Source organism: Spirochaetota bacterium, from assembly GCA_004297825.1.
Lineage (GTDB): Bacteria > Spirochaetota > UBA4802 > UBA4802 > UBA5368 > FW300-bin19.
Genome location: SCSX01000033.1, coordinates 1 through 57,671 on the forward strand (window position 1 = coordinate 1; position 57,671 = coordinate 57,671).

General features: G+C 57.4%; 46 protein-coding genes, 1 tRNA gene and 1 pseudogene (1 of these 48 running past the window's edge). 19 read left to right on the top strand and 29 right to left on the bottom strand.

The window, feature by feature from the left end:
• From EPN93_06080 to EPN93_06095, 4 genes are all read right to left on the bottom strand, one after another.
• A partial coding sequence (locus EPN93_06080) for a restriction endonuclease subunit S (GenBank protein ID TAL36995.1) occupies nucleotides 1-1,148 on the bottom strand: 1,148 nt, incomplete at its 3' end.
• A gap of 27 nt (nucleotides 1,149-1,175) precedes the next feature.
• Nucleotides 1,176-2,294, bottom strand: a complete 1,119-nt coding sequence (locus tag EPN93_06085) for a hypothetical protein (GenBank protein TAL36996.1) — start codon at nucleotides 2,292-2,294, stop codon at nucleotides 1,176-1,178.
• A complete protein-coding gene (locus EPN93_06090; protein ID TAL36997.1) occupies nucleotides 2,284-3,855 on the bottom strand; it encodes an SAM-dependent DNA methyltransferase in 1,572 nt (523 codons plus the stop codon). Before EPN93_06090 ends, EPN93_06085 begins: the two co-directional genes overlap by 11 nt.
• Before the next feature lies 1 nt (nucleotide 3,856).
• A complete protein-coding gene (locus EPN93_06095; GenBank protein ID TAL36998.1) occupies nucleotides 3,857-6,655 on the bottom strand; it encodes a DEAD/DEAH box helicase in 2,799 nt (932 codons plus the stop codon).
• A gap of 342 nt (nucleotides 6,656-6,997) precedes the next feature.
• Between EPN93_06095 and EPN93_06100 the strand changes: the two genes are divergently transcribed.
• Complete coding sequence (locus EPN93_06100) at nucleotides 6,998-7,390, top strand: hypothetical protein (protein ID TAL36999.1); 393 nt, start codon at nucleotides 6,998-7,000, stop codon at nucleotides 7,388-7,390.
• A 289-nt stretch (nucleotides 7,391-7,679) separates the two neighbouring features.
• On the opposite strand, the pseudogene EPN93_06105 reads toward EPN93_06100, so the two are convergent.
• The 7 genes and pseudogenes from EPN93_06105 to EPN93_06135 form a co-directional block, all read right to left on the bottom strand.
• A pseudogene (locus tag EPN93_06105) lies at nucleotides 7,680-7,867 on the bottom strand (hypothetical protein).
• 2 nt (nucleotides 7,868-7,869) lie between these two features.
• Nucleotides 7,870-8,082, bottom strand: a complete 213-nt coding sequence (locus EPN93_06110; protein ID TAL37000.1) for a hypothetical protein — start codon at nucleotides 8,080-8,082, stop codon at nucleotides 7,870-7,872.
• 114 nt (nucleotides 8,083-8,196) lie between these two features.
• Nucleotides 8,197-8,691, bottom strand: coding sequence for a DNA-deoxyinosine glycosylase (locus EPN93_06115; protein TAL37001.1), 495 nt, complete (start codon nucleotides 8,689-8,691; stop codon nucleotides 8,197-8,199).
• A gap of 143 nt (nucleotides 8,692-8,834) precedes the next feature.
• Nucleotides 8,835-9,182 (bottom strand): DUF86 domain-containing protein, encoded by a 348-nt coding sequence (locus EPN93_06120; GenBank protein ID TAL37002.1) that lies wholly within the window; start codon nucleotides 9,180-9,182, stop codon nucleotides 8,835-8,837.
• Nucleotides 9,175-9,477: a hypothetical protein gene (locus EPN93_06125; protein ID TAL37003.1), complete on the bottom strand. Its 303-nt coding sequence runs from the start codon at nucleotides 9,475-9,477 to the stop codon at nucleotides 9,175-9,177. The genes EPN93_06120 and EPN93_06125 overlap by 8 nt, the downstream gene beginning before the upstream one ends.
• Nucleotides 9,478-9,586: 109 nt before the next feature.
• The gene (locus EPN93_06130; protein TAL37004.1) at nucleotides 9,587-10,141 is read right to left on the bottom strand and encodes a hypothetical protein; all 555 of its coding nucleotides are present in this window, start codon (nucleotides 10,139-10,141) and stop codon (nucleotides 9,587-9,589) included.
• Between the two features lie 134 nt (nucleotides 10,142-10,275).
• Nucleotides 10,276-11,685 (bottom strand): hypothetical protein, encoded by a 1,410-nt coding sequence (locus tag EPN93_06135; protein TAL37005.1) that lies wholly within the window; start codon nucleotides 11,683-11,685, stop codon nucleotides 10,276-10,278.
• A 674-nt stretch (nucleotides 11,686-12,359) separates the two neighbouring features.
• On the opposite strand from EPN93_06135, the gene EPN93_06140 reads away from it, so the two are divergent.
• From EPN93_06140 to EPN93_06165, 6 genes are all read left to right on the top strand, one after another.
• Nucleotides 12,360-13,274 carry an NAD-dependent epimerase/dehydratase family protein gene (locus tag EPN93_06140; GenBank protein TAL37006.1) on the top strand — a complete coding sequence of 305 codons (915 nt, stop codon included), beginning with the start codon at nucleotides 12,360-12,362 and terminating at the stop codon, nucleotides 13,272-13,274.
• 126 nt (nucleotides 13,275-13,400) lie between these two features.
• A tRNA-Thr gene (locus EPN93_06145) sits at nucleotides 13,401-13,473 on the top strand.
• A 171-nt stretch (nucleotides 13,474-13,644) separates the two neighbouring features.
• The gene (locus EPN93_06150) at nucleotides 13,645-15,435 is read left to right on the top strand and encodes a CocE/NonD family hydrolase (protein TAL37007.1); all 1,791 of its coding nucleotides are present in this window, start codon (nucleotides 13,645-13,647) and stop codon (nucleotides 15,433-15,435) included.
• Nucleotides 15,436-15,446: 11 nt separating this feature from the next.
• Nucleotides 15,447-15,809 (top strand): hypothetical protein, encoded by a 363-nt coding sequence (locus tag EPN93_06155; GenBank protein TAL37008.1) that lies wholly within the window; start codon nucleotides 15,447-15,449, stop codon nucleotides 15,807-15,809.
• A gap of 304 nt (nucleotides 15,810-16,113) precedes the next feature.
• Nucleotides 16,114-16,554 (top strand): putative toxin-antitoxin system toxin component, PIN family, encoded by a 441-nt coding sequence (locus EPN93_06160; protein ID TAL37009.1) that lies wholly within the window; start codon nucleotides 16,114-16,116, stop codon nucleotides 16,552-16,554.
• The gene (locus tag EPN93_06165; GenBank protein TAL37010.1) at nucleotides 16,544-16,804 is read left to right on the top strand and encodes a toxin-antitoxin system HicB family antitoxin; all 261 of its coding nucleotides are present in this window, start codon (nucleotides 16,544-16,546) and stop codon (nucleotides 16,802-16,804) included. Before EPN93_06160 ends, EPN93_06165 begins: the two co-directional genes overlap by 11 nt.
• Before the next feature lie 215 nt (nucleotides 16,805-17,019).
• On the opposite strand, the gene EPN93_06170 is transcribed toward EPN93_06165, so the two are convergent.
• The 3 genes from EPN93_06170 to EPN93_06180 form a co-directional block, all read right to left on the bottom strand.
• Complete coding sequence (locus EPN93_06170) at nucleotides 17,020-18,591, bottom strand: hypothetical protein (protein ID TAL37011.1); 1,572 nt, start codon at nucleotides 18,589-18,591, stop codon at nucleotides 17,020-17,022.
• 39 nt (nucleotides 18,592-18,630) lie between these two features.
• On the bottom strand, nucleotides 18,631-21,909 hold the full coding sequence (locus EPN93_06175; GenBank protein TAL37012.1) for a hypothetical protein: 3,279 nt from the start codon (nucleotides 21,907-21,909) through the stop codon (nucleotides 18,631-18,633).
• Between the two features lie 382 nt (nucleotides 21,910-22,291).
• On the bottom strand, nucleotides 22,292-23,542 hold the full coding sequence (locus tag EPN93_06180; GenBank protein ID TAL37013.1) for a PAS domain S-box protein: 1,251 nt from the start codon (nucleotides 23,540-23,542) through the stop codon (nucleotides 22,292-22,294).
• 320 nt (nucleotides 23,543-23,862) lie between these two features.
• Between EPN93_06180 and EPN93_06185 the strand changes: the two genes are divergently transcribed.
• Entirely contained in the window at nucleotides 23,863-24,342 is a 480-nt protein-coding gene (locus tag EPN93_06185; protein ID TAL37014.1) for a hypothetical protein, read from the top strand.
• 66 nt (nucleotides 24,343-24,408) lie between these two features.
• Here the strand turns inward: EPN93_06185 and EPN93_06190 are convergent, their stop codons facing one another.
• The 4 genes from EPN93_06190 to EPN93_06205 all read right to left on the bottom strand — a co-directional run bounded on the left by EPN93_06190 (nucleotide 24,409) and on the right by EPN93_06205 (nucleotide 27,858).
• Complete coding sequence (locus tag EPN93_06190) at nucleotides 24,409-24,879, bottom strand: chemotaxis protein CheX (GenBank protein TAL37015.1); 471 nt, start codon at nucleotides 24,877-24,879, stop codon at nucleotides 24,409-24,411.
• Between the two features lie 4 nt (nucleotides 24,880-24,883).
• Nucleotides 24,884-25,267 (bottom strand): response regulator, encoded by a 384-nt coding sequence (locus tag EPN93_06195; protein TAL37016.1) that lies wholly within the window; start codon nucleotides 25,265-25,267, stop codon nucleotides 24,884-24,886.
• 158 nt (nucleotides 25,268-25,425) lie between these two features.
• A complete protein-coding gene (locus EPN93_06200; protein TAL37017.1) occupies nucleotides 25,426-27,255 on the bottom strand; it encodes a hypothetical protein in 1,830 nt (609 codons plus the stop codon).
• Nucleotides 27,256-27,300: 45 nt separating this feature from the next.
• On the bottom strand, nucleotides 27,301-27,858 hold the full coding sequence (locus tag EPN93_06205; protein ID TAL37018.1) for a hypothetical protein: 558 nt from the start codon (nucleotides 27,856-27,858) through the stop codon (nucleotides 27,301-27,303).
• A 577-nt stretch (nucleotides 27,859-28,435) separates the two neighbouring features.
• Here EPN93_06205 and EPN93_06210 point away from each other — a divergent pair.
• From EPN93_06210 to EPN93_06235, 6 genes are all read left to right on the top strand, one after another.
• Nucleotides 28,436-28,921: an ATP-binding protein gene (locus EPN93_06210; GenBank protein TAL37019.1), complete on the top strand. Its 486-nt coding sequence runs from the start codon at nucleotides 28,436-28,438 to the stop codon at nucleotides 28,919-28,921.
• A gap of 19 nt (nucleotides 28,922-28,940) precedes the next feature.
• Nucleotides 28,941-29,309 (top strand): hypothetical protein, encoded by a 369-nt coding sequence (locus EPN93_06215; GenBank protein TAL37020.1) that lies wholly within the window; start codon nucleotides 28,941-28,943, stop codon nucleotides 29,307-29,309.
• 6 nt (nucleotides 29,310-29,315) lie between these two features.
• The gene (locus tag EPN93_06220; protein TAL37021.1) at nucleotides 29,316-30,707 is read left to right on the top strand and encodes a class I SAM-dependent methyltransferase; all 1,392 of its coding nucleotides are present in this window, start codon (nucleotides 29,316-29,318) and stop codon (nucleotides 30,705-30,707) included.
• A 52-nt stretch (nucleotides 30,708-30,759) separates the two neighbouring features.
• Nucleotides 30,760-32,133 (top strand): LacI family transcriptional regulator, encoded by a 1,374-nt coding sequence (locus EPN93_06225; GenBank protein TAL37136.1) that lies wholly within the window; start codon nucleotides 30,760-30,762, stop codon nucleotides 32,131-32,133.
• 116 nt (nucleotides 32,134-32,249) lie between these two features.
• On the top strand, nucleotides 32,250-32,903 hold the full coding sequence (locus EPN93_06230) for a cysteine hydrolase (protein ID TAL37022.1): 654 nt from the start codon (nucleotides 32,250-32,252) through the stop codon (nucleotides 32,901-32,903).
• Between the two features lie 85 nt (nucleotides 32,904-32,988).
• Nucleotides 32,989-34,299, top strand: coding sequence for a D-serine ammonia-lyase (locus EPN93_06235; GenBank protein ID TAL37023.1), 1,311 nt, complete (start codon nucleotides 32,989-32,991; stop codon nucleotides 34,297-34,299).
• 14 nt (nucleotides 34,300-34,313) lie between these two features.
• Here the strand turns inward: EPN93_06235 and EPN93_06240 are convergent, their stop codons facing one another.
• Nucleotides 34,314-34,694: a hypothetical protein gene (locus EPN93_06240; protein ID TAL37024.1), complete on the bottom strand. Its 381-nt coding sequence runs from the start codon at nucleotides 34,692-34,694 to the stop codon at nucleotides 34,314-34,316.
• A 353-nt stretch (nucleotides 34,695-35,047) separates the two neighbouring features.
• Between EPN93_06240 and EPN93_06245 the strand changes: the two genes are divergently transcribed.
• Nucleotides 35,048-36,025, top strand: a complete 978-nt coding sequence (locus tag EPN93_06245; protein TAL37137.1) for a class 1 fructose-bisphosphatase — start codon at nucleotides 35,048-35,050, stop codon at nucleotides 36,023-36,025.
• Between the two features lies 1 nt (nucleotide 36,026).
• Here EPN93_06245 and EPN93_06250 read toward each other — a convergent pair whose 3' ends face one another.
• From EPN93_06250 to EPN93_06280, 7 genes are all read right to left on the bottom strand, one after another.
• Nucleotides 36,027-36,509, bottom strand: coding sequence for a DUF86 domain-containing protein (locus tag EPN93_06250; GenBank protein ID TAL37025.1), 483 nt, complete (start codon nucleotides 36,507-36,509; stop codon nucleotides 36,027-36,029).
• Nucleotides 36,461-36,868, bottom strand: a complete 408-nt coding sequence (locus EPN93_06255) for a hypothetical protein (protein ID TAL37026.1) — start codon at nucleotides 36,866-36,868, stop codon at nucleotides 36,461-36,463. The genes EPN93_06250 and EPN93_06255 overlap by 49 nt, the downstream gene beginning before the upstream one ends.
• 37 nt (nucleotides 36,869-36,905) lie before the next feature.
• Nucleotides 36,906-38,279: a beta-glucosidase gene (locus tag EPN93_06260; GenBank protein ID TAL37027.1), complete on the bottom strand. Its 1,374-nt coding sequence runs from the start codon at nucleotides 38,277-38,279 to the stop codon at nucleotides 36,906-36,908.
• Nucleotides 38,280-38,670: 391 nt separating this feature from the next.
• Nucleotides 38,671-39,438 (bottom strand): 2-hydroxyglutaryl-CoA dehydratase, encoded by a 768-nt coding sequence (locus tag EPN93_06265; GenBank protein ID TAL37028.1) that lies wholly within the window; start codon nucleotides 39,436-39,438, stop codon nucleotides 38,671-38,673.
• 140 nt (nucleotides 39,439-39,578) lie between these two features.
• Nucleotides 39,579-40,796 (bottom strand): 2-hydroxyglutaryl-CoA dehydratase, encoded by a 1,218-nt coding sequence (locus tag EPN93_06270; GenBank protein ID TAL37138.1) that lies wholly within the window; start codon nucleotides 40,794-40,796, stop codon nucleotides 39,579-39,581.
• Nucleotides 40,797-40,989: 193 nt separating this feature from the next.
• A complete protein-coding gene (locus tag EPN93_06275; protein TAL37029.1) occupies nucleotides 40,990-42,108 on the bottom strand; it encodes a 2-hydroxyacyl-CoA dehydratase in 1,119 nt (372 codons plus the stop codon).
• A gap of 9 nt (nucleotides 42,109-42,117) precedes the next feature.
• On the bottom strand, nucleotides 42,118-43,842 hold the full coding sequence (locus tag EPN93_06280) for an AMP-dependent synthetase (GenBank protein ID TAL37030.1): 1,725 nt from the start codon (nucleotides 43,840-43,842) through the stop codon (nucleotides 42,118-42,120).
• A gap of 143 nt (nucleotides 43,843-43,985) precedes the next feature.
• On the opposite strand from EPN93_06280, the gene EPN93_06285 reads away from it, so the two are divergent.
• Together EPN93_06285 and EPN93_06290 are read left to right on the top strand one after the other, a co-directional pair.
• Nucleotides 43,986-44,792: an IclR family transcriptional regulator gene (locus EPN93_06285; GenBank protein ID TAL37031.1), complete on the top strand. Its 807-nt coding sequence runs from the start codon at nucleotides 43,986-43,988 to the stop codon at nucleotides 44,790-44,792.
• 254 nt (nucleotides 44,793-45,046) lie between these two features.
• Nucleotides 45,047-46,471, top strand: a complete 1,425-nt coding sequence (locus EPN93_06290) for an adenylate/guanylate cyclase domain-containing protein (protein ID TAL37032.1) — start codon at nucleotides 45,047-45,049, stop codon at nucleotides 46,469-46,471.
• A gap of 10 nt (nucleotides 46,472-46,481) precedes the next feature.
• On the opposite strand, the gene EPN93_06295 is transcribed toward EPN93_06290, so the two are convergent.
• Entirely contained in the window at nucleotides 46,482-46,682 is a 201-nt protein-coding gene (locus EPN93_06295; GenBank protein TAL37033.1) for a type II toxin-antitoxin system VapB family antitoxin, read from the bottom strand.
• Between the two features lie 311 nt (nucleotides 46,683-46,993).
• On the opposite strand from EPN93_06295, the gene EPN93_06300 reads away from it, so the two are divergent.
• Both EPN93_06300 and EPN93_06305 read left to right on the top strand, forming a co-directional pair.
• Nucleotides 46,994-48,622, top strand: coding sequence for a hypothetical protein (locus EPN93_06300; protein ID TAL37034.1), 1,629 nt, complete (start codon nucleotides 46,994-46,996; stop codon nucleotides 48,620-48,622).
• 4 nt (nucleotides 48,623-48,626) lie between these two features.
• A complete protein-coding gene (locus tag EPN93_06305) occupies nucleotides 48,627-51,752 on the top strand; it encodes a DUF1554 domain-containing protein (GenBank protein ID TAL37035.1) in 3,126 nt (1,041 codons plus the stop codon).
• A gap of 177 nt (nucleotides 51,753-51,929) precedes the next feature.
• Here EPN93_06305 and EPN93_06310 read toward each other — a convergent pair whose 3' ends face one another.
• On the bottom strand, nucleotides 51,930-52,142 hold the full coding sequence (locus EPN93_06310; GenBank protein TAL37036.1) for a type II toxin-antitoxin system HicB family antitoxin: 213 nt from the start codon (nucleotides 52,140-52,142) through the stop codon (nucleotides 51,930-51,932).
• A gap of 55 nt (nucleotides 52,143-52,197) precedes the next feature.
• A protein-coding gene (locus EPN93_06315) for a hypothetical protein (protein ID TAL37037.1) crosses the window boundary here: on the bottom strand, nucleotides 52,198-57,671 show its 3' portion. It continues 427 nt past the right edge of the window; the window shows 5,474 of its 5,901 coding nt (coding positions 428-5,901); its start codon lies off the right edge, out of view — the gene reads right to left on this strand; the stop codon is at nucleotides 52,198-52,200.

Sequence of the window (57,671 nt, forward strand, 5' to 3'; positions counted from 1 at the left end):
TAAAGACTTTCCAATTCAGAAAGCCCTTTTTTATATTTAAGCCTCATAGACTCAACTTTTGCAACATGATTTGCAAATTTATCCTGAAAAGATATCTCAGGAATCGGAATCATTATGGTATTCATCACTTCCGAATCAAACCGCTTCGTCCCATGTCCCGCTGTCGTGATTGATGAAAGAATTAAACGCTTCATGGCATTTAAACAATTCACCATGTATTGGGAATTGATACCGTCCCTCAGTTTAATAGCCTTCATATCCTGGTTAATCGATACTGGTACTTCGTTTATTGCCACTGGAAAAGAATGAGCAAGAATCATCCCTCTGACAACAATAAGGATACACCCAGGATCAATTCGTTTCAGCGCAGTTTCTTCGAAGACTATTTCGGATAAATGATCTATGGAGTCATGGATATATGTCATTTTCATGTCCTTCGGACTTACCCATGGGAAATCTCCATTCCAGAAGTCATCACGCTCCTTGCTTGGAGTACCTCCACTGATAAATTGACCGATCTCACTGAATGGCTTAACTTCCCACCCCTTCTCATTCCTAACCGGGTCCCCAAACATCTCCAAAAACATACTCTTCACAAACTCATCCAACAGCCGAATGCTCTCTTTCCGCCTGGCAATAAGCCCCTCAATGCGGGACAGGCGTGTGGCGATGCGGATTTGCTCTTCGAGTGGAGGGAGCAATATTTTGTATCTTTCGAGGAATGCAGTTGGAACGCGTCGCTGACCGGCAGTGCCGGTCATATTTATTTCCGCGACTTTTCGGAATCTCGGGTCCCGAATCAGGTAACTCAAATATTTCCCGTGAATTTCCTTCTTGGGGCGCAGCACATGAAACTCAGTTGACCCGAATGCAACTTGTGTCGGGATATCCTGAACGAAAGCCGCTTTGCCGTTTTCCATGCAGGGAGTTATTTTAGCGAGTATCACGTCTCCCTTTTCAAAATATTTATATCCTTTATCTATTTCCTTAAAATCTCTTTTTTCGACATTTGAAAACGTTCCATCAGTTTGCAATGAACTCATGGGCACAAATGAAACTTCCATACATGGCGAATTCTTTATGCTCACCGGGATAGACGGATTTATTTCACAAACGCTATTTAATGGCACTATTTTCATTCTATTCACAATAGTTGGATGAAGCTCCCCCTTCCCTCACACCCCCCACCTCAACACTTCATCAAAAAACCCCGTCTTCCGATACCGCGCCTCTTCGCCCATGAAATTGCCCTCGTCGCGCTCCATCTCGACCAGTCCCATAAAACGCGCGAACCGTTCCAGGAACAGGAGACAGAACCCACTGGCCAGCATGTCGAATTCTCCTATGGGCTTGATATCACCGGCAAACTGGGGGAACGCGGTCTTGAAATACCCGGCCAGCTCCTCACCCGTGGTGAAGCGCGCCGCCTTATGCTTCACGATACGGAGGCAAAAGACCAGTGTCTTCTGGAAGAAGTCGAAATTCTCGGGAAAGCGGGTGCTATAGAGCCAGTTCCACGATTCGGCGAAATAGAGGAAGAGCGCACGGTAGAGCGCGAAGGCCCCCTCCGGGGCCATTAACGGTTCGGCCTTTTTCGTGAGGCGGAAGCGCCCGTCTCGCTTTTTCATGAAGCCCGAATCCTCCAGGAAGTAGCGTAGCCCCTTGATCTCGACGAGATCGTCCTCGCCCGTCGGAGTGAAATCGAAGACCTTGGTCTCCTTGACGAACCTGTCGTAGAAGTCGCGCACCAGCGCGCGCGGGAGATTGCCCTTTTGCGTCGCCTTGATTCCACGCTCGTCTTCACGAAGCTGCTCGAAAAGATAGCGGCACTGTATCACGGCAGGGACTGCCTCTATGGACTCGCGGGAGGCGTCCGGGTTCAAAGATACGATATCCCGGTTTCCCGAAAAGCGATTTGCGAGAATTGCATGCATCTGCACCGGGGAGAGTCCCAGAAAATCCTCCCGGGGCGCGCTGTTGGAGGCCTGGAACTCCTTGTCAAAGAAGGCCTGCGCCTCTTCCAGGGACTCGAATACACGGTCCCCTATTTTGCGTTTGATCTCGTTCAGGCTCTCCGAAGCGGGATTGGGCGTGCCCCTGAACTCCATGTACGAGGGAACCGGTCCCCGTGAGCTGTCCCAGCTCTCGGCAAATCGCATGTAGTCGTCCATTGAAACGTCGCGTCCCTTCCCGGACGGGAACGGTATGACGACGCCCTTCTTCATGCAGCAGTGCTTGTATTTCTTCCCGCTCCCGCAGGGGCAGGGATCGTTGCGGCCTGGTTTATCGCTCATCGATGGTACCCTTCAACTCGTCGAGTCCTTTCATAATCTCTTGTTCGATCTTTTCCAGCTTCTCTAAAATCACGGCCGGCTTCTCGTACTCGACCTCGTCGTACACCTCTTCCTTGTACCGGTTGAGGCTCAGGTCGTAGCCGTTATCCGCGATCTCCTTCTTGGGAACGAAGAATCCCTTCCCCTTCCGGTCCGTGTCCTTTTTAGGATCGCGCGCCTTGTATTTTGTGACTATATCATGCAAGTCGCTCTTTCCTTCGAGCTTGGTCCGTTTGTCGTCCAGGGAATAGCCGTCGCCCTCCATCTCGTAGAACCACGTGTGCTCCGTGCGCCCGCCGCGCGTGAAGATGAGGATCGCGGTGCTCACCCCGGCGTAGGGCTTGAAGACGCCGGAGGGCATCGTGATGACGGCTTTAAGCTCCGCCTCCTCGACGAGCTTCGTGCGCGCGAGCACGAACGCCTTGCCGCTGCCGAAAAGCACACCCTGCGGCACGATGATCCCGGCGGTCCCGCCTACTTTTAGCATCGTGAAGATGCGCTCGGTAAACAGGAGCTCGGTCTTCGTGGTGGGGAGCTTCAGGCCCTCGTAAATGTCGCCCTTGTCGATGTTCCCGGTGAAGGGCGGGTTCGCCATGATGATCTCGTAGCGGTTCTCCTCGTTGAACGACTTGCTCAGAGTGTCCCGGTAGTCCACGCGCGGGTCGTCAATCCCGTGCATCATCAGGTTCATGAGCCCCAGGCGCACCATCGTGGTATCGAAATCGAACCCGAAAATGCAATCCCCCAGGATCGTCTTCACCTTCTCGGTCAGGAGGCCACTTACGCTGCTGCGCACGAATCCGTCCTCGTCCGCGCTCAATTTCTTCCTGTTCTTGTCGAGCTGGGTCACCATGTACTGATACGCCCCCAGCAGAAACCCCCCGGTGCCGCAGGCCGGGTCCGCGACCTTCTGGCCAAGCTGCGGGGCCACGAGCTCGCATATGAGCTTGATAATGTGGCGCGGCGTGCGGAACTGCCCGTTCTTGCCGGCGGACGCGATCTCGCCCAGCAGCATCTCGTACACGTCCCCCTGGATATCCTGGAAGGTCTGCCCGCCCACGCGCGAGTCCTTGTCGATCTCGATAAAAATGTCCTCGATAATGCCTATCGCCTCCACCAGCAGCGAGGGCTTCGGGACGACGAAATAGGCGTTCTGCATGTGGTGCGTGAACGATGAGGCCGCCCCGTTCATCTGTTTCAGGAACGGGAACACCCTGGTCTGCACGTGCAGCAGCATCTCCTCGGCCTGCATCCGCTTGAAGTGGCTCCACCGCAGGGTCTCTTTCCTGATTTTCTCCTTGGTGCCGGGAAGCGTGAACGTGCCCTTGTAGAGGGACGTGTGGGGCTCTCCCGTGAACTCGGCGTCGCGCGTTCTCTTTAAATCGAGGTCGTCAATGCGCTTCATGAACAACAGGTACGTGATCTGCTCTATCGCGGTGAGCGGGTTGGCGATGCCGCCGCTCCAGAAGCGGTCCCACAGCTTGTCTATGAGGCTCTTTATGCCCGGATTGTTCTGCAGCATCTCACGCCACCAGTGCCTTGGTAAGTTCCACGATCTCGTCTATCTCGCGGGGTTGAAAAATCCCCCGGATGCCCTCGGGATGCAACTGGGTGAAGGGCGCCTCGATCAGGTCGCGCTTTTCGAGCGCGCCCCGCTCTATGATATAGCTCTTCAAAAGCTCCAGGAATTCCAACTGCCGCCCGGTCATAGTTGAATGCGCATTTATAAACATGTCCATCGCTTTTGTGACCGATACAGGAAAACTCTCGAGCGTCTCGATGCCCAGTATGTGGCGGATAAACTGGAGGAACTCGGCCTTCCGGTTGTCGTACGCCCGGCGCAAAAGATCGATCGTGATATGGGGATGCTCGTCATGAAGCTCCTCCGCCGGCGCCTCCGCCTCCATGTCCGATACGGCCTCACCCCGCCGGAGCTTTTGTAGTATGGGGTTGCTCTCCGTAAGCGCGCGAATCCGCGCCTCGACCATCTCCCGGTACCGCGCGATCGACACGGCCTCGTGCTCCGGACCAAACTCCACGCGCTCCTTCCGGTGCAGGAAGTCCCGGAGGTCCAGGCGCTCCGGTCCCGTGGGACCCGGCCGGTCGATGTCGTCTATCGAACCCATCAGGGGAGATAGCCGCTCGGCGAGCACATCGAATGAGCCGTCGGTAATCTTCGCCCAGAAGGCGTTTGTTTGGGCCGATTCGATCAGCTCCCGTTCATCGGCGACCGTGTTCACCGTGAGCGGAAGCTCCGCTATCCGCTCGATCACGCCCTCCCTGAGCGTCTCGAACCTGTCCTTTTCGCCTGTAAGAAACGCGAGCGAGGTCTCAAGTAAATCTTTCCTGAACCGCATCGCCTTGAAGTCCGCCTGAGATATCGTGCGAAAGAGCGGCTTGATCGTGCCGTTTAAGAATTCGATCTTCCGCGCGTTCACATGGTTCCAGAAATTGGGCTCCTCAAGCTTCGCGAGCTCCGCCGCGGCCTCCGCGACGGTGACGGATCGCCGGGGAAGCTCCGCGACCTGCCGCCTGAATGCCTCGATCTCCTTGCGCGCGATTTCGTCTTTTCGAAGCTCGATCGCCTGTTCGATCTTGTCGATGCGGATTCCCGCGTACCGCACGGGAAGCGGTATCTGCGGCGGCAGCTCCTTGCCGCGCGGCGTGATCTTGAAGTACTCGAAGTTATCCCAGCAGTCCATGATAAGAAAGATGTCTTTCTTCGTACACCAGGACTTTATCTTCGCCTCCTCGAGGAGGCGCGTCCCCCGCCCTATCATCTGCCAGAACTTCGTGTACGAGTATACGGGCTTCGCGAAGACCAGGTTCACGATCTCCCGCACGTCGATCCCCGTGTCGAGCATGTCCACGCTCACGGCGACGCGCGGCATGTCGCTGTTCCTGAACTGGTCGAGCAAGCCGCCCTTCCCGTGAACCCGCTGGTCGTCCGAAACGATCACCTTCGCGAGCTCTCCCCGGTACTCCGGGTACAGCACGTCGAAAATCTTCTCGATCCTGCGGGCGTGAGACATCGAGATGCAAAAGAAAATCGTTTTACCGGGAAGCACGCCGTTGGCGTCCTTGATGCACTCCTCCATGAACTCCTTCACGATGAGCGCGTTCGTCCCCCGGTTGGTGACGGTCTTTTCGAGCTCGGTTCCCTCGAAGCTTATCTCCTCAACGTCTTTTCCCTCCAGGATGAGCCGCTTCTGGTCCTCAAGGGATATCGTGCGCTTGTTGATCCCCTCCTGCTGGAATCGGGTGACGATCTTCATCACCTGGAAGCCGCACAGGAACGGGGGCACGTGATTCAGCGCCTCGTCGTAGGAATAGGCGAACGTGGGAAGCCCGTCCTCGCATTCGAAGAGCGAGAAGGTGTTGTGATCGATCACGTCCGTGGGCGTCGCCGTGAGCCCCAGTGTCACGGCGTTGAAGTATTTCAATATCTCCCGGTAGGTGTTGTAGATCGACCGGTGGCTCTCATCCACGACGACCAGGTCGAAGAAGTGCGGTGAAAGCGGATTCTGTTCGTCGCGTATGATGTTCAGCATCGTGGGGTACGTCGCGACGTAGATGCGCCGGTCCTTCGTGATGACGCCGTCGCCCTCGCGCGGCCAGCGGGGCTCGTCCGGCAGGTACTCCTTGAACGCGTTCAGCGCCTGCTCCCGGAGCGCGATCCGGTCCACCAGGAAGAGCGTCCGTTGCGCCCATCCCGCCCGCATGAGTGCGGAAGCCAGCGCCACGCATACGCGCGTTTTTCCGGTACCGGTCGCCATCACCAGCAGGAACTTTCTTTTACGCTTTTCGAGCCCCTCCATCACCGCGCGGATCGCGCGCACCTGGTAATCCCTTCCCGCGATCGCGGTATTGATAAATTCGTGCGCGAGCGGCTTGCCGTTCTCCCGGATATAGTCGAACCGCTCCAGGTCGTCCCGCGTGGGGAAGCCGTGCACCCGTCGCGGGGGGTAGCGTTCCAGGTCCCAGAAGTAGATTTCATGGCCGTTGGTGTAGAAACAGAAAGGCAGCCCCTTGCCGCCGGCCGCCTTTATATGGTAGCAGTACTGTTTCGCCTGTTCGCGTCCCAGTTCCGCGTCACGGGAGGTTTTCTTCGCCTCGATCACCGCGAGCACGGCGCCGTCTTTTCCCAGGAGCGCGTAATCGGCGAACTGGTGCCCCGCGTAAGGCGATGCAGTATCCTTGACGCGGCCGTCGTCGACCGGAATATCGAACTCTTCGACGACGAGCGTGCGATCATGAACGTCCCACCCGGCGAGGGCGAGCTTTTCGTCGATCAAGATTTTGCGTGTGAGGTATTCGTTCATGCTTCCCGCAATTGAAAATGAACCGCCCGGATAAACGCACCGGTATGAACATCGGGCACAATCCCGCATGAGTCTCTCTGTTTACATGCCGCAATTTACAGATACACCATTCTTTAGTTTGTCAACATATATTCCTGACCATCCGGCGGTGATGAAACGGGGGTGCGGTGGCCCAGCCCTCTCATATCATCCTCCCCGCATGCTCATATCATCCTCATATCTATCTCATATGTATCTCCCATCTTTCTCATTATCAGCCGTGTATCACCTGATGTTCACCGCTGATATTTTCCGGGACAGGCCGGTTAGGAAATAGAACGAGAGTCCGGCCGCACCACTTTTGTGGACAAGGAAATTATTTTCCAGGGCGCGGCGAACGACGGCTACAACGAACCCATCCTGGACGACGGGTCCTTCGTATGGACCTCCAGCATCGACGGGGAGATCGGGACGGGAAGGAGCCTTTCCCTTGCGGCGCCGCTTTCACCGGGGACGCACGAAATCACGCTCGAGGTCACGGATTCGTACGGGGGCGTGGATTCACGGACGGTGACGGCGCATTATCCAAGGGTGTTTGGAGATCGTGGGACACGGCGGAACGGACGGAGCTCAACGCCTGGAGCGGGGAGTGAGGACGGATTCGATCCCGCTGATAAAGTCGGCAATCGCGTCAATCGAATCGATGATATCCTGGAGGAAACCGCATCCGGACAGGTACTATTACGGATTAATTAACAGAATCTATTTTTTTTAGAATATCCGAAAGGTACCGGGTGATCATTCATAGTGACTAGGGTTGATATCGAATGTATCAACCAATCCTGGCTATCCTGTGCATCCCTGTTAAACGCCGTACGTCAATCCCCCAGGCACTCCCCCATAACCCGTTTCCATTCCGCGTATTTGACCTCGAAACTCACCGCGTGCGCCGGGCTTGTCGAAGGAAGGACGCGCGCTTCCAGGCCGGGAAGTGTATCGGACCCCTGATGCTTTGAAAAGCTTCGCGACCCTTGATCACGGAGTCCTAGAGGCGATCTTTCCAGTAATTCGGTTTTCTGTGCAAGTTGGCGATGGCAACAACCAGTAAGTTACCGGATCGTATCTGGTAAATAACACCATAGGGGAATATGCGTATCCGGCAGATTCGTAATTGTAATAATCGACGGCCGCGTCGAGCTCAGCCCGGGCTGGTTCAAGAAAAAGGACTTCCACGATTATCGGTATTTGCCAAGGACGTCCTTGATGGACACGGCCTTCAATTCGCCTCTCTCATAGGCGTCAATCCGGCTTTCGGCCTCGGCCGCCCAATGCTTTTCGAGCTCATTATCCGCTGTATCCAGGCTCAGCATGAGCTTATCGATGATGTATGCCCGCTCCGCGGGAGGGAGGTTTATTGCTTTTTCGAGTAATTCCTTGATGTCCGCCATGCAGTTCCTCTTGTGATCCTGTGAATGTAGTGAACAATACTACTACTGTCAAGTTCTATAAAAAGTGAAAGGAAATCTGGCGGGAGTCTTTTCCCGGGGAGGCAGGATCGCATTTCAGCCTCCCAGGCACTCCCCTATCACCCGCTTCCATTCCGCGTATTTGACCTCGAAACTCACCGCGTGCGCCGGGCTTGTCGAAGGAAGGATGCGCGCTTCCAGGCCGGGAAGCGTATCGGCCCCATGATGCTTTTTAAATAGCTTTGCGACCGACTTCCCGTTGAAGAGCAGGCAGCGGATGCCCGGGTATTTTTTCACGAGCGCCCCAATGTCGTTGGGGCGCTCGTTCCTTATTTCGGAATCGAGACTCCCCTCCCGCTCGCAGCTCTCCAGCACGTCCCAGAGGGCGACGGCGTTGTTTTTCAGCAGGCGCAGTTTGTCCCGGTAATTATCGGACCCCGGCGCGCCAAACACCGCGAACATGATCTTCCAGAATTTGTTCGCCGGGTTTCCGTAGTATTCCTTTTTATCGAGCGACATCACGCCGGGCATGGAGCCCAGGATGAGGATGCGGGAGGAGGAATCTGCGATGGGGGGGAAGGAGCGGATCATGGGGCGATTGTGGGGAGAGCCTGGTAAAAAGGCAAGGACGTTAACCGCGAATAGACGCTAATGGACGCGAATTATTTTTCACTATTCGTGTTTATTCGCGTCCCTTAGCGGTTAACAAATCCGTAACCGTCCCGTTTTTCCAGTTAATCATTCGTGGCAGTCGGAATAGCTTCAATTTGCGCTTTTAACTGTGGCAATTTGTTTTTTATTATCTGCCAAACTTCTTCAGCATCAATGCCAAAATAATTATGGGCGACTAAATTTCGAAAACCTTTTATCCGGGCCCAATCAACCTGGCCGTGCTCGCGCATGAAACTCTCGCTCAATCTAGCAACCATTTCCCCAATTATCACAAAATTCATCATCGAAGCGTCAAAAGCTTGTGTATCGGCATAGAATTCATCGGCCCCGGGAAATCCGGCACTGTAATTCTGGATCTTGCGGATGGAATCTGCAATAGATGCAAGCTGAATTTTGTCCCGATCAGACATATATAGTCTCTCTCAAGATAGCGTCCCGCGCGAATGGCTTTAGATACTTCTCCCTGCAAATATCGACTTCCCTTGATAAATTTTCGTGTATGTAATAGCGAAGCCTTGATTTCAATTCAAACAGGTCGGGCGTATCGGTTTCAAATTCGACGATGAGGTCGATATCGCTTTGGTCGGAATATTCATTTCTTGCTATGGAGCCAAAAACCCCGATTCGGGTGACGCGATATTCCTTCAGCATGAAGGCCTTGTGTTCTTCCAGAAATTTGATGATGTCTTCCCGCCCGGGCCGCATTTTCCGTCCTCCATGCTTTTAAATGTGCGACACCCGACGCCGGAGTGCAAGAATTTTTTAAGTGCGACAGCCTGATCCGGAAACGCCGAAAGGTGACATTCGATTACCCTTACTGCTTAGGTTTAATAATTCGTGTTGCGCATATGGGGGTTGAATCGCTATGGGTATACTTAGTACATAATGATTCATCCTTGTGTATATAGAATAATTCAAAGCCATTACCATCTTCATCATTTGCAAAGATAACATTTTTATAACTAAACAAAGCACCATTCTTCAGAATTGTTGATCGCTCTCCATATTTAAGTATTTCCCTATTATATGTTCCATTTTCATTAAATTTATAGGCTAATAAATAATCTCCGATTTTTTCCCTAATTTCATATTCACTAAATTGGTGAACTCTACGGAATCTCTCTGTGGTAGCTACGCTAATAACTTGTATCCAACCGTGCAATATAGTACGTTTCTTGAAATCTTCATACCTACCTGTATCTACATATAACCAACCACTTAAATTTTCGTAAGCAGTATTACTTTCATTTTTATCTGTCACTTTTACCAAATCGGTAATTCTCAATTTTGTTAATTCTTTTGAGTTTATATCAGGTTCTTCTCTTACAATGGCATGTTCTTCAACGATTATGTACCAGTTCTCACCCAATCGATTTTGTGCTAATTGCTGTATAGATATACAGGACAAATTGATTATGCATATCAGCATTAATAATAGTTTCATCGTCTAACCTTGATATAAATCATAATATTGTTAAATCACTCAAAGATCCACGCCTGACCCTACATCCCGCTCGCCTGCGGAAACAGCGTGAACGGCATCGCGCCGTTGTGGATGATCGCGTCGCGCAGGTGGTCGAAGCCCGCGTCCGAGAGGAGTCCCACGAAGCGGTACTTCACCGCGCCCCGGGGCTTGAAGATGACTACCTTGTTGTGGAAGACGAGGAGCGGGTTTCCCCTGAACTCGCGCGCGGACTTCTCGAGGTACTCGCGGTTCTTCTCCCACGAGACATACACGTCCAGCGAGTTCGCGCAGCGCAGGATGATGAGCTCGTCGTCGGCAAGGGGGAGCGCGCGGTTCTCTCCGGTCTTGGCCATGAACAACTGGTTCGATATCGACTTCGTCCCGTCGCCCGGGAGTATGTAGATGTTGGGACTCGAGAGAATCTTCGCCTTGTTCTCGTTGTAGAACGCGGGCGAATTGAAAATGCTCACCTGCTCCGGGAGGTCGAGCGCCACGCAGCGTATGTTGGGAAAGTCGCTCGAAAGCTCCAGGGTCGTGACCGCGCTCGTCCTCTCGTTGGCAAGCGCCGGGCCCACGTCCACGAAGACGATCTTCCCGGCGTTGTAGTAATCGTACAGGTTGATCCCGATCGCCCGCGAAAGCTCGGCGTTCTTGTCGCGGCAGTAGGTGTCGATCCCCTGCAGCTCGTTCCAGTTGAATATGTTGAGCGCGAGCATGCGCGGCATCGTGGGAAGCTCGCGCGCGCTCCTGTGATTGATCGCGGCGCTCAGGAAGAGGTTGCAGTCTATGAGCCTCCCCTCCACGGTGCGCGCCTTGATAATCTGCGGCGAATTGTAAAACGAGTACTGATATTTCTCCACGACGAACTGCAAGAGCTTCTCCTCCTCGATCGAGTTGAAGGCGCTGTCGCGGTAATCGCCGCCCGCGGAGCGCGGGAAGAGAAACGCGTCCACCCTTTCGAAATACGCGAGGTTCGTCTTCTCCTCGAGCTCCCGGATGCTCTTCATGAAGCCGGGATAGTACGTGGCGAAAAACTGCATCTCGCCCGGGGTGACCCTGCCGCGGCAGGTGAGCGAGAGGTTTGTGAAGTCGTACTGGTATTTCCGGTTGTAGAGCGAGAAGAAATAGTTCATGTACGCCGAGGTGTAGTAATCGGTGAACATGGGGACGTAGGTGAGCTCCGGGCCGCCCTCGCTCGAGATGTTGAGCATGGCCCGGCGCGCGGCCGCCTCGCGCAGGAGCGCCTCGCCGCCCCGACCCATAGTGGCCTTCCCCAGGTCCTCAACCACCTGGGCGTAAAATGCGGTGGACATCCTGGCGTCGGATTCGAGGGCGCTTTTCGCCGCCTGGAGATTTTCACCGTACGCATGCGGCTCGCCGCGCTTCATGACGGCCAGATCGTACAGGAGGTACGCCCTTGTCCATGCGTCAAGGCCGGGCTCGTCCAATCGCGATCTTATTTTCTTTTCGAGTGCGGCCGGGTCTTTCGCGGCGGCGGTTTTTCGAATATCGCTCAGGGGATCGGCGGAGGCGGTTTGGGCGTGCGCCGATGCGCGGACGATCCCGGGAAAGGGGCTTAGATAAACGTCAGGGCTTTTTTTTTACTTACTTCAAGGGGAAGAATTACCATCACGGCGCAGGCCGCAGCGCACGCGGCGATAAAGAATTTCATCGAGAGCCCCCCAGGTAACGACAGACCATGCTTTATCGGCGTAGTGTTCATGCGACGGAAAGTTCCTTCACGACATGAGTTGAATCAGCGCGTCCCGCTGATCGCAATAAACATACGACCGGGCGGCTTCGTTGTCAAGTCCATAATATCGGACCTCACGATGCTTATATCCCCTTCATTCCCTGCAGGCCGGAATAGTAACCGCGAATACACGCGAATAAACGCCAATGATCTTTGAAATTCGCGTGCATTAGCGTTCATTCGCGGTTCGGTCCGCTTATTCCCAGCTCCAATCTTTCCCCCTCTCTACCTTATAAATCTAGACCTCCCCCTTTCCATAGGGAATTGTAGAGACGGGCAGATTCCGATTAAGCGCCGCTTGTTGACTTCCCGGCGTTTATTACCTATTTTAGTTTATTCTAAAACATTTATCGTGAAGGAGACTCAAACATGAACGTGATACTCGGAGCTACCGGCCATGTCGGCAGCGAGGTGGCCAATATACTGCTGTCCGCGGGAAAGAACGTCCGCGTGATTTCCAGGAGCATGGACAGGCTCAAGGGCTTCATGGCGAAGGGCGCGATTCCCTTCACCGGCGATATCGCCGATCCCGTATTCCTGGCGAAGGCCTTCGAAGGCGCGGACGCGGTATTCACCATTATCCCCCCCAACGGCAGGGCCGACGATGTCCGGAAATTCCAGAACACCATGAGCAAGTCCATAGACAAGGCGCTCAGGAAGGCGGGCGTGACGCGCGTGGTAAACCTGAGCAGCGTGGGGGCGCACCTGAAGGGAAAGACCGGTCCCGTACTGGGGCTGCACGACCACGAGGAGCGGCTCAACAAGAACGCGAAGCTCAGGATCGTGCACCTGCGGCCGGGCTACTTTCTGGAGAACATGCTCGCCAATATCGACCTCATCAAGTTCCGGGGGGTGAACGGCTCGGCCCTCAAGGCGGACACCCCGCTCCCCTTCATCGCGTCGCAGGACATCGCGAAGACGGCGGCAGGATACCTCATGGAGGGGAAGTTCGTCGGGAGATCGGTGCGCTACCTCCTGGGACAGAGGGACCTCACCATGAACGAGCTCACCCGCATCCTGGGCAAGGCGATCGGCTTGCCCGACCTGCGCTACCAGCAGTTCACCTACGAGGACGCGGAGCGGGCGATGACGACCATGGGCCTGTCCCCCGCCGTCGCGAAATCCTACGTCGAGCTTTCGCGCGCCTTCAACGAGGGCATTCTTACCCGCACACTCGTCCGGACGCCGGAGAGCACAACGGAAACCAGCGCAGAAACGTGGGTCATGGAATTCAAGCGCCTCTACTGCGTGGACAATCCTGCATGCCAGGCGTCGGGATTTTAAGATTATGACATGGCGCCCGTATACATGAAGGCGCGCAAACGCTTGCGCGCCTTCATGTATACTTTTTTCAAGAATTTTATTTGACAAATAGCCCTTCCCGGCCAGCATCAATTATCTGTGCCTATCGCCAACATAGCTCAGTCGGTAGAGCGATTCACTCGTAATGAATAGGTCGCCGGTTCGACTCCGGCTGTTGGCTAAACGCCGGGCCGCGATTAATCGCGGCCCGGCGCGTGTACGGACACGGTCCCGCCCGATTTTCATCCCGCACGGCAACGATTTGCTTTCCTTTTTCCGCATCCCGTGGTAGAGCGGTATTCCCGGCAGGCAGGGTGCGTATCGGCGCCCGATAACCAACGCCGGCGGAGGAATGCTCGTGGTCAAAAAGAAAACGCTTATCGTCATCGCGGCCGTGTGCGCGGTGCTCGCGCTCGTGCTCCTGGCATCCTACATGCTCTTCAAGTGGCGGATCATCGCCTGGTACCTGGACCTGCCCCGTCCCGCGTACGCGGTCACCGTGGACGCCGGCGTAATGGTTCCCGTGCGCGACGGTGTGAAGCTCGCCGCCGACCTCTACCGCCCGGACGCGCCGGGTAAATTCCCGGTCATACTCATCCGCACCCCCTACGGAAAGGAAAACGCCGCGCACAAGTATTCCTTCGCGGGCGGGCTCTTCGCGTCGCAGGGTTACGTGGTCGTGGTGCAGGATACACGCGGCAAGTACGCCTCGGAGGGAACCTTCTACCCCTACACCGACGATGCACGCGACGGCTACGACACCGTCGAGTGGGCGGGCACACGAGAATGGTCCACGGGCGCGGTGGGTATGTATGGCTTCTCGTACTGGGGCTCCACGCAGTGGATCGCCGCCGCGGAGCGGAACGCGCACCTGAAAGCGATCGTCCCCATCATGACCTCCCAGAACATCTACCGGCGTTGGATCTACGACGGGATATTCCACATCGCGGACGTGCTCGCGTGGCATTACGAGAACGCCCCGCGCGCCGGGCGCTCGACGGATCGCGTAGACTGGAACAAGGCCCTCCGGCACCTTCCCCTTGTCGAGGCCGATAACGCCCTGGGCGAAAACATTCCCGCCTACGACGACTGGATTACACATCCCGTTCCCGGGCCCTACTGGGACCGCGTAAACGTCGACACGAAGGCCGGCCGCATGACCGCGCCCGCGCTCATAATCGACGGCTGGTACGACTACTACCTGGACCTCGCCGCGGCGGACTACCACCGCATGAGGACGGCGGGCGGGAGTCCCGAGGCACGGCGGAGCATGCTCCTCATTGGTCCCTGGACGCACACGGCGACCTCGAAATTCGACGACGTAAATTTTGGCGGGGGCGCGTCGTTCATGAAGCAGGTGAAGACCATAATCCGCTGGTTCGATTTTCATTTGAAGGGAAAGGACGACGGCATCTCGCGCGAGAAGCCCGTGCGGTATTTCGTCATGGGGAAAAACGAGTGGCGCGACGCGGACGAATGGCCCCCGCGTAACGCCCGGCAGGCTTCGTGGTTCCTGCACAGCGGGGGCGACGCGAACACGGCGAAGGGGAACGGTCTCCTCTCCCCCGACGCGCCGGGTGTCGAAAAGCCCGACATGTACACGTACGATCCCGATAACCCGGTTCCCACCGTGGGAGGAACCTCGATCTACGCGGGCCTCAGGGCCGGTCCCGCGAACCAGGCGTCGGTGGAGGCGCGCCCGGACGTGCTCGTCTACACCACCCCCCCGCTCGATGCCGATACGGAGGTGACCGGTCCCGTCAAGCTTGAGCTCTACGCCTCGTCGTCCGCCGCCGATACGGACTTCTCGGCCCAGCTTGCGGACGTGCGTCCCGACGGGACTTCGATCAACATTAAGGCCGCGGTGGTGCGGGCGCGCTACCGCGACTCGTTCGAGAATCCCGCGCTCATGGAGAAGGGGAAGGCGTACAGGTTCACGATCGAGATCGGGGCGGTGAGTAACGTCTTTTTGAAAGGACACCGCATCCGGCTCCAGGTGTCCAGCTCCAACTTCCCTGAGTTCGGACGCAACCTCAACTCGGGCGAGGATACGGGGAAGGGCGTGAAGGTCGTGAAGGCCGACCAGCAGGTATTCCACGACAGGGTGCGCCCGTCGCGGATGATACTGCCGGTGATGCCGTGAAGAAGGGGTGCGTGAATAAATTTCCGGGAGCCGCGGCGCTCGTTCTCGCGCTGGTCTTCCTTTTCGCGTGCGAGGACGTCGTCTACATGGGCAGCGTGCGGGACGGGTTCACCGTCGCGCAGGAAAATACCATCTCTCCCGAACGCGCACGCGAGCTCGCCCAGCCCTTTCTCGCGGAATGCTACGCGCGAAGGAAGGCGCAAAGGCTCAGCAATCTCCCCGGCCCGCCCACGGATATCGTCGTGCAAAAGGGGGACTGGTACTTCGTGACGCGGGACAATTACCCGTACAAGACGCTGGGCGCGTACACGCACACCGCGGTGCGCGTCCATACGGAGACGGGAGAGATCGTCAATGGGTGCAGAGAGGATTGAACCGGAAAATCGGCTTTTCTTTTTCGCCCCCGCACCCCCGAAGGGGGCAAGGCGTGCATTCTGCCGGCAATGCCGTTATCCGCAATATCTCGTCGTTTCAGGTCATTCCCCCAATGAAGCAGTCATTCACCGGGATTAATCCTCAACAGCCTCGCCCCCATTCGGGGGGTCAGGGGGGATTTCATCTCTTCCATCGCCTTTTCCTTTATCTCCCTACCTCCGTTTCAGTGAAGCGAGGTCCGCGCCTCAATCCCGTGTCATTTTCATGCTTGACATTTGATAGCATATATGCTATCTTAGTTCAATGCGGGTGACGATCGATACCAACGTCATGTACCAGGCCCTCCGGAGCACTTCGGGCGCATCGCATTTCATACTCACCCTTGTCCGGAACAACAAACTCGCCCTGGCCCTGTCGATCCCGGTTTTCAACGAATACCGGAAGGTTCTCTCCAGACCGCCATCGTTGGACGACCTGGGATTGTCAAAATCGGATATTGAAAAAGTCCTGCGCTTCATCGCGTATATCGGTAAACCCTGTTCCACTTATTTCCTGTTCCGGCCGAATCTGCAGGACGAATCGGACAATATATTTGTCGAGCTGTCAATCGCAAGCAATAGCGATTACCTCATTACCAGTAATACAAGGGACTTCACGGTGAAAGCGGATCTGAAATTCGACGATCTGCACGTGATCACCCCTGCCGAATTCGTGAAACTGTGGAGGGAAAGGAATGAAAGCTGATTCGAGCGTGCTGACGATTCGGGTGCCGAAAGAATTAAAGCATAAGATAGAGCGCATCGCCGACGAGCAGGGGGTGTCGATCAACCAATTGGCGCTCTATGCCTTCACCAAGGAGATAAAGGAAATGGAAACCTCCTCGTACTTCATTTCACTCCTGAAATCGAAATCCAGAAAGGAACTCCTTGAGGACTTCGATTCCGTCATGAAGAAAGTGGGCACCCCCAAGGTTCCGGCGTGGGACAAACTGTAGGAAAGGCGTGTAAGAGTGGGAAACTTCCACTCCACTCCTAACAGCGGCCCCCGCACCCCCGGAGGGGGCACGGCGTGCATTCTGCCGGCAATGCCGTTATCCGTAATATCTCGTCGTTTTAGGTCATTCCCCTAATGAAGCAGTCATTCACTGGGATTAATCCTCAATAGCCTCGCCCCCCTTCGGGGGGTCAGGGGGGGCCTTAGCATGCATTATCAAGAAGCATCGGGTCCGGAAAGCATCTCCTGCAGGCTGTCCACGTTCCTTGAAAGATTGCCCGAAAGCCCCTGGAGCATTTGAGCCATGTCCTGGAGCTTCGTGTAGAATTCCTCGATCGCGCTGATCATCTGCTGCGAATGCTCCATCTCGGTGGCGTTCTTGGACGCGAGCTCGTTCACGGACTGGCCGAACCGGATGGACCCTTCTATGTGCCCGATCACCTTCTCCACCTCGCGTCCCTGCTCGGTGAAGATGCCCTCGAGCGTCCCCAGGAAACCGCGGTTCCCATCCAGGAATCCGATGATGTCGCGCAACGCCTGCGAGGTGCGGTCGATCTGTTCCGATGCGCTGGATATCCCCTCCACGGACTTGTGCACGATCCCGCTGATCTCCTTCGCCGACACCATGCTTCGCTCCGCAAGCTTCGATATCTCGTCGGCCACGACGGCGAACCCGCGCCCGTGCTCCCCCGCCCGCGCCGACTCTATGGACGCGTTGAGCGAAAGCAGGTTCGTCTGATCGGCGATATCGTTTATCGTCTGTGAAATCTCCTCGATCTTCGCCGACTCGTCCTTGAGGCTCTCGATAACCTGGCGCGAGCTCCGCAGCATGAGCTCGCACTCGTCGGAGATGCGCTGCACGGTGTGCGCGTCCTCGCCCGCCTTCTTTCCCGTCGCCGCGGTGCGCCCCAGGTCCGCCTGGAGCCCGCCCACGAGCCTCATGCCTTCCTCGCTCGCGTGCGTCTGCACCCCGGCCTGTTCGGTGAGAAGCCCGAACCAGCCTATGAGCTTTTCCCCCGACGCGCGGCTCTTCGCGATGATCGCGGACTGCTCGGCGACGGTGCCGGTGATATCGCGCGTGAACTCGTTCAGCGTATCGGTGGCGACCAGCACGTGGCTAATGACGTTGCGCGCCTCTGCGATGATCGTTTCGATGCGCGCCTTGTCGGTCTCGAGCTTCCTCCTCTGCTCGTCGATCTTGCGTGACTGCTCCCAGCTGCGGAAGCGGATGCGGTCCAGGAAATAAATGAACACGGCCGCGAAGAACGTGGTCGCCGCGAGGTCGTTCAGCTTGTACTGGTCGCGCACGGTGACGAACTCCATGCCGCGCGCGAGCCCCACGGCGAAGAACCCCGCGAGCGACGACCCCAGCAGGGCCCAGAGTATCGACTTCGTGAGCGGCGCGATCACCGGGATCACGAGAACGAAGAGGTAGCCGCCCATGTACACCGGGTCCGCCTTGGAGGCGCCGGTGAGCACTCCCGTCGCGATCTCGAGGTAGGCGCCCAGGATCGCGAGCAGGTACATGGAGCGCTTCCTGAGGGCGGGGATAAACTGGAGAATAAAGACCAGGAGCGCGGTCGCCGATAATCCGTAGCGCAGCATCACGATGAGCGGCTCGTCCGGGTACAACTGCCGGTCCACGCTCACGTAGCCCAGCCACGCGAACACGCAGATCACCGACGCCGGGAGGAGAATTCTCCCTGCCTGGTAGTGAAGCTCTTCCCCAAAGGTCTCCGCGTGCGAGGTGCGCGGCGGAAACACGATGTTTTTCAGTTTCTGGAACATATTCCTTCCCGGTAAATTTATGTAGTGCGGGACGCGTCCTCAGGCGTCCGTCGCGTGCCCTGTCTCGCTCATGTATACCCGCACCGCCCGACCGCCCTCGACGAGGCGCAGGACGACCCTGTAGCTTCGCGGCCCCGCCGGAAGCGTAAATTCTACGCTTTCGCGTCCCTCCGCGCGCGCGCGGATCGCCCGCGCGCATACTACCCCGGTCAATGCCTCCCCTTCCCTCCCCGCGTCCGGGCCGGTGAGCTCACCCGCGGCGCGGTTGGTATATCGAAGCTCGCCCGTCTCCACGTCGAGCTCCATTACGGGAAAGGGCGCGTCTTCAAGGCGGTTCGCGAGATCCAGGGCGGCCCTGCGCACGCGCACCGTCTCCGTGATGTCCTGCACGGTGCCCTCGATGCCCGTCACCTCACCCGTCTCGCTGGTGAGCGCGCGGCCTATGGCCAGGACCCAGCCCGGCGCCCCGTGCGAGGGCGCGCGTTCCAGCTCCATCTCGTACACGCCGCCTTCGAGAAGCGCCTGTTCCTCCGCGCTCCTCTTGCGCTCCCAGCTTTCCGCCGTGAAATAGGCGGACTGTCCCGCGTAATCGATGGGAGGGAGGCTCTGGTCCCTGCCCATGATGGTGTACATTTCCGCGGACCATGTAACCGCCGCGGAGCCCTTTGTCCAGCGCCAGCCGCCTATCCGGGCGTGCCTACGGGCTTCTTCACATTCCCGCTCCTTCTCCAGTACCTCGTGCTCGAGCCGCTTCCGGTCCCCCATATCCTGGAAGGTTATCACCACCCCGTCAATCACGTTGTCCACGGTACGGTAGGGCAGGATTTTCATGGAATACCAGTTCCCCTCCGTGGTCTCCACCTCGCGCTCCCGGAAGACGAGGTCGCGGAGCACGTCCCGCGCGTCGTCGATAAGGCGTTCATAGCGAATCTTCGTCACCAGGTCTCCCAGGGGCCTGCCGATATCCGTCTGGATGAGATTTATCATCCTGGTCGCGTGCGACGTGAACCGCTTGATGTGCAGGTCCATGTCGAGAAATATCGTGGGGACGTTTATGCTGTTCAGGAGATTCTTCATGTCGTTGCTGGCGACGATGAGCTCGTCGATCTTCCCCTGCAGCTCGCTGTTTACGGTCGTGAGCTCCTCGTTGAGCGACTGCTGTTCCTCCTTGGAGGTTTCGAGCTCCTCATTGGAGGACTGCAGCTCCTCGTTGGTCGACTGCAGCTCTTCGTTCGTGGACTTGAGCTCCTCGTTCGAGGTCTCGAGCTCCTCGATCGTCGTCTGAAGGTTTTCCTTCGTAAGCTGCAGCTCCTTTTCGAGCGCCTTGTATGGTTCTCCCTCCCCGGCTTTCCGGCCGCGCTTGCCGCCCGCCGCCTCGCGGACAACCGGGGGCGTGGTCTCCTCGAACACGACGAGCAGGAGACTGCCTCCGGTCTCCGGCGCGTTCACGGGCCGGACGGTCACCTTCACCGACAGCGCGCCGCCGTTGTACGGAACACGTATCCCCTCGACGGCCTGGGGCCTCGCCTGGGTCCTGGCCCTGCGCATGGCCGACGCGAGCTCGAGCCGCAGGCCCTCGCGCGCCATGTCGTGGATGTTCAGCTTAGCCTCGCCGGGGGCGGGCTCCAGGAATTTCCCGGTCCGGCCGTGAATAAACAGTATGTCGCCGCCCTCGTCGACTATGACGCTCGGGGGCGCGAAGTTTGCGAGGAGGAGCTTCTCCGCGACGTGAGAAAGGGCGGTCCTGTCGGTTTTCTTCGCGCCGGCCCTTGCCGGGGCTCCTTCCGGGACCGGGACCGGGAAATCCAGGGCCATACGGGCCCGCGCCGGCGCGTCCGCGCGGCGGTACAGCTTCCATTTCCGGTCCAGGGGGGAGAAAAGATCGGTGTAGGTTCCAATGGATTCCGACGGGCCCAGGAAGAGCACGCCCCCGGGGCGGATGCTGTAATGAAAGAGGGGGATGAGTTTTTTCTGGAGATCACCGTCCATGTAGATGAGCAGGTTGCGGCAGCAGATCATGTCGAGCTTCGTGAACGGCGGGTCCTTTATTAAATCCTGGGCGGCGAAGACGAGCATCTCGCGGATGTCCTTCTTGATCCGGTACATGCCGTTCTCGGACACGAAGTAGCGCCTGAGCCGTTCGGGGCTCATGTCGCCGGCTATGCTCGCGGAGTACATCCCCAGGCGCGCCGTCTCGACGGCGGCCGTGTCCAGGTCCGTCGCGAATATCTGTGCAGCGAAATGCCGCTTGATCTTGTCCGCGTATTCGCGCAGGCAGATAGCGAGCGAATACGCCTCCTCGCCGGTAGAACAGCCCGGGGCCCAGATGCGCACGGGAAGGTCCTCCGGCCTGTCGTCGAACATGAGGGGAAATGCTTCCCGCGAGAGCGCCTCGAAGGCGTCGGTGTCGCGGAAGAAGCTGGTGACGCCTATGAGGAGCTCCTTGAAAAGCGTCGTGAGCTCCGCCGGTTTTTCCTGGAGGAGGCGCACGTAGTTCGCGATCCGGTCCACCTGGTGAACGTTCATACGGCGCTCGATACGCCGGTAGATGGTGTTCTTCTTGTACGAGGAGAAATCGTGGCCCGTGTGGCTCCTGAGCAGGATAAAAATCTTTTTGAGCGAATCCGGCACCTTGCCCTCTACCGGCGCCACCCTGGACGGGCCCGTCCGGGACGCGTAATTCGTGTAGGCGACAAGCCGGGCCGGCATCTTCTCCGGGGGCAGGATGTAATCCACGAGCTCCGTGGCGATCGCGCTCCGGGGCATGCTGTCGTAGCGCGCGCTCTCCGGGGCCTGCGCCATCACCATGCCCAGCGCCCCCTTCACGGCCCTGAGTCCCAGGGTGCCGTCCGTTCCCATTCCGGACAGGACCACGCAAATGGCCCGTGAGCCCAGGTCCTGCGCCATTGAGCGGAAAAAATAATCTATGGACATCCGGGGGCCCGGCCGGCGCGGCGGGTCCATGAGCTGCAGGCTCCCCTTCAATACCGCGATATCGTAATTCGGGGGGACAATGTACACGGAATTGGGCTTCATCTTCACGCCGTCTTCCGCCTGCGTCACGACCATCTTCGAGAACTTCTGGATGAGCGAGGGCAGCAGGCTCACGTGCGTGGGGTCCAGGTGCGGCACGAGCACGAAGGCCATGCCGGTATCGTCCGGCGTGTGCTGGAAGAAGCGCTCGAAGGCCTCCAGACCGCCGGCGGAGGCGCCTATGCCCACGATATAGAATTCCCCGGGTTTGGGCCTGGGGGGGCGGGGCGCCTTTTTATTCCCGACGGTCTTGCCCGTGCCGGCGGCGTTTCTGGTTTTCGGCATTGTGTCGCCCCTTGTACGATCCGGTAATAGATTTCAACGAAAGGCCGCATGCGGGGGGCCGATGCGCGTATCGGCGTCCAGGGGTTCCCGGACGGCCCTGCGCTTCTCCTTCCGCGCGTTACGGATGCGCATTCACGCGTACGCGGCGGGCGGTACCGGCCGGACGCGCCCTTCCGCTTACGGTAGTATCGGACCCAAGCCCTGTATGAAATCATGCGGCACGGCGGGCGTCAATTCGAATTTAACTGGTGCTGAAAATGAATGCGGTAACCCCGCGTGCCGCGGAGAAAGGCGCGCTTAACCGCGTTCGGGATGATCTCGTCGATCGGCATGTCCGCTGTGCTTCCGATAGAGTACGCGCTTTGCGTGCCCCGGCCGAATTTCAGCCCGCGGGAAACACGATTGCATACCTGGTGCCATTCCCGGTTTCCATGCTCAATTCCCCGCGCAATTGCTTGACGAAGGCGTTGACCATCCTGAGCCCAATGCCCGACTGCACGGCTGCCCCCCCGGGCATTCCCGCCCCGTCGTCCGCCACTTGAAGCAGGATATTTCCTTCCCCGGCTCCCCTGAGCGCGACCCGCACCTCGCCGCCCCCGCCCGCGGGATAGGCATACTTGAACGCGTTCATGACGAGCTCGTTTATAATCATGCCCGCGGTGAGCGCCTTCTTCGCCGGAAGGTCGAAGTCCTCGATCGCGCTCTCGATGTGCACCAGGCAATTGTTCCCCGGGCACGATTTCACCATCTCCTCGATGAGCGGAACGAGGTAATGCCGGGCATTCACCGAGCCGTAGCTCCCGCTGCGGGCCAGGGTATCGTACAGGATCATCATCGACTGGAGCCGGTTGGTCAGCTCGCCCAGCACGTCCTGCGCCTCTTTCTGCACCATCTTCTCGCGGTGGAGGGTGAGAAGGCTCAGGATCGTGATCAGGTTGTTCTTCACGCGGTGGTGAATCTCCTGCATGAGCAGGTCCTTTTCCCTGAGAAGCTCGCGGATCTGCTGCTCCGTGCGCCTGCGCCCGGTGATATCGGTGATCGCGATGCGCGCCTGGAGCAGCCCGCCCTCCTGGTCGCGGATCGCGATGGCCTCGAACCACGCGTAAAATTGCGACCCCTCCCCCGAAAGCATCCTGAGCTCCCAGCTCTCCCTGTTTGCGCCTTTCGCGAGCTTGTTGAGGTGGGAAAAGTAAATGTCCCTGTCGCCGGGATCGATAAGCTTGCTGAAGGGACGCCCTATGAGGAACTGCCGGTCGCTCCCGGCCATCCCGGCCCCGGTCAGGTTCGCCTCCAGGACGAGGCCGTCGCCGCTCACCGTGAAATAGCCTATGGGAGCGAGGTCGAAGAGGTCGCGGTACCGGTCGCGCGCATCCTCCAGGTCGCCCCGGGTCTGCTTGAGCTCATCGTTCTGGCTCTCGAGCTCTATCTGGTGGGTCTGGAGGTCGGCGACCAGGCGTTTGTTTTCATTATCCCTCGCCATCTCGTCGGGGGTGTTTTTCTTTGGTGCGGATTTTTTAACCGGTGCCGCGGCTATCGTGACTGCGCCAGCGTTCGCTTTTCTCTTTGTCATTTGATTCCCCTCCACCTGCGCACCCCTGGGTGAAGGTTGCACTATTCTCCATCGAAAAGTCATCCATGACGAATCGGCGCAGGTATTTAATTTATATATAAAATACGATATAAATCAAGTTAATAAATAGATAGATAGATAGATAGATAGATAGATTTTTTGCGAAACTGCCGTCTCGCGCTTGCGGGGGCCCCTGCGGGGGTCTTTTAAGGGGCTTCGCCCCTTATACCCCGTAAAGAAAGAATTATGCAACAAGTTGGCGCGATTCGACCCATTCCGGGTGCGACAACTCACGGGCGCCGGTTTATAGCCGGAAAAACCGTTCATATTTCTCATTCCTCGTTCGTATTCACTTTGGACGCCTTTGTCCCGGAGGATACGGAATGCTTCGCACTTCTATAAACATGAGCCACATCGTCTACGTGAATATCGCACTTGCCGCGGCAAAGCTTGGAACAACCCGCCAGGCGGTCGTCATCATGCTCCTGAAACGCGTTCTGCGCGATATAGATCGGTTTCAGGGAGGGTTTACTCTGGTGAGGTATCAGCCCCGTGATCCCTGGAAGCGCTGGCATTGTTTTCCGATTCGCTTCAGGAAGAACGAGAATGAGTTTGCTTCGGATTTTCGTAAGTTGAGCCGGTTCTCGGTCGCGCATCTGGTAGCCATTGCGACGAAGCGCTACCTGCACGAGTTGCTGTGCGATTCAGCCGGAAGGCATAATTATGTTCGGTTCCCCCAGTATGCCATCGGCCAAAGGAGCGCAGGGGGCATTTTGTGCTGGGAATTCTACTGGGGAGACACCGAAAACCACCCTACAAGAGCCTCACCCACGAAAATACTCCGCCGCACCTCCTCACATTAAGCATCTTTCGTCCACACGCACGCCAAACCATGGGCGAGGTATGCCCATTTATGCCCTGCTTCCCACTCAGGCGATAAGGTCCTTCATGCTCACGAAGACGTAAAAATCACCCAGGTCACTTCCAAACGGAATGCATATTACCGGCACGCCCGATATCCACGCGAGCTGGTGGTTCACGCCCTTCACGATGGAAGGGAGCGAGATGACGATCTTGACGTCCTCCATCTCCCTTTTCGAGTTACCCGCGATGATGTTGACGAGCTCTCCCACGGAATCGATAACCAGCTCGTCGAAAATCTTGGTCTCGCGCTCCGTGATCTTCGAGACGGTTTTAAGCGCCACGAGCTTGGGAAAGCTTATGATCACGAAGCCCACCACCTCGCCCGCGAGTCCTATGATGCCGGAAATGTCGTAATTGAGCTTGTTCGTCGAAGGCGAATAGATGAAGGGCTTCCCCGGCTGGACCGTGATGCCCACGAACTGGCGAAATACGTCCTGCGTCGTCTTTATGAAGGGATTGACGAATTTGACGTTCATGGCATCACCCCTGTCCGTTCTGGTTTAGGTATTTGTCGATCTTCTTGAGCAAGGTGGGGCCCGTGATGGGCTTCGTGATATAGTCCGTCACGCCGGCCTTGATCGCCTCCATCACGTTGTACTTCGCGGCCTCCGCGGTCACCATGAGGATGGGGAGGTTCTTGTATTTGTCCCTCTCGCGCAAAAGCTTCACGAGCTCCAGGCCGTTCAGCTCGGGCATGTTCCAGTCCACGAAGAGGACGTCAATCGTCTGGTCCTCCATGATCAGGAAGGCCTCCTGGCCGTTGGGGGCCTCAAGTATCTCCCCGCCCTTGATCCGCTTCTCGTGGATCACGTTCTTGAGGATGTTGCGCATTATCTGCGAATCGTCGACGACCAGGATCTTCATCTGCAGGCTCCTGCAACTCGTATTTCCCCGCGGCTGATCGCCGCCCCTCCCCGCCGCCCGAATGAGCGCCGGGATGCTCGCCATGCCTTTCCGCTTTTTAATATTTTGGCCTGGGGGCCGATACCCTTACGTGACGTTCCCGCGCGCCGTTCCCCCGCTCATTGCGGGAAGCTCATCTTGATGGAGACCCCCAGGTCGGGACGGTTCCTCACCCGCAGCACGCCCTCGAGCGAATGCACCACGATGTCCTTTACCGCCGACATGCCGATCCCCACCCCCGCGACCATGTTCGATTCGCCCGCCGTGCTGAAGCCCTTCCTGAACACGAGCCCCACGGTTTCGTTCTCCGAAAGCTCGTCCGGGTTCCTCCCGTCAAGGAGCCCCCGTTCCGCGGCCTTGCTCCTTATCTTTCCAAGGTCGAACCCCGCGCCGTCGTCCGAATAGAGCACCGTGTAGCTGCCGTTTTCCTGGTATACGTGGACGTTCACGCGTCCGGCCTCCTCCTTGTTTTTCTGCTTCCTCGCTCCCGGGGTCTCAATGCCATGGGCGATTGAGTTGCGTACCAGGTGGACCAGCACCTCTTTCAGGAAGCGGTACTTGACCTCCGGGAGCCCGTCGATATCGTATATGAAATTGAGGACGGCCTTCTTGTCGAACTGGACGAGGGACTTTTCGTTCACGAGCTGGAGCTCCCGCTTGAGCGTGCCCAGGCTTGTCCAGTTGAGCTGCTCCATGCTCTTCTGGAACTGTAACAGGTCCTCGATCTTTAAATTGTTTTCCCGGTGGCGCGCGACCAGGTCCTGGATGGCACGCTTGAATTCGCCGTAGCGGTGCGCGTCCATGGTGACCAGGTCCTTTCCCAGCCTTTGCGTACCCTCCCCGATCGAAAAGAGGCGCCGCGCGATCATGTTGACGCGGTCGATCTTCCCGTAGAGCCCCTCGTAGTACTCGATGATGTTCAGGTTCTGTTCGAGCGTTACCGTGCCGTCGGCGATTCCCTTGATATAGGTCTCGAATTCCTTCGCCGCCGCCGCGATCTCGTCGAATCCCAGGGAGAAGGCCTCTCCCTTGACCAGGTGGGTCATTCCCAGGATTTTGTAGAGGATGTCCCGGTTTTCCGCGTCCTGGACGATAAACTGGTACAGCTCCTGTATCTTCCCGATCACGTCGTTGGTCCCGTTAATGAAATCCACCACCAGGTCGCGGTCGTTCCTGAAAATCTGGGTCATGATTCCCAGCTCGTCCTGGAAGGCACGCTCGCGCACCTGCAACTCCTGCTCGGTGCGCTCTTCGAGCGTGACGTCGTCGAAGATGAACATTACGTTTTCGACCCCGCCCGAGACGTTCTTGATCCGCACGATGCGCGACTTGATCACCTTCTCGCGCTCCTCGCCCTGGAGGTGGTACATGTAGGTGAACTTGCTCACGGGATTCACGTCGTTCAGCATGGAATCCGCCGTGGTGCCTCCCTCGAAGCAGAGGTCCACAAATTCGTGGACCTCCTTCTTCAAGGCCCCCCACAGGTGCGTGAAGATGGTGTCGAACGCCGATTTTCCCGCGTAGTCCCTGGGCCCGAATATCTCCGTGAAGCGCTTGTTGTATCCCACCTCGATGTTATAGGCGCGGTCCACCACGCAGATTGCCTCCTGGATATTGTTCGTGATGTCCACCAGGTGGTCCAGGTAGACCGAAAGCTCCTTCATGAGCTTGTGGACCTCTTCCTGCTGCTCGGTATTCTCGAGCTGTTCCTTTACGTGCGCGTGCTCCGCCGCGAGCGCGGCCGCGTCCCGCCTCACGCGCCCGTGCAGGGCGCCCGCGAGGCCCGCGAGCAGGGGGACCGGGAGCGCGATCCACAGCTCCACGCCCGGAAACCACGCGCCCCCCGCACCGCCCGCCAGGGCGCGCAGGAATCCCGCCACGAGCGCGGCCAAAGGGAAGAGCATCCCCGCCCCCGCACCGGCAAGCGCCCATCGGATCACTTCATTCATTTTTCCTTCCCCGCCCCGGCGTCCCGTATGCGGCCCGGGCGCCTCCTATTCCCATGTCGCCACGAACTCGGTGCAGGGATCGCCCACGGTAAGCGACCGGGCGATCTCCACCTTCACGTTTTTCTGCCCCGATATCTCCACCGCGCGCTCCATCCATCCCCCGATGCGCCGCTCCACGATCGTGTGCATCTCGGGGAACAGGGTGATCTGCATGCTCACCCTGTTTTTTTCGCTCTCCGCCACGCGCAGCGCGCTCGGCTTGTAGTAGGTCGCGAAGATGAGGCTCGCGCGGTTGATGAGCGAATCCACGGAACCCAGCTTCACGAACAGCCGGTATATCCCGTGCAGCGCGAAATCGGCGGAAAACCTTCCCCCCTCCCAGGCGCCCTTGAGGTCCCCCCCGAAAAAGAGCTCGCATATCTTTTCCGTGGGCTCGATCATCATCTCCCTGAGCGGGTACCACGAATCGAGGCGTATCGCCGCCGCGTGCAGCTCCCGCGACGCGACGGGAAGCGCGTCCAGCCAGCGGTCGAGCCCTTCCCTTCCGAACTCGTTCATGACGAATTCCCGGATGGATCCAAGCGCCGAGCCCTTTACATCCACGGTCACACCTCCACATCTGTGACGGTATTCTCGCACGTCTATTGGAAAGGACGTTTTTGAAAAGCGCGGATTATACCTTTTTGTATAAAGTACTATAATAGATTCGGATCAGCAAATTTTTTTCCCTTCGACTTCGCTCAGGGGGCGCGACTCCGCTCAGGGGGCGATGCGTCCCCTCCGCCACCGCTCGTTGCAGGCTTCTACGCCCGTTAAATTTCCATTGCCGTCGTCCAGGCCCCGGCTCTCCTATTCTAACACGCCTTGCCGTAGTTTGGTCAGCCGGCCAGGTTGTGAGTAATAATAAGCCGCTCGTTGAGCGGAGCCGAAACGAGCGGCAACGATGAAATTGTCGCCGAAATTTGACTTTTAGAATATATTTCATTAACCTGAATCTATATCGTGCCTTCCTCCCGTATTTGCGTTTACCGACGTGCTCGCCTCAGGGGAGGGGGAACATTGACACAGCGCCAGCACTCAGGACCCCGCCGGGGTTTTTTTTCAGGCCGGGGACGGGGCTGGTGACGTAATTATTTTCGGTGTGCCTGTAATTTCAGAACAGGAGCGTGCGGGTATACATATGGAACACACGATCAAGTTGAAGCTTAAGCCCGAATGGGACGAGATCGAACCGGCGAGGGAAAAGAGCTCGAGGTTTTTCGAAACACACGGGTTTTCGGAGGACCACGTCAACTCCCTGATAATGGTCATCAGCGAGCTCGCCGAGAACGCGGTCAAGTACGGCGAGTACCCGGGGGGCAAGGGGAGCGTAGGCCTGAGCATCGAGATCGACAACAAGACGGTGATCATCGAGGTGACCAACCCGGTCAAGACCGGCGATATGTCGTTCCTGAAGCACCTTGACGAAACAATCCAGTGGATCAGGGGGTTCCAGGACCCGTTCGAGGCCTATGCGATCCGCCTCAAGGAGGTCGCGACGAGGCCCCTGGCCGACCGGGAGAGCGGCCTGGGGCTGGTGAGGATATCGTACGAGGGACAGTCAATCCTGGATTTTTTCGTGAGCGACGACAACGTGCTGAGCGTCTCCGCGGTGTACAACTACTGAGTGCGGCAGGGGGAAAGACATGACGAAGGAAAACTACACAGAGAACATGCTCACCATCGAAGTGGAGGAGAGCGAAGAGGTCATCAACATCAAGCTCCTGGGCAAGAGCATCGACCGCACCCCGGGCGCCTTCATCACGCCCATATTGAACAGGGCGCTGGAGAAAAGCTCCGCCGATAAAAAAGAGCTCGTGCTCAACTTCCTGGACCTCAAGTTCATGAACTCGTCCACCGTGGCGCCGCTTGTGAAGATACTGGACCGCGCGAAGCGGGGGGACAACCGGGTCACCATCCTGTACCACAAGAACCTGAACTGGCAGGAATTGAGCTTTTCGGCCCTCATCGTTTTCCAGACGAGGGACCAGAGAATTCAGATCAAAGGGATATGAACGCGTATGAACCTTAACGATAAATCTTTCGAGGGATTTCTCACCCGCAGCGAGGAGCGCATCCCGGTGCACGTGACGTTCGCGTCCCGGTACACCCTGTTCGCGCATTTCCCGAACGGACACGAATTCACGGAAGGCGCCGAGTTCAACAAGCTCACCCTGGCGCACGGCGAGGAGGACGTCGAGTTCGGCCGGTGCATGCTCATGCTCGAGGCCAATATCGACGGCCATGCCGGCAGGCTCGTCTTCTCCGACGACCTGTACAATTTCGAGACATTCTTCCAGAAGAGCCTGAATATAAGCCTGCAGACGTTCTTTTCCAACCTGCCGCTCCTCCTCTCGCACAAGGAAAAGATCCGGCAGTCCTTCAAGGACTACACGGGGGGACTGTCCTACGACCTGAACGTGTACAAGCAGTACTTCGACAATATCGACGCCGAATACTCCGGGGAACCCGAGCACGTGCGCAGCGTCATCCAGCGGGCCATAATCGACACCGAGGGCCGGAAGTACATGAACTATTTTACCGTGCGGCTGAAGGAGCTCGAGGACGAGGTGAAGCACTACACGCGCGAGGAGCACGAGCGCCACGGGTTCTATTTCCGCAAGCAGGTCTGGAACCTGATCATGACCTCGGAGCTCATGGCGCGCACCAACCTGAAGCCGCGCGGCTACGTGGGCGATTCCGAAATGATGCGCATGATCTACGAGAACGACTACTGGGGACCCACGACCTTCTCGAAGCTCATGCACAAGCACCCGATAGAGCACCCGGCGGCACAGGCGGTGCGCAACAGGAGGGTCCGCATCGCGAAGATGCTGCGGGAGACGCTCGGCATGTTCCCGAACCTGCCCCCCAAGGGTTTCAGGATACTATCGGTGGCGTGCGGGCCCGCCTACGAGATGCAGGACCTGTTCCGCGAGCAGGAGGATTTCGAAAGGGTGGACCTTACCCTTCTGGACCAGGACAGGACGGCGCTCCTGGAGGCCGCGAAGAATATAGAGCGGATCGAGAAAACCGCGCACAGGAAGGTGAAGGCGACCTACCTCAAGGACTCCGTGCGCACCATGCTCTCCTCTTCGAAGCTCCCGGAAAAATGGGGCCAGTTCCATTTCATCTACTCGATGGGACTTTTCGATTACCTGACGCCCCCCGTCGCGCGCGCGGTGCTCCAGAAGCTCTTCGAGCTCCTGCTGCCGGGCGGACACATGGAGGTGGGAAACTTTCATGTGAACAATCCCAGCCGCACCTACATGGAGTACTGGTTGGACTGGGTGCTCTACTACCGGACGGAGGACGATTTCCTGAACCTGCTGCAAAACCAGAACGCGGAACAGCAGGTCGCCTTCGAGGACACGGGAAGCCAGATGTTCCTGCACGTGAGGAAAAAGGAGTAAGGGGGCCGAGACGCTTGAGGATCAGGGGCGGGGCTGACTATCTATGACAATTATGAACGGTATCCATGGCGAAAGCGGGGATGCGCTTCCCGAAATCGTCACCGCCGATTTCGAAGCGTATCTCACCACGATCATCCACCAGTGGCTGAAGACGCTCACGGGCCTGGGGTTCACGCTGGTCCCGTTTTTTTTCATACTCGACTACGTGACCGCGCCCCGCGAGCTCGCGTTCAGGTTCGGACTGTACCGGCTCATCTGCACGGGAATACTATTGCTGCAGTACCTCCTCATACGCAACACAAAGCCGGCAAAGCTCTCGTACCTGCACGGCTATTTCGTCTCGTTCAACGTAGGCGGGGTAATCGCCCTCATGACCGTGGACCTGGGGGGATTCGGCTCGCCGTATTACGCGGGGCTCAACCTGGTGATGATCGCGGTCAACATGCTGCTCCCGTGGAAGCCCATTCACTCGATCGTGAACAGCTCGATCATACTGGTCACTTACACCTTCCTCAACGCGGTATGGGGGGGAGCCTTCATCGCGAGCGACCTGGCCAACCACCTGTTCTTCATGTCGGCAACCGCGGTGATTGCGGTGAGCATCAACTGGGTGAGGCTCAACCTCATCAAGAAGGAGTTCCTCCTTCGTTCCGAGCTTAAAAAGGCGCGCGACGCGCTGTGGGGGGAGATGGAAATCGCGAAGCGGATCCAGACCGCCCTGCTTCCCAGCCGCAGCAGGATCGGCTGCCAGGAGGACGGCGGCTGCTTCGATATCGCCTCACTGCTGGTCCCCGCCGCCGAGGTGGGGGGGGACTATTTCGACATCATCGAAACGAGCAAGGGGGAGCGCTGGATCACCATAGGCGACGTCTCGGGACACGGCGTCGAATCGGGCCTCATCATGATGATGACGCAGACGAGCATCTCCACCATCGTGCACAACACCGCCGGGTATAAGCCCTCGGTGATCCTGAACGCAATCAACACCGTCATAAAAGAAAACATCTCCCGCCTGGGGGCGGACCACTACATGTCGGTAACGGTGATCCGGCTCAACCAGGACAACATGCTCGTCGCGGGCCTGCATCAGGATATACTCATCTACCGGGCCTCGCTCAAGAAGGTGGAGGTGGTGCCCACGAAGGGCACCTGGATCGGCATCGTCGACCGCATCAAGGAATACACCGAGGACATGACGGTGCCCGTCGAGGTGGGGGACATCATCCTGCTCTTTACGGACGGGGTGACGGAGGCCACCAACGAGAAGGGGGCCATGTACGGGCAGGACAGGCTCAAGCTCGCGCTCATCCATTACGCGGAGCTGCCCGTGAGCGATATCGTGAACAAGATATTCCAGGATATCTCCGGCTTCTCGCGCCGCCAGTACGACGATATCACCCTGTTCGTCATGCGCAGGGATTCCTGAAATTTAATAATTGAATTTTTACGGGGCCCGTTGTCATCGTAGAGACGCGATTAATCGCGTCTCTACGATTATACCCGGCCGTTTGGCGCCCCATAAATCCAACCGCGGAGAAACCCATGCCCAACCGCTACGCGCTCATGATCGTCGACATGCAACGCTACTACCTGGAGGCGGAATCGGACTACTGCCGCTATTTCGAATCGCTGCGCCCGGGATCGCTCGACTATATCCTGGCGCGATGCCGCGCGACCGTAATCCCGAACATCCTCGATCTGCGGGGGCTCTTTCGCCGGATGGACCTTCCGGTAATCTACCTTCGTCTATGCGGAACGAATCCCGGCCGGGAAGACCTTCACCGCTTCTTCCGCGGGACGTGGGAGGCCGGACGCGCGCGCGGATTCGCGGACGTGTACCCGCTCCGCGCCGATCCCTGGTCGCAGGTGCTGGGCGCCCTCGCGCCCGCGCCGGGGGATACCGTTATCTGCAAGACAACCTACAGCCCCTTCGCCTCCGCCGATATCGCGGAGGCGCTGGGCGCGCTCGGGATCGCGGGCCTCGTGATGACGGGGCTCGCCACCAGCCAGTGCGTGGAGACCACGGCGCGCGACGCGTCGGACCGGGGCTTCGAGATCGTGCACGTGGAGGACGCGCAGGCGGATTACGACGAGACGACGCACCACGCGTCCCTCTACAGCTCGCGCGGCGTGTGCGGCGGGACCATCGTCGGGACGCGCGATTTTATCGAACATCACGATGGATTTCTGGTGTGACACGCCACCATTTCCGGCAGAATGCCATCTATAGCACCCACGGAATAGGAGAGGTGGGGATTTATGAGATTGATGAGATATAACAATGAATGAATCAATAAACACCGCCGCGATCGAGCGGCTTCGCCGGAGGGAGGAATTCCTCTGGATTAACCCGGATCGCCCGCCCGTGCGCGAGACGCTCCCCGCCCTCCCCCTTTCGCGCGCGGACATTGCCGACGCGGCGGACCGCTTCACGCGCTTCGCACCGCTCATCGCCGCGCTCTTTCCCGAGACGCGCGAGACCGGCGGCATCATCGAATCGCCCCTGATACCCGTCCCGAAAATGCAGGCCGCATGCGGGTCGTTTTCACGCAGAGGGGTCCCGCCGGGACGCCTCTACGTGAAGGCGGACCACCTGCTCCCGGTCGCCGGCTCCGTGAAGGCGCGCGGGGGCATCCACGAGGTGCTCTGCCATGCCGAGGAGCTCGCGCGCGCCCACGGGTTTCTTCGCGGCGACGAACCGTACACGGCGCTTCTCGGCAAGGACGCGCGCGCGCTTTTCGGCGCGCACACGGTATCGGTGGGAAGCACGGGGAACCTGGGGCTTTCCATAGGGACCATGGCCGCGGCGCTCGGATTCCGCGCAACGGTGCACATGTCCGCGGACGCAAAGGCCTGGAAGAAGGACCTGCTCCGCGCGCGCAGCGTAACCGTGGTCGAGCACGCGTCCGACTACTCGGCCGCGGTGAAGGCCGGGAGGGACGAGGCCGCGCGGGACGGGAACGCCTATTTCGTTGACGACGAGAATTCATCCCGTCTGTTCACGGGCTACGCCGTCGCGGGGGAGCGCCTGGAGGCCCAGTTCGCATCCGCGGGCGTCCGCGTCGACGGGGAACATCCGCTCTTCGTCTACATCCCGTGCGGCGTGGGCGGGGCGCCCGGCGGGATCTGTTTCGGGCTCGCACACGCGTTCGGCGACGACGCGCACTGCTTCTTCGCCGAGCCGCTGGAATCCGCGTGCATGATGCTGGGTCTCCTCGCGGGTTTCTCCGGCGACGTCTACGATATCGGGCTCACCAACATGACCGCCGCCGACGGGCTCGCGGTCGGGCGCGCCTCCGCCTTCGCGGGCGGCATGATCACGCGGCTGGTCGCGGGCTGTTTCACCGTGGACGACAGCCGCCTCTTCAGGGACCTCGCCCTCCTCTACCGTACGGAGAATCTGCGCATCGAACCCTCCGCCGCGGCAGGATTCCCCGGGCCCGCGATGGTGCGCTCGGGCGGGGAAGGCGCGAACTACCTGGACGCGCACGGTCTCGCCGGGAAGGAGGCGCAGATAACGCACGTGATCTGGACGACCGGCGGATCGCTGGCGCCGATACACGAATTCGAACGGTACCTCGCCCGGGGATAACGAAGCCCCCGCGCCTATTCCTCGTCCTCGCTGTCCTCTTCCCCCAGGGTATACGTGACGTTCAGGTAGAGCACCGAGCCGTAGGTCGAATAGGTGTTCGAGGACTTGACCTTTTCCCCGTCGCGATAAATCTTCGCGGTCAGGGAATTCGCCTCATCCCCGGTAGTGATATCCACCTCCACCTCTTCCACATCCTCGAGCGTGATCGTGGAGGAATAGATCACCCCCGATTGAGACTCGTCGCTAAAGTATTCCACGTTTCCGTCCGCGTCGTACCAGCCGGAAAAAGGAGCGCCGTTGCATATTACCGTGATCTTGATTTTTTCGGCGTCATCCGAGCAGGAGAGGTCCAGGGGCGCGAAGACGAGCGCGCACGCGGCAACAATCATTCTCATCACCGCCGGCGCTCCCCGGCCGGCCCGCGATATCGGCCCCCCGTTTATGGGAAACCCTGAAGACTGCGCATCAATATCGGGCATAATAATTCCTCCAATAAAGAACCGAACGTTAGACCCCGGGATGCGGAAATCCGTTTGACAAATTTTTCGGATGCGCGATTTTTCCGAAGCTCCCCGCAGGCGTGCGCCGGTCCGCTTGACCCGGATTCTTTCACAGAGTACTTTCAATTAGAAATGTTACGATCTCCTGTTCCTGCGCATCGGTCCCCCGTCCGCGACGGGCGATGCGTACGGATTTATTTCGAATAAATGATGGGAGGCCCTCCATGCACGAACACCGGCCCGCGCACATGACCCTGGACAGGTACCTCGTGCAGCGCCAGCGTTCGTATCCCGGCGCAACCGGCGAGCTCAGCCGCGTGATGAACCAGTTGGGCACCGTGGGGAAAATCATATCGAGCTACATGCGGCGCAGCGCCCTGGGCGGGATGAAGGGGATGACGGGGGAAATCAACGTGCAGGGCGAGGAGGTGAAAAAGCTCGACGAGATCGGGAACACGATCTTCGTCGAGGCCTTCGAGTATGTCGACATCGTGGGCGCGATCGTTTCGGAGGAGATGGCCGAGCCCAAGGTGATCTCGTCGGGGAGCGGGCCGGGCAAGTACGTCGTGCTCGTGGACCCCATAGACGGCTCCTCGAACCTGGACGTGGACTGCGTGATCGGCTCGATATTTTCCATAAGGAACCTGAAGGGGGACATCCTCGATTCGATTTTGCAAAAAGGAAGCGCGCAGGTCGCCGCGGGCTACATCATGTACGGGACCTCCACCCTGCTCGTCTACAGTGCGGGGGACGGCGTGCACGAATTCGTGTTCGACGAGCAGATAGGCGAGTTCGTCCTGAACCACGAGAGCGTGCGCATGCCCGCGCGCGGGAAGGTGGTGAGTGCCAACTACGGCAACTACGGCGCGTGGGCGCCGGCCGCCCGGAAATTCGCCGACACGCTCGACTCCGGGGACGGCGACCGGCATGCCCTTCGCTACTCGGGCGCGCTCGTCGCGGACCTGCACCAGATCCTCCACCGCGGCGGCGTCTACTTCTATCCCGACGACACGGAGCGTCCGCAGGGCAAGCTTCGCCTCCTCTACGAATGCGCCCCCCTGGCCATGATCGCCGAACAGGCGGGCGGCTCCGCGACGACAGGCCGCGTGCGCATCGCCGACATTAAGCCCCAGAGCGTGCACCAGCGCGCACCCTTCGCGATCGGGAGCATGTGGGAGATGGAGAGGTACGAGGAGGCGTATAGCGCGAATGGTGGAACCAGATGAACTATACAGTACTGCCGGAAATTCCCATGAACCTGCCGTAATAGCCGAGGAAAGCCTTCAATTCATCAAGATTGCTCGTGAGTATCGCATACAATTCGCGTTCGCCCACTTCCCAGTAAATGTGCACCAGACGGTTCCTGAATTTAATAGCCTTTACCAGGGACGCGGCAAATTCGAGCGGATACGCGGCCTGTTCGGACAGTATCATGATGGCATGTGAATAATCGTCCGGTGGAGTCAGGCTGTTCTGCGATATGGCGTGATTACAGAGATCGATCACCCCTTCGATCGCCACAATGAAATTGTACTTTGCACTGGAAACCAGATGCGGTTCGCTCGAGAATCTTTCGAAAGGAAATTTACCGATATCCTCAAGCAGATGGATCGCGTTTTTAATTTCCGCGCATATTTTGGTTATTTTCTCAGTGGAGTATTTCAAAGCTGAAACATCTCTTTCAATAATTGGTCCCGGTGATGCTTGAATCCAAGGTAGCGGCGAATTACGACTTCCTTGAAATCGGCGTACGCGTCCTCGTCTCTTACGAACAGCATTATGTTGTTTTTAATAACGCCGTACTGGAAAGCGACCGGCGCGCCGTTCAACAATCGTACATCCACTTCCCGGGGATACGCGCGCAGCAGCGAAAGCGCCGTTTCGATTTCGAGCTCATAGTCGAGGGCGGATTCCGGCGCACGAGACAGGAGCAGCGCGACGTCGATGTCGTTGTATCTGCCGCCGCCGGTGAAAGAGCCGTGGACGCACGCAACCATCACCTCCTCACGTGCTAAAAAATACGCGCGTAATTTCCCGATCACCGCTGATTTTTCCGGTTGCGCTTCCATGTCCCGATATTCACCCGGAAAACCCGATGAGTCAATACTATTTTTGTCCGGACTTCCGTATGAGGTCCCGGTACCAGAGCCCCGAATCCTTGATCGTGCGTTTCTGTGTGGCAAAGTCGACGTGGATGAGCCCGAAACGCTTGTCGAAGCCCGCGGCCCATTCGAAGTTGTCGATGAGCGACCACACGAACACCCCCTTGAGCCGGGAGCCCTCGTCCATCGCGCGGCGCGCCGCATCCAGGTAGCTCGCGAGAAAATCGATCCGGATGCCGTCGTGCACCTTCCCGTCCGCCGCTACGACGTCGTCGAAGGCGGCGCCTGTCTCGGTGATATAGACCTCGGGGTTCCCGTACTCGCGCCTGATAATGTCCAGGCACTCGCGGAGCCCCTCCGGGCGGATCTTCCAGCCCATGCTCGTGCGCTGTTCGCCGTGCTCGTCGACATACTGCGCGTCCGGCACGTCCGCGCCGGTGATGTCCGCCTGTATGACGGGCATGTACCAGGCGCGGCTCGCGTGCTCGGTGCTGTAGTAGTTGAGTCCCACGAAGTCGGTTTTCTGCGCGATGAGCTCCATGTCGCCGGGACGGATTTTCGGACGGAACGGCCATGCGCGTTTCCAGAGGGGCTGCGGATATTCCTTCTTGTAAAGCGGCGCGAGCGTGATATGGTTCATGAACTGGTTGGCGAGAAGCGCGGCCTTCGCGTCCCCGGGTCTGTCCGTGAGCGGGTGCACGGGCGTCATGCTCACGGTGATCCCCGCCTTCGCGTCCGGGGCGAGGGCGCGGATACGCTGCATCCCCTTCCCGTGCGCCAGGAGCACGTTATGCATTACATGGAAGAAGGCGCGAAACGACATGCGCCCGGGGGCGTGCTTCGCGATGAGGTGCCCGAAGCATGAGAATTCCCAGGGCTCGTTGATGGTGATCCAGTTCGTGACGCGGTCGCCCAGGCGCTTCACCACGACCTCGGCATAGTCCGCAAAGAGGTCCGCCGTGATACGGTTCGCAAAACCCTTGTACTTTTTCTGAAGCGCAAGCGGAAGATCCCAGTGGAAGAGCGTGGGATACGGCGTGATTTTGTTCTTTAAAAGTTCGTCAACCAGGCGGCTGTAGAAATCGAGCCCCTTTTCGTTTATGGCGCCCTCGCCCTCCGGCATGACGCGCGGCCAGGATATCGAGAACCGATACGCCTGGAGGTCCATTTCCCGCATGAGGGCGACATCTTCCGCATAACGATGGTAATGGTCGCACGCGACGTCCGCGTTCTGGTTGTTCCGGACCTTCCCCTTTTTGTGGGCGAACTCGTCCCAGGTAGAAAGCCCCTTGCCGTCTTCGTGAATCGCTCCCTCTATCTGGTACGCCGCGCTCGCCGCGCCAAAGAGAAAGCCTTTGCCCATCTGCGGAAAATCCATGAGAACCTCCTGGTTTTGCATTTCGATTTCTGGGTGCATAGTCTTCGATTCCCCCTCCCTTGATGGGAGGGGTTAGGGGAGGGTGAGCACGAGAAACGCATCCCGAATGCTGTTAATGGACAATGCCTTTCACCCCCACCTCGATCCTCCCCCGTCAAGGGGGAGGAGGTGATGAGTTAACGTATCATTTCAAATTCATGCTGCTCCACAAAGGACGCTGCTCATGCAAAAACAATGCAATATTTCAATCGCGGGACCTTCGGGCGGAATTATGATAGTGGGAAATTTGAAAAGTCAAGACAATACCCAAACCGTTATCCGAAACCAAATCCTTCATCTCCCCCATCCTTCCATCCATACCTCTCCTATTCTTACACACTGCGCCAGGGGATTACACGCCCCTCGCAAGCACCGCCGCGCCGATCGCGCCGTTCACCTGGGCGGTGGGATGGACGATGATGGAAAGCCCCAGTCTCTCCTCGAGCGCCTTCACGATGCCGGGGTTCTTCGCGACGCCGCCCGTCATCATGACCGGCTCCCGCACGCCTACCTTGCGCGCGAGCGCCGATACGCGCGAGGCGACCGATTCGTGGATACCCGCGACGATGTTCGCGCGCGGTTCGCCCTTCGCGATGAGCGAGATGACCTCGGACTCGGCGAAGACGGTGCACAGGCTCGAGATGGGGGCCGATGCGCCGGCGTGCGCGCAGAGGGTGCCGAACTCGTCAAGGTTACTTTCAAGGACGCGCGCCATCACCTCGAGGAAGCGGCCGGTGCCGGCCGCGCACTTGTCGTTCATTGCGAAGTCCTTCACGCGCCCCTCGTCGTCCAGGAGGATCGCCTTGCTGTCCTGTCCGCCAATGTCGATGATCGAGCGGACGCGCGCGTCGGTGAAGAAGGCCCCGGCCCCGTGGCAGATGATCTCCGTCATGGACTTGTGCGCGAACTTCACGGCATTGCGCCCATAACCCGTCGAAACCACGCGCTCGATGGAGGCCTCCTCCATCCCCAGCTCGTCCAGCAGGTCGGTGAATATTTTTCTCCCCGACTCCGCCGCGTTGTACCCGGTGAAGCCCGTGAGTGTACCCAGCACCTTTCCCTCGTGCAGCATCGCCGCCTTTACGGAAATCGATCCTATGTCAATGCCTGCGGTGACCATTAAGATTTCTCCATGCTTTTTCCACCAGCCCCTAAATCCCCCGGAGGGGGACTTTGAACTCACTTCTCAATGTTCACATCATCCCGCGCCTTTACCCCCCTTTGGGGGGCCAGGGGGGCGGGACAAGGGGGTATTCGAAATCAGTTCTTCTTCTGCGCGAGCGTTTCCATGAAGGCGTCTATGCGCGTTTCGATCTGGCTCTCGCTGAAGTTTCGCTCGTCCACCATGTCGGCCTCGATGATGAGGGACGGCACGCCGAACTCCTTCATGACCATGCGCTGCAGGTCGTACTGTCCCAGCGAATAGGGCTTGCAGCTCCTGTTCGAGTGGATGACGAGCCCGTCCGCCTTATACTTCGTGATCATCTTGCGCAGCGTATCCAGCATCATGTCGATCGAGATGTTGATGTACACGCTCGAGTACGCGATCGCCGCTGATTCGATAAAGTTGTTCTCGTCGATAAGGTGAACCACGCCGCTCCAGGCGGACGTGTACGTGTCGGCCACCAAGCACGCCCCGTGCGTCGCGAATTTGTCCGAGAGCCACTTGGTCTTGTACCACACGGGAAGGTTGTCCCAGAGCAGGCGGTACTTTTCGTCGGGCACCATGCCTATGCCGTCGGCGATGCGCTGGCGCATCTCGTCTCGAAGCTCGGTATAATAATCGATCACGGTCTGCGTTCCGCGCAGCGTCACGATGAGCGCGAGATGGAAGAAGGCGTCGAAGGCCGTCATGGGCGCGGGGCTGTGCATGGTGGTGTCGAGCACCTCCTGCCAGAGCCTCTGTCCCTGGACCGCGAGGCGCCCCACCTGGTCCATGCGGTCCATGTCCATCTTCTTACCGCACTGCTCCTCCAGGAAGGTAATGTACTCGAGCATCTGCCGGCGCACGTAGTTCTTCGCCTCGACGGAAAACTCGGTGTGAATGAAGGGCGTGTCCAGAATGAACAGCGGCACCTTGAAATAGCGCGCCTGCACCTCGTACCACTTGAGCACCGTCCCACAAATGTTGTTGCAGCACACCAGGAAGTCCGGCGCGGGCAATCCGCCTATCGGCCCCCCGTTGAGCGGCGCGCACGCGATGTCCGAGCGCGCATACGAGCAGAGGTCGCGCGCGTATCCCATCGCTTCCGCTTTCTCGCACAGGTCGACGCCCATCTTGGAGGCGCCAATCATCGCGCCGTGATTCTCGGGGTATACCGGGATCACGTCCATCGCGATGAGCGGCTCCACGGGCCCGCCGCTCGTGATCCACGCGACCTTCTTCCCGTTCTGCTTCGCGGTCTTCGCGTCGATATAGTACTCGGTCATTATCTGCTTCATGCGCTTGACCGCCTTGATCTTGCGCGCGTCCTTCATTTCAGCTTCGGTTTTAACTGCCATGATGCCCTCCTTACGGTCTTTTCGTCGGCAACCTTCGTCGTACTAAGCTTGGTCCGGAATCCCCTCCCCCTTGATGGGGGAGGCCGGGTGGGGGTGGATGGTATACTCTACAGCAGGCATGCTTTTCACCCTCCCCTAACCCCTCCCATCAAGGGAGGGGAATTACCCTTTATAACATATCAATAAACGTCTCGAACCTCGTGCGTATCTGCCCTTCCGCCTGGGGCTGCTCTTCGACCTCGTAGAGCATCGAGGGGACGCCGGCTTTGTCCAGCGCCTCCTTCATGTACGGGTAGTCGAAGCACTGCGGATCGCAGAATTTCAGGTAGATGAAGAGCACCCCCTGCGCCTTTTTCTCTTTCACCAGGCTCACCAGATTGTCTGCGCGCGCGGTGTTGCCGTTGTGTTTCGCGGGGCACACGACCCTGTCCAGGTAGCGTTTCGCGATCGCGTCGACAGCGGGGGCCGATTCGCCTATCGCCCCCTCGAAGGAGCGCGTCCCGGTACAGAGCTCGTCCCACACGACCGCCGCACCGTACTCCTCGATGATCCCGTAGAAATTCGGGTGGTTGCAGATGCCGCCCGCGAGCATGACCCGCTTGGGCGCCTTTCCCGCCGCGGCCGCCTTCGTCCTCACCTCCGCGGCGAGCTTCTCCAGGGCCGCGAGGAAGTCCGCGCGGTCCATCATCATGCCCGCCTTGATCACCGCGTACATGGCCGCGCCCGAAATGGCCCAGGGCGCGCCGCTCCTCAGTTCATAAATTTCCTTGAGCCGCGCGCGGATCGCGTTGTAGAGCTTCACGCTCGCGGCGAGCTTTTCGTCGGTGATTGTCACGCCCATCGCCTTCTCGAGGTCGCGCCGGAACTTGTGCATCACGTCCTTCATGTAGTCGCGCGCGCTGTCGGTGGTGAGCTTGACCGGGAGCACGACGTCCAGGTGGAATTTGAACTTCGTGTTGAGCCTCCAGATGTCCGAAAGCCTCTGTATCGAATCGCAGGTGTGGGGGAACACCGTCCCCTCCAGGAAGGAAAGGCTGCCGTCCAGCGCCTCTTCCAGTCCCCCGCGCACCAGCGAGCAGCTGTACGCCTGCAGGTGCGCGTCGGCGAGGGTTATGTTCTTGCCCGTCCCGAATATCCTGAACGGGAGCGCGCCCGCGGCGTGGATGATCTCCTCCGGCGCGTAGCTGCAGAAGTATCCCACGACCTTGCCGCCAGTCCGCGCCTTCCAGTCCTTCGCATACGCGTAAGGATCGTTCACTACTTTATTGAAGATGGCTTCCATCTGCATACCCCCGTGTTATTTGTTGCCCGTGAACTTGCCCTCGGCCTTGAGCCTCGCGATCTCCTGGTCTTCGATCTGCTTGAAGGCGACCTTCCCCACCAGGGTGAGCGGCAGGTCCTTCCGGAATTCCACCTCGCGCGGGCAGCTCCACTTGATGATCGTTTTCTGGCAGTGCTTTATAATCTCCTGCTCCATTTCCTTCGTTTCCTGGGACGGATCTTTGAGAACGACGAAGGCCTTCACGCGCTCGATCTGCTCGCGGTCCGGCACCCCGATCACGCAGGCCATCTTGACGGCCGGGTGCTTGTAGATTTCGGCCTCCACCTGGGACGGGTACACGTTCATCCCCGATGATTTTATCATACGTTTCTGCCGAAGTCTAAAATAAAAGAAGCCGTCGGCGTCCATGCTGCCCAGGTCGCCGGTGTGAAGCCACACATCGCCGTCGGCGTGCTTCCGGAGGACCTCCGCGGTCTCCTCCGGCTGGTCAAGGTAGCCAAGCATCACGGCGGGCCCTTTGAGGCAAATCTCGCCCTCTTCGCCCGCCGGGACCTCATCCATAGTCCCGGCCTTCACGATCTTCGCGTCCATGTCCGGGAAGGGCACGCCTATGCTGTTCTCGCGGTATTCCATGAGGGGCATGGCCATGATGCCGGTGACCGCCTCGGTGAGCCCGTAGCCTTCAAGGAGCTTCACGTTGCCGCCGCCGCCGCCCCGCACCACTTCTTCAAAACGCTCCTTGACGACCCGGGGAAGCGAATCGGCCCCCGAAAAACAGCCGCGCAGGCACGAGAGGTCGGTCTTGTGGAACTTGGGATTGTTGTTGAGCGCCTCGAAGAGCGTGGGTACGCCCACGACGAAGGACGGTTTCTTCTTCTTGATGAGACTGGCGACCTGCTCGGCGGTGAACTGCGGGATCATGATGCATTTCCCGCCACCCATGAAGCTCGAGTTCACGCACACGCCAAGTCCAAAGCCATGGAAGATGGGGAGGATGGCGAGGATGGAGGCGTCCTGATCCAGTCCCACCCAGTTCGCGCACTGGAGCCCCTCGGCGATGAAGTTATAGTTCGAAAGCATGATGCCCTTGGGCTTGCCGGTGGTCCCGCCGCTGTAGAGGATGACCGCCATGTCGTCGGTCTTCATGTCGCTCGCGGGCACGTTGGGGAGCTTTTCCTTCATGAGGTCGGCGAACCAGCGTACCTTCGGGTCGGCCGGCACTTTTGGGATCTTCCGTCCCATCGTGAGCTTGAAACCAATGCCCTTGAGGGCCGGCAGGTAATCGGGCAGCTTCGTGAGTATCAGCGCATCGAGAGGGGCGTTTTTCATGGCCGATTTGAATTTGCCGTAGAAGGCGTCCAGGGTGAGGGCGAAGCGGCTCTTGCTGACCTGGATGTAAAACTCGATCTCCGCGACGGTCGACAGCGGGTGGATCATGCTCGCGATCGCCCCCAGCTTGTTCGCGGCGTAGAAGCATATGACGCCCTGGGGGCTCGTGGGCATCGATATCGTGATCCGGTCGCCTTTTTTAAGCCCCATCTTCGCGAGCGCGGCCGCGCAGCGGTCTATCTCGCCGATAAACTTTCTGTAGGTTGAGGTGAGTCCCAGGAAATCGTACGCGATCGATTCGGGACGTCGCTCGGCCGTCATGCGCACCACCTCGTACATGGTCACTTTCGGGTAATCGATGGACTTGGGAACATTACCGTAAAACTTGGTCCAGGGACGTGCGCTGCTCATCGTAGGCCTCCAGGGGGATGAATTGGTTGTACTATAATGCCGTACACTATACTACATTGTAGTTTTTTATTCTTGTATGTCAAGAAAATATTTGCTAATATTTAACCCATGCCCAATGGTGGGCTCCGCTGGAAACCAATGCAATGACTACGAAGAAAAAGCCGGCAAAACAGAAGGCGCGCGGGAACGGGCAGAAGCTCATCCAGTCGATAGAGCGCGCCGTCGACATACTCGCCCTGTTCATCGCGGAGAAGAACTCGATCGGGATCACCGAGTTCGCGCAGAAGATGAAGCTCCCCAAGACCACGATCCAGGGGATCGTCCAGACCCTTGCCGCGCTCCACATGCTCGAAAGGGACCCCGCAAGCGCGAAGTACCGCCTGGGGCCCATGCTCTTCCAACTGGGCATGAAGTACGCGACCAACCTCGATTTCGTCAACATCACGCGCGGATGGGTTGAGCGCCTCTGCTACCAGTACCGCCAGCCCGTGAACGTGGGCATGATGGTGGGGGACCGCGTGATCCTGGTCCTTCGCGTAGAGCCGGAGAACCGCTTCATGGTCTTTCCTCAAGTAGGCTCGGTCCTGCCCGCGCACTCGACCTCGATCGGCAAGATGCTCCTCGCGCATATAGACGACGCGCGCCGGGAGGAGCTCCTGCGCGATTACCGCTTCGAGGGCCTGACCCTGAACACCATCACCGACCGCACATCGTTTATAAGGGAGCTTGAGCGCGTCCGGTCGGAGGGGGTGAGCTTCGATGACCAGGAAAACATCATGGGGCTCTCCGGCGTGGGGGCGCCGCTCTACAACCACACGGGGCAGGTGGTCGCGGCCTTCGCGCTTACCGGCGACACCGCGGTCATCAACGAGAAACGCGCGGACATCATCGACACGATCAAGAGCATCTCGAAGATAGTCTCGGACCAGCTGGGGTATACGGCGGGGTGACCCTTCGACTCCGCTCAGGGGGCACCTTCGGCTTCGCTTGGGGAGCACCTTCGGCTTCGCTCAGGGGGCGGTGCTTTGACCCACCCGAAGCATCCTTCCCCGCCACCGCTCGTTGAGCGTAGCCGAAACGAGCCGGGCATCCGCGCACCGGGAAAAGTTATAAAAACCCGCACACACCTTGACGGTCCTGTCCATAATGCTGATATTAATACCGATAACAGATTCGCACCCCAGTTAAAATTTGAGGCATCAATATGGGGATCAATGAGGCGCTGCTGGACCAGAAACTGGCGGAACTCGAAAAGTCCCGGGCGTGGAGTCCGCGTCTCGTCTCCAAGCTTGAAAGCCTGATCAGGTCTCCGGACGAGGAGCAGCTTTTCAGGATAAACCCACTGCAATTCGCGAAGGAGAGGAACATTTCCGAATCCGAATCGATCGACCTGTTCCTGCACGCATCCAATTCGGGCCTGTTTCAGATCAACTGGGAACTGGTCTGCCCCCAGTGCGGAGACCATATCAACAGTTTCAGCCACCTGCAAAGCCTGGACACGCAATTTTTCTGCCAGCTTTGCAGTCTCAAGTCGGAAGCGAGCATGGATGATTTCATCCAGGTGAATTTCACTATTTCCGAATCGATCCGTCCCATCGCATTCCACTTTCCGGAAAAACTGTCGCTGGAAGATCTCTGGGCAAAGGCGCGCTTCAGCAGGGAGGGCCACTACCCCGACGGCGCGCGCTTCGGTGAATCCGTATTCAGAACCGCACGCGGTCACGGATACATCGAGCCCGGTACGTCCGCCGCGTTTGATATAGAACTGGAATCCGGCGGCCTGTTCGCCCACGACCTGCTCATGAACAAGGGATTTTTCATACCTGTCGGTGACGCTCGTTCCGCCGCACCCCAGCACCTCTCGGTGCTCTACCACGATGGAGACTATGTCATCGATCAAACGCAGCTGTCATCCGGCCCGTCGATCGTTCGGGTTGAAAACCCGTCGACAGACCGCTGTTCACTGGCTTTTTTCAATATCGCGAACGACACGGTGAAACAGCCTATCGTGTTCGATCCCTTCCTCACCGGGAAGCGCCTTCTCACCTCCCAGACATTCAGGGATTTGTTCCGCAACGAGGTAATCAGGGGAACGGAAGGAATCACCGTTAAGGATCTCACGATTCTGTTCACCGACCTGAAAGGGTCCACTGACCTTTACGAACGGATCGGGGACCTTCAGGCGTTCAGCCTCATCAATCAGCATTTCGACAGCCTGGGGAAGGTGATCGCCGAGCTGGACGGCGCGATCGTCAAGACCATGGGCGATGCGATCATGGCGGTTTTCATGAGTCCGACATCGGGGCTGGAAGCCGGATTCCGGATGCTGAAGGCAATTAATTTTTTCAACGAACTGCACCAATCCAGGGACCTTATTTTAAAAATCGGCCTTCACCGGGGAGCAACCATCGCAATCACATCCAACGACCGGCTGGATTATTTCGGGCAGACCGTCAATATCGCGTCCCGCGTTCAAAGCCTTGCCGAGGCGGACGAGATTTATATAACAAAGGATATTCACGAGTATCCGGGCATACCCGACATGCTGCGCGACAAGCAGGTCTATCCCCAGGATGCGCAGCTTAAAGGAATCCAGCGGAAGGTCAAGGTATACAAGATCCGGGTTTAAACCAGCACCTTCAAGAACGATTCCTCGATTTCTTGTAATCGTACCCCGGATCGTACTCTATAGAGCCGAAAAGTCCTGTTATTTCCTCCTGCTTCCTTCTTGAAATGAATTCCTTCAAGGCAAGGTTCACCGTGTCCTTTTTGGTTTTCAGTCCGCCCACCTTCTGGGCCTGAACAAGCAATTTATCGTCAATCGCGAGGTTGGTTGCCATGTCACACCTCCATGTATAACAATCTACACATGGAGGTGTGTGAAGTTAACAGGAATATTGTATTTTCGCCCTTCGGCTCCGCTCAGGGGGCACCCTCGACTTCGCTCAGGGTGCGGTGCTTGACCCGGATGAAGCATCCCTTCCCCCGCCGCTCGTTGAGCGGAGTCGAAACGAGCGGAGCCGAAACGAGCGATGACGAAAAATGTAACTTTTCTTCGAAAATAAGCCCATCCGGGCTATTTTTATTGACATAATAACATAGTCTGGAAAATGTCATTTTTCTTAAAGCCTACGAAGATTGGAAGGTATACATGAACAGGTCCCCGCGCCGCGCGGCACGCTCATTGCGATTGCTGGCATTTACCGCTGCATTACTCGCGTGCATCGCTACGCTCCCGGCGGGGGCACAGCTCCAGGAACCGGCTGAGCCCGTGAAGGCGGAACAGGGCGGCTTCCTCCAGCTCACCTGGCTCGACCTCGCCTTCACCAATCACTACCCGGTCCCGAACACCCGCTTCGCCGATTTCAGCGACTATAACCTGGGCGGCGAGATACGGCTCAACTTCATGCCGCTGGGCATCAAGCCCCTGTGGCTTTCCGCGAATTTCATGGCGGACTGGAACAAGACGAACTCGAAGCGGCTCGATTCGATCGTCGACCTTGCCGCGTCGCTGGGCGCGGGGTGGCGCTTTCCGCTGGTCGACCGGTTCTATTTCACGCCCCGGATATCGTACGGCTTCATGCTCCACTGGACCTACGGCGACTACTACAACGATCCTTCCATTTACCCGGGCGATCCGCGCGCGGGGAAGAAGGACACGCACTTTTTTTCCGATACGTATTTCCAGTACGAGGCGGAGTTCGCGTACGATATCAGTCCTTCGGACCGGCATTACGAGAGCGAGGTGTTCCTCGCGCCCAGCTTCATCCATTTCGCCGAGAAGCACCGCCAGGGCCTGGAGGCCGGCTACCTGCTCGGCGTGAGGATGAAGTTCCATCCGTCGGACGTTCGCGTATCGGCCCCCGCGCGCTTCTCGATCCTTGCCGGGAAGGTGATCGACGAGGAGACGGGCGAGACGCTCGCGGACGCGGTCCCGTTAGTCGAAAGAGGGCACGCGACGAAAACGGCAATATCGGACGGGGAGACCTTCGCCTGGAACGTGACGCCGGACACGGAGTATTTCCTCAAGGCGGAAAAGGAAGGATATGATCCGCTGATACACGAGGTCCCGGGCAAGACCCTCCTGCCCGACAAGAGGACCATCGTCGTGCTCGCGATGAAGAGAACGAAGGTCTGGGGCGTGTATGGGCACGTGTTCGACAAGGACTCGAACGCCCCGCTCAAGGGCGTCGATATCGCCATTACCGATAGCGCCGATAAAAAGCAGAAAACCTCCACCGATAAAAACGGCGACTTCCGCTGGGAGCTCAGGGCCGAAACCGACTACGAGCTCGTACTCAGGAAAAAGGACTACTTCACGATATCGAGCGATTTTTCCACGAAGGGGAAGAAGCCCGGCTGGTACGACGTGAAGAACTTCATGCGGACCGAGTTCCAGAAGGCGGTGATCGGCGCGACCGTGGAGTTCGGGAACATCCTCTTCGATTCCGGCAGCGCCGATATTCGACCCGAGAGCACGCCGGTCCTCGACAAGATGGTGCGCTTTTTAAGGGACAACCCGAAGATCCTCGTGGAGCTGGGCGCGCACACCGACTCGATGGGCGACGCCGAATCGAACCTCACGCTCTCGCAGGCGCGCGCCCAGAGCGCGATGGAATACATGATCGCGAAGGGCATACCCGCGTCGCGCATCACCGCGATGGGCTATGGTGAGACGAAGCTCAAGAATCGCTGCGCCGACGGCGTCGACTGCACGCCCGAAGAGCACCAGGAAAACCGGAGAACCGAGCTCCGGGTGAAAGACATACTGCCGGAATAGCGTTATGAAGGAAAACGAATACAGGATGACACGCACACAGGAGCCCGTAAACACTATGAAGATATCGATACTTGCCCTCTGCCTCGCATTCATGGCCGTGACGTTCACGGGCTGCAGCGGCATGCTGGATGTCCCCGGCGACGCACCCGGGCTCAACGTGTCCTCTTCCACGGGGGGATACTCCGTCGCGGAGCACGACGGGACGCTCGACCTGAACGTCACGCTCAACAGCAGGCCGTCGGCCGACGTCACCATACCGGTGAGCATCAACGACACGACCGAGGCCGAGACCCGCGAGGCGCAGTTGGTATTCACGCCCGCGAACTGGAGCACCGCGCAGGTCCTTCATATAGACGGCAACGATGAGTGGATCACCGACGGCAACCAGAATGTTTCGCTCGTCTTTGGCACCTTCGTGAGCGACGACCCCGGCTACGCCGGGCTCGTCAAGCCCTCGATGGGCATCACCGTCATCGACGACGAGACCGACAGCATCGTCGTCTCGCCCGTGACCGGCCTCACGACGACCGAGGCCGCGGGCGCCGGCCACACGGCGACCTTCACGGTGGTCCTCTCCAGCAATCCGACCGCCAACGTGGTCATTACCCTGACCAGCAGCGATACCACCGAGGGGACGGTAAGTCCCGGCACGCTCACCTTTACGCCCGACGATTCCGCGCGCGTCCCGCAGACCGTGACGATCACCGGGGCGGACGACATCATCTACGACCGTGACGTAAATTACACTATTCAGCTCGCGAACGCCGTGAGCGCCGATGCGCATTACAGCGGCATGGCGGTCTCATCGGTCGCGGTGACCACTATCGACGACGAGCTTCCCGCAGTGGTCGTGACGCCCACGACGCTCACCCTCGCCGAGGATGGCGCCTCGGGCACCTTCGCCGTGAGGCTCCTGAATGTCCCGACCGGGGACGTGACCATCCCCCTTACCCTGAGCGATCCGGCGACAACCAGGATGGGCATCGACAAGACCTCACTCACCTTCACCCCTGGCAACTACAACGTCGACCAAGTCGTCACGGTCGACCCGGCGGCAAACGCCTATGACGACGGACCCGTCACGGTCGTCGTCCAGCTTGGCGCGGCTGCGGGCTACAACGATTTCGACCCGGACGACGTTACCGTGAACATCACCGACAACGACACGGTGGGCATGACCGTGTCCTCTTTAAGCAGGCCAACAACTGAGGACGGACAGGACGCGACGTTTACGGTGAGGCTATCGAGCCGGCCCACGGACGACGTCGTCATCGCCGTGAACGAGAAGTATGATGCCGCGAACAACCTGAACCAGGAGGGGACCGTCGATACGACCTCGCTCACCTTCACCCCGTTGAACTGGAGTTCGAACCAGACCGTACGCGTGACAGGAATTAACGACGACATTCTTGACGGCAACATCCAGTACCGGATACAGCTTCACGTCACGAGCAGCAATGACGCGGCCTACCTTGGGCTCGCCCAGCGTCTCGTCACGGTCATCAACAACGACAACGACTTCATTGGCTTCCAGGTGGTCGCGAACGGCGTCACGACGAACACCGGGGCGTCGGCCGTGACCTTCACCGGCTTCGCGACGGACGACGCGGGGAACCTGGGCTACGATTACGCGAATTTCACGATACGTCCCGGTTCCGAGCCCACGGCGAACATTACGCTCACGCTCGCGCTCAACGCGACGGGTACCACGTACCAGGACGGCACGCTCAACACGACGACGCTGCTCTTCACGCCCTTGAACTGGAAGGTCACGCAGACCGTCCAGGTGACGGGCCATTCCGACGGCACGAACGAGGGCGGCCACGACTATGCGGTCACCGTGAGCATCGCGACGGCGGACACGTATTACAGCAACCCGAGCTACGTGAAGGCGCCGTCGTTCACGATCTTCAGCTCGGACAACGACGTGAACAATGAGATCGCGTATTGCCGGAAGTCCGGCGGGTTCGGTACGTCGGAAGGCGGGGGCAAGGCGTACTTCTGGCTCATCACGAAGGACCCGGTCGCGCTGTCCGACGACGAGCCCGTCGCGCTTGAAAGCACGGACACATCGGAAGGCACCGTGACGGCGAACGTCACGATCACGAGCGCGAACTGGGACAGGCTTGAGGACGCGGACTCCAACCGGGCCGCGGTCACGGGCGTGGACGATGCGGACGTGGACGGGAGCGTGCTGTACACGATCGACATCCATCAATCGACGGGCCCGCTCGCGTACGAGGCGCCCGATGTTGCGCTCCGCAATTCCGACAACGAGCAGGTGATTATCGTCGGGAACGCCGTGGGGAGCACGACCGAGAACGGCGGGACGGCTACCTTTGGCGTCAAGCTGGGAATCCAGCCGACCGACAACGTCAGCTTCACGATCGCGATTAAAACCGGAAGCACCGAGGGCGAAAGCCTGGACGTATCGGACCTCACCTTCACGAACGCAAACTGGAGCGACTGGCAGACGATCACGATCACCGGCAAGGACGACCACCAGGTGGACGGGAACGCCGCAAGCTACGTCTCGTTTGGGCCGATATCGACGGCCGACCTGAGGATAGACGGGTACCAGCACCCGGATGTCGCGCCGGTGGTGAACATCGACAACGACAAGCTCATCTATGTCACGAACGCGACGTACTACGGGAACCTGAACGGCGGCATCGCCGAGGCGGACGGCAACTGCAATCTCCTCGCGGAAACGAACAAGCCCACGGACCTTCCCGGCGCGACGTTCCTGTCGCTCATGGTGGATGGGACCACCCGCATCGCGACCACCGACGGTTCGACCGACGCCGGCCAGACGAACTGGGTGCTGCTCCCCAACACGGAGTACTATTTAAAAAGCGGGAGTAAGCCGTACACGCAGAATATCTTCACCACGAACGAATACGGCCTGCCCTCGGGCGCGCTCCTCGTTCCCTTCACCACGAACGCGGGTGACACCTTCTGGACGGGACTTAACGCCGACTGGACAACCTCAACGGACACCTGCGGCGGATGGACGCTCGACCTGACCCAGGGCCGCTACGGCTCCGGCAACAAGACCGACGCGAACGCGATCAGCGCGGGAAGCGCGAGCAACGGGGTGGTGAAGAAGATCATCGCGGTGCAGCAGTAGGAATCCCCGCGCTGCCGAAGAGCCCCCGTTAAGTAAAGGGGGCTCTTCGGATGGAGGCTGGAGGTTTTTGTTTATTGCAAAGGGCTTAAGTGCTCACAAGGCTTTTATCGGGGGATAACGGCCTTGCGTGAAGGCGATGTACAGTCGAGCGTCCGCGGGACGGTCAACGACCCGGGCTTACTGTATCAACACATATTCCGCGAGAGCGGTCGGCCGTGGGATCGGGATTTTATCCTCACGCATGCCTTCCAGGTGGAACTCGATCGCCTCATACATGTTTTTTTCCACTTCTTTAACCGTTTTCCCGGTGGCAACGCAACCGGGAAGGTCGGGGGAATATGCTGAATAATTGTTCCTCGCTTTCTCGATGACTATCAGAAATTTTTTCATGTTCTTCACCTTGTCTTCTCCAGCGCAAAAACCAAATTTACCAATCATTCAAACTTCAATACGGGGCACTAACATTATACGGTAAATAACCATTCGAATATACAGAAGCTAAGTCCCTAATTAAAGGGAACCCATACATTGCACTTAGTATATCTCCATTTAACAATTGCAGTGGGGTAGACATATTTAGAAATCGAGACTCTTGAGGATTGTATACAGGCTTAATACTTGTCTGATAATCAAACTTTCCAGATTCTGACCAATAGTGCACAGTTGCGCTTGCAGTAGCATATCGCGGCGTAGTACTAACCGACATATATGGCCCACGATCAATTAGATTCCCATGTTTATCATATATCCACCCATATCCAAATCCAATACTACTTTTCATGCCCAATTTTTCATTTTGCCGAGTATATGTTAATCCCACACTACGGCTTGTTACTCCAGTAGTTAGATTTGACGATGCCTTAAAACCTATATTGAAATAACTAATATCAACACCGTATGACATATTTACACTTATACCTCTATTGAATCCTTCCTCTTGCCATGAGATTCCTACCGTGCCCCCATCTGCTGGCACGGAAAGCGATATTCCCCATCCATCATCATACGTATGCGATAGGGATAAATATTTAGACGTACACATGCTTATAGCATTTAAGAAAACATTCCCCCACCCACCTGCATTATAGCCTGACTGTTCTTTTGCGAATTCTTTTACTTGTTTTGCCGCTTTTTTAATTCCATCGATGAAATCCTTGGGAGAATGACCATAAGGATCACAAAAACTAATTGGATTCGCATACACAAACATATATCTATTATAACTTTGTGTATTGGAAATATTTGAAATAACACTATCCGCACTCACAAACCTCCCAACACTCGAATCATAAAACCTCGCCTTATAATAATACAGCCCCGTATCCTCATCCTCCTCCTGCCCCGTATATTTATACTTCGAGGCCGAGGTATTGCTGGAATATTCCCGGAGCAATTCCCCATAAGGCGCGTACTTATAATCGGCGATAACCGCGCCGGTATTGTCGGTAATGAGTTTCACCGATCCCAGGTGATTCGGATGGAAGTAATTAATCCCCGCGATATCCGAATCCCCCAGCAGCGGAATATCGCAGCCCGTTATGCCGAATACCGCGATGAAAAGCGCGAGTACGACAGGCACCCCGTGCGCCAGGCGCGGGAAGGCGATCGGGAAAGGCTTCTTTCTGAAACGGACCGTATACGCCAGGAGCGCCCCGCACCCAAGGAGCGTAAGCCCCAGCAGGACCTGCACCATAACCCGGTAATTCCTGGAGTCTTCAAAGAACGAGCGTACCGCTGAATAGATTTTAAGCGCGAGTCCCTGGGGATTCTTCCAGTTGTACATGTCTTTTTTAATGCCGTAGAGCCCTATTTGAGCCCCCTGGGTCTGGGTGACCGGAAGCTGGGCAACCAAGTCACCCTCCATGCCGTGAATGTATTTCGTCGCACGGTCGGGAGTGTTTGGCACCTTCGCGACTTCATACAGGCCGTTGATATTATAGACTGCGCTGCCGTCTTCCTTCCATTTCTTCACGCGGAAGCCGCTGTGGTCGTAGGTGTATTCCTCTTTCTTGGTAACGCCGTCCCAAATGGAAGCCAGTTGGTTTTTAGAATCGTAGGATAACGTCTTCCCGCGGCGTAAAGTCATATTGCCGTTCGCGTCGTAAGCATATGTGTTCCCCCTGCCGTCGTTGGTAACGGCATGCGGGTGCTGCGGATCGGAATATTGGTGAGTGAATCCGTCCTTCTGCGTGAGATTACCCTGCGGGTCGTAGGAATAGCGCTTGTCTCCGTAGACGCCATGCCCCCTTGTCAGCCTGCCCAGATTATCATATTCATAACTTTCCGAGTTTGTTGGAATTTCCATATCCTGCAGGCCGGTTATGTTACCTGTAAGTTCATCATAGTGATACACCACATGTTCAAGGGTGACATTCTGATTTGAGGAATCCAACTTCGTAGAATGAACCGAGGTGGGCCTGAGAGTCTCAGGATTATAATCAATCGAGGTCTCTACGCCATTGCCAGTGCGACGTTTGATGACATGTGAATCGCACCAGCTCGTGTTTTCGATCTCGCCTTTGCCATATTGAACGACCGTGTTTCCTTCGTACAAAACAGCTTCCAGAAAACCCGCGCTGGAATAGCGCCGCTCGACTGCCTTTCCATCCGGATAGGTCAGCCTTGAGAGGCGCTTCTGGACATCATATTCCATGCCAAAGGCAAAACTCATGGCGTCTACGGTTTTCACCGTAGCCGAGGGTAATCCCTTGGCGGTGTACGCGTACGTCGTGTCGCCCGTGGCGTCGATAACGCTGGTAAGCCGTCCGCGCGCATTTGTCTTCGAGGTGTCGTCATACGCAAAGTTCGTGTCTATTGTAGCGTCGGATGAATATTCACGGGTTACCCTTCCCAGCGGATCATACGTACGGTTTATTACCTGCCCTTTCGCGTCCGTCTGGGTGAGGAGCCTTCCGGCGTCGTCGTAAGAATAAGCCCATGGCCCGGTATTGGGGTCGATCATTGAAGTCTTACGACCCAGGGTATCATAGGTGATTGTGGTAATATTGCCGCCCGCATCTACCGTGCGGATTAAACGCTTCGCCGCGTCGTATTCATAATTGACTGTCGCGATATCGGCATCATTACGCAGTCTCAGGTTACCCAATGCGTCGAATTCGCTTACATGCTTGGTGTTTTTGACATCATAGTTTGTGATCCGGTACCTGTCGACCGTGTACTCATATACGAAGGTTTCATAGGGTCTTATCCCGTTTTGCAGAGGATATGTCTTGCGTGTGAGACGACCGATCGGATCGTACTGAAAATCCGTATAGCGTTCTTCATCGCACCCATCGATATAGGTTTCCCTGCTGACCCTGCCCGCGGTATCGTATTCTTTCTTTACTGTCTGCTCATAGAGCTCGCTTGCACTGGCGCCGGCAAACACGGTTACTTTTTTGTATTCACGGCCAAGCCCGTCGAAGTACGTCGTTACCTCGCGGTATCCCCGGGGAGAGGAATCGTCTTTCACCCACTCCTCAACGTGCTGGTCGCTCGCATTTCCGTAGAATATTTGCCGTGTCCAGGAGTCCCCCGGCTCTATGATTTTTTTGAGCCTCCCGAATTCGTCATATTCCATGCGGGTGACATTTCCATTCGCATCGGTAACGGCGGTCTTCACGCCAAAGCGCGCGTCAAATTCCTGTTCGACCACGTGTCCCAGGGGATTGGTGATTTTTGTCACGAAGGTGTGATAGTCTTCGTCATATTCGAAGCTGGTGGTGTGATTCAGGGTGTCGGTTACGGAGATGACGTTTCCGAAAACGTCGTACGCGAGTGAGGTCGTGATCCATCTGGAGCCTGGATTCAGGTATTCCTCTTTGGTGGTGAGGTCGTTGCCGGTATAACCCATGCGTGTCCACTGGAGGATATTGCCGCCAGAGGTTTTTTTGATTTCGATGGGGCGGTTGAGGATCCAGTTGGCTTCGTCGACGGAATACGCAATAGTAGTTTCGTAATTTTGTCCGGGAACGGTTTCCGTGGATATGGTTATATTGCCGAATGCGTCATAGGTTAAGCTCTTGCTGCTCGAAGAAAAAGTATTCCCCGTACTGGGGTCGCATGTTGTCACATCTTCCTGTTTCACACGCACCCAAAGTGTAGTGGCACTTCCGGTTGTTATATGCGGTTTTTCGTATTGATAATCAATGGTTTTCGAAAGGTTTCCATTCCCGGCATAGTTTTCAACACGTGATACTCTGCCGGCAAGCTCGTGATCGTTTTGAATATAGAACGTTTTTATATATTCGGAGGTGTTATCATTTATTTGTTTAACGTATTCAAATAGCAGGTCTTTCCTTTGGTAAGGAAACCCCATGTAGGTTTTGCCATTTTTATATTCGTAGCTGGTGGAATAGGATGCCCCACGGCCGTCTTCGGTGGTGATTTTGGTAGCAAGGTTACGGAATGAATTATTGGAAATATAGGGATAATATGAGGGGGTAATCATTGTTGCCTCTGCTATTTTGGAGGCTGGAGAATAATAAACAGAAAATGATTTTCCAATTGAATTTAATATAGAAGAAATTAAAATCCCAGAGTGATTGTCTGAAAGCTTCATATATACATAGTCGCTTATCGGTGACGCGATATCAGTCTTACCGTCCCCGTTAAAATCTCCAGTTCGGATATAATTGCCACCCCCCCAAGTACCCGTACCACCCTGTTCCTCAATAGTAAAACTGCTCCCGGTTGACATCATCCTATATACAATGCCACCAGATGCTGTAGCAATATCGGTTTTACCGTCTCCGTTAAAATCTCCTATCCATGTATTGTCTGCACGTCCCCACACAACGGATACGAGCAATGTTTCGCTGGATACGAGCCATGTTTCGCAAATAAATCCGCTTCCCGTTGAAAGATTTACATACACATTACCGCCAGATGCTGACGCGATATCCGTCTTTCCATCTCCGTTAAAATCTCCTGTCCATGTGTAGCTCGCATCTCCCCATAAATTCGCTACAGTCCAGGTCACACTAGAAAATCCATTCCCCGTTGAAAGATTCACATACACATTACCGCCAGATGCTGAGGCGATATCGGTCTTCCCGTCTCCGTTAAAATCTCCCGTCCAATAATATCCCGCAACTCCCCATGGATTTGTCACAGTCCAGGTAGTGCAAGAAAATCCACTCCCCGTTGAAAGGTTCATATAGACACTACCGCTTTTCGCTGACGCGATATCGGTCTTCCCGTCTCCGTTAAAATCTCCTGTCCAATAATATCCCGCAGCTCCCCATGGATTCGTCACAGTCCAGGTACTGCAAGCAAATTCACTGCCAGTTGATAGTTTCGTATACACATTTCCGCCAGATGCCGATGCTAGATCGGCCTTGCCATCTCCATTAAAATCTCCCGACCAAGTATATTCTGCAATTCCCCATGCATTCGTTACAGTCCATCCTTTAATAGTTAAATCACTCGATACTTCCTGTAGCCATCCCAATGTGAATGTATTCTGGGCATCCCCATTATCTCCAATTTCAATGATTCTGTGAACACTACTTCTATAAGCATAATCATATTCTAGCGAATATGATCTTACTGTATTACTCCAAAATGCAATCCCAAGAAATCTCACTACATCAACTTTAATAGTAATATTATCAAGCAACCATCTCGTTATTACTTTTGAGCTCTGTGAATAGGATTCACAATAATCTGTCCGGTCTATTTTGTTATAATTAAATTCTACTGTTCTATAATTCGATAACCCATTCCCTTGAGTATAAATAATTTTTACAGGATAATACTCACCTTCATCCGGGTCATACTCAACTGAATAATAATTCCCATGCAGGTCTTCCACCTTCGACAGCGCCCACGCCCGCACTGATGTATCGTGATCGATCGCAACCACGCGCGAATCATCTTCTAGTCCATAATAGTATTTCGTCCCATCCGGCTTTGTCT

What these genes read in the sequence shown, in the direction of transcription:
- EPN93_06085 (TAL36996.1), bottom strand. Translation starts at nt 2,294, where the DNA reads ATGAGCGATAAACCAGGCCGCAACGATCCCTGCCCCTGCGGGAGCGGG.
- EPN93_06090 (TAL36997.1), bottom strand. Translation starts at nt 3,855, where the DNA reads ATGCTGCAGAACAATCCGGGCATAAAGAGCCTCATAGACAAGCTGTGG.
- EPN93_06095 (TAL36998.1), bottom strand. Translation starts at nt 6,655, where the DNA reads ATGAACGAATACCTCACACGCAAAATCTTGATCGACGAAAAGCTCGCC.
- EPN93_06110 (TAL37000.1), bottom strand. Translation starts at nt 8,082, where the DNA reads ATGGCGGACATCAAGGAATTACTCGAAAAAGCAATAAACCTCCCTCCC.
- EPN93_06115 (TAL37001.1), bottom strand. Translation starts at nt 8,691, where the DNA reads ATGATCCGCTCCTTCCCCCCCATCGCAGATTCCTCCTCCCGCATCCTC.
- EPN93_06120 (TAL37002.1), bottom strand. Translation starts at nt 9,182, where the DNA reads ATGTCTGATCGGGACAAAATTCAGCTTGCATCTATTGCAGATTCCATC.
- EPN93_06125 (TAL37003.1), bottom strand. Translation starts at nt 9,477, where the DNA reads ATGCGGCCCGGGCGGGAAGACATCATCAAATTTCTGGAAGAACACAAG.
- EPN93_06140 (TAL37006.1), top strand. Translation starts at nt 12,360, where the DNA reads ATGAACGTGATACTCGGAGCTACCGGCCATGTCGGCAGCGAGGTGGCC.
- EPN93_06150 (TAL37007.1), top strand. Translation starts at nt 13,645, where the DNA reads ATGCTCGTGGTCAAAAAGAAAACGCTTATCGTCATCGCGGCCGTGTGC.
- EPN93_06160 (TAL37009.1), top strand. Translation starts at nt 16,114, where the DNA reads ATGCGGGTGACGATCGATACCAACGTCATGTACCAGGCCCTCCGGAGC.
- EPN93_06165 (TAL37010.1), top strand. Translation starts at nt 16,544, where the DNA reads ATGAAAGCTGATTCGAGCGTGCTGACGATTCGGGTGCCGAAAGAATTA.
- EPN93_06170 (TAL37011.1), bottom strand. Translation starts at nt 18,591, where the DNA reads ATGTTCCAGAAACTGAAAAACATCGTGTTTCCGCCGCGCACCTCGCAC.
- EPN93_06175 (TAL37012.1), bottom strand. Translation starts at nt 21,909, where the DNA reads ATGCCGAAAACCAGAAACGCCGCCGGCACGGGCAAGACCGTCGGGAAT.
- EPN93_06180 (TAL37013.1), bottom strand. Translation starts at nt 23,542, where the DNA reads ATGACTTTTCGATGGAGAATAGTGCAACCTTCACCCAGGGGTGCGCAG.
- EPN93_06185 (TAL37014.1), top strand. Translation starts at nt 23,863, where the DNA reads ATGCTTCGCACTTCTATAAACATGAGCCACATCGTCTACGTGAATATC.
- EPN93_06190 (TAL37015.1), bottom strand. Translation starts at nt 24,879, where the DNA reads ATGAACGTCAAATTCGTCAATCCCTTCATAAAGACGACGCAGGACGTA.
- EPN93_06195 (TAL37016.1), bottom strand. Translation starts at nt 25,267, where the DNA reads ATGAAGATCCTGGTCGTCGACGATTCGCAGATAATGCGCAACATCCTC.
- EPN93_06200 (TAL37017.1), bottom strand. Translation starts at nt 27,255, where the DNA reads ATGAATGAAGTGATCCGATGGGCGCTTGCCGGTGCGGGGGCGGGGATG.
- EPN93_06210 (TAL37019.1), top strand. Translation starts at nt 28,436, where the DNA reads ATGGAACACACGATCAAGTTGAAGCTTAAGCCCGAATGGGACGAGATC.
- EPN93_06215 (TAL37020.1), top strand. Translation starts at nt 28,941, where the DNA reads ATGACGAAGGAAAACTACACAGAGAACATGCTCACCATCGAAGTGGAG.
- EPN93_06220 (TAL37021.1), top strand. Translation starts at nt 29,316, where the DNA reads ATGAACCTTAACGATAAATCTTTCGAGGGATTTCTCACCCGCAGCGAG.
- EPN93_06225 (TAL37136.1), top strand. Translation starts at nt 30,760, where the DNA reads ATGAACGGTATCCATGGCGAAAGCGGGGATGCGCTTCCCGAAATCGTC.
- EPN93_06230 (TAL37022.1), top strand. Translation starts at nt 32,250, where the DNA reads ATGCCCAACCGCTACGCGCTCATGATCGTCGACATGCAACGCTACTAC.
- EPN93_06235 (TAL37023.1), top strand. Translation starts at nt 32,989, where the DNA reads ATGAATGAATCAATAAACACCGCCGCGATCGAGCGGCTTCGCCGGAGG.
- EPN93_06240 (TAL37024.1), bottom strand. Translation starts at nt 34,694, where the DNA reads ATGAGAATGATTGTTGCCGCGTGCGCGCTCGTCTTCGCGCCCCTGGAC.
- EPN93_06245 (TAL37137.1), top strand. Translation starts at nt 35,048, where the DNA reads ATGACCCTGGACAGGTACCTCGTGCAGCGCCAGCGTTCGTATCCCGGC.
- EPN93_06255 (TAL37026.1), bottom strand. Translation starts at nt 36,868, where the DNA reads ATGGAAGCGCAACCGGAAAAATCAGCGGTGATCGGGAAATTACGCGCG.
- EPN93_06260 (TAL37027.1), bottom strand. Translation starts at nt 38,279, where the DNA reads ATGGATTTTCCGCAGATGGGCAAAGGCTTTCTCTTTGGCGCGGCGAGC.
- EPN93_06265 (TAL37028.1), bottom strand. Translation starts at nt 39,438, where the DNA reads ATGGTCACCGCAGGCATTGACATAGGATCGATTTCCGTAAAGGCGGCG.
- EPN93_06270 (TAL37138.1), bottom strand. Translation starts at nt 40,796, where the DNA reads ATGAAGGACGCGCGCAAGATCAAGGCGGTCAAGCGCATGAAGCAGATA.
- EPN93_06275 (TAL37029.1), bottom strand. Translation starts at nt 42,108, where the DNA reads ATGCAGATGGAAGCCATCTTCAATAAAGTAGTGAACGATCCTTACGCG.
- EPN93_06280 (TAL37030.1), bottom strand. Translation starts at nt 43,842, where the DNA reads ATGAGCAGCGCACGTCCCTGGACCAAGTTTTACGGTAATGTTCCCAAG.
- EPN93_06285 (TAL37031.1), top strand. Translation starts at nt 43,986, where the DNA reads ATGACTACGAAGAAAAAGCCGGCAAAACAGAAGGCGCGCGGGAACGGG.
- EPN93_06290 (TAL37032.1), top strand. Translation starts at nt 45,047, where the DNA reads ATGGGGATCAATGAGGCGCTGCTGGACCAGAAACTGGCGGAACTCGAA.
- EPN93_06295 (TAL37033.1), bottom strand. Translation starts at nt 46,682, where the DNA reads ATGGCAACCAACCTCGCGATTGACGATAAATTGCTTGTTCAGGCCCAG.
- EPN93_06300 (TAL37034.1), top strand. Translation starts at nt 46,994, where the DNA reads ATGAACAGGTCCCCGCGCCGCGCGGCACGCTCATTGCGATTGCTGGCA.
- EPN93_06305 (TAL37035.1), top strand. Translation starts at nt 48,627, where the DNA reads ATGAAGGAAAACGAATACAGGATGACACGCACACAGGAGCCCGTAAAC.
- EPN93_06310 (TAL37036.1), bottom strand. Translation starts at nt 52,142, where the DNA reads ATGAAAAAATTTCTGATAGTCATCGAGAAAGCGAGGAACAATTATTCA.